This is a genomic window from Stenotrophomonas sp. Steno-Z2, from assembly GCF_056393235.1.
In genome coordinates this window covers 1-53,445 of sequence record NZ_JBWJOY010000008.1, presented here as the reverse complement: position 1 = coordinate 53,445, position 53,445 = coordinate 1, and the positions used below count along the sequence as shown (strand labels likewise).

The following is a 53,445-nucleotide window of genomic DNA, read 5'->3' as shown; positions in this document are numbered from 1 at the left end:
TGTCGCGTCGGCGCAGGGGCCGCCCGTCGTTCCTTCTCCGGCAGGGGAAAGAAATACCGTTCTACAAAGCTACAGCCGCCCGGCAACGTGCAGCGCGTAGAGGATGCAGAAGCCGCCGATCAGCGTGCTGAGAACCACCGCGGGCCTGCCCAGCAACCACTCGTACTCGCGACGCCGGTGGGCGTTGCCCGGACGCGCGAGGATGGGCTGCATGATGCGCTTCAGGGTGACCAGATACTGGTAATTGATGGCGGTCACGCCGAGGGCGAATACCGCCAGCACCGCACCCACGCCGGCCTCGAACACCGCGGCGAGCATCAGCCCGAACATCCATGCCGCGCCGGTGGCCATGTTGAGCAGCATGAAGCGCTGTATCTGCAGGCGTTCGCGGTCGTCGGCGCAGAAGCGCTTCAGATACCACCAGGTCAGCGCATAGGCGAACGCGCCGATGATCGTGCCGGAGATGATGCCGCTCAGCATCGCCGGGTGATCGGTGAAATGCTGGATGACCGCACCCACCGACCCACCGGCAATGCCGCCGGTGATGCCGCTGCCGCCGAGTTTGCCCAGACCGCCGCCGAGCACGCCCGACCCGATCACCGTGGCGGCGCTGGCCACGGGGGTCGCGCCGACCAGCCCGCCGACCACCACCAGGGCGAAGGCGGCCGATGGCGCGCTGCCGCGCGCGAACTCGCCGAAGCGGCGCAGCATTTCCTCGCGCACGGTGGCGCGGGCGCGCGACAGGCGCTTGCGCACCGCCGCGTCGCTCAGCCCCAGCAGCGCGGCGACCTGCTGCGAGCTCTGTCCCTCGCGGTAGAACAACAGCAGCGCCTCGCGGCTGTCCTCGGGCAGGGCGGAGATGATTTCCTCGGCGGCCAGCTCTTCCTCCACGCGCGCCATCGCCTCGGCGGCGCCGGGCGCGGGGTCGGCCGCCATGCCGATGGCGATCTCGGCCGCTTCGCCGCTGAGCGGACGGTTGCGGTTGGCGCGCAGCCAGTCGCGGGCCAGGTTGCGGGTGATCTGCCGCAGCCAGGGCAGGAAGCTGGCCGCGTTGTTGAGCTGGTTGAGCTGCTGCCAGGCCTTGAAGAAGGCTTCCTGGGCGATGTCCTCGCTGGCCTGCACGTCGCGGGTGATGGCCAGCGCGATGGCGGTCACCGTGTTCTGGCAGGCCAGCACGATGCGCCCATAGGACTGCGTGCAGCCGCGGCGGGCGGCGGGCAGTTCGTGGTGCAGCAGGGTTTCGAGCGTGGCGGCGGTCATGGGCGGCTCCCGGTGGTCTGCAGGACAGGACGCAAGCCGCCGGCCGATGTGACCGCCACGCCGCCGCTCAGGGCTTCGGCGCCGGGGGCGGCGTGGGCGTGGCCGGCGCCGGAGCGCTGGGCTGGATGCGCACGCGGAAGCCGTCCTCGCCGTCCTGGCCCGGTGCCGGCTGCACCTGCGGCGCCGGCGCGGGCGGCGGCGCCTGGGTGCCGCGATGGCGCAGCATGACCACCAGCGCCACGCCGGCGATCACCATCAGCAGGGCGATGCGGATGCGCCAGGCCCAGCCGCGGCCGGCGGACGGCGCCGGCGCATCGCGGAAGGCGTATTCGGCCACCGGGTGGTCGCGGCGGGTGGTGTCGAGCAGGCGCGCATCGCGCAGGATCTCGCGCGCCCGCGGCTGGTCGTCGGCGCGTACCACCCACACCGTGGGCAGTTCCGCGTCGCTCTTCCTGTCCAGGTAACTGAACTGGCCGCGGCGCTTGCTGTGGTACGAGCGGCCGTTGGTGATGCGCACCTCGATGCCGGCCTCGCGCAGCATGTTGGCCACGCCTTCGGCGTTTTCCACGCGCTGGCTGGTGAAGATCCTGCGCATGGCTATTCCTTGTTGCCTTCGCCGGCGGCCGGCGGCGCGACGCGGATCAGCCCTTCCTGCGCGGTGCTGGCCACCAGCACGCCGTCGCGGGTGAAGAACTGGCCGCGCGCCAGGCCGCGCGAGTCCTGCGCGCTGGGGCTGTCGAGCGAGTACAGCAGCCAGTCGTCCACGCGGAACGGCCGGTGGAACCAGATGGCGTGGTCCAGCGAGGCCATCTGCACGTGCGGCTGGTAGTAGCTGATGCCGTGCGGGAAGGTCGCCGTGCCCAGCAGGTGGAAATCCGAGGCGTAGGCCAGCAGCGCCTGGTGCAGCTCCGGCGCGTCGCCGACGCGCTCGTTCAGGCGCATCCACACCTGGTGGTAGGGCGGGCGCTTGGGCGGGTTGAGTTCGTCGCGCGGGTAGACGTGGCGGAATTCGAACGGACCGCCGCGCGAGAGCCAGCGCTGCACCTTCACCGGCAGGCGCTCGAGCACGTCCGGCGGCAGCGGGCGGTTGGGCTCGATGTCTTCCGGCTGCGGCACCTCGGGCATCTTGTGCTGGTGCTCGGCGCCGTGCTCGGCCTGCTGGAACGAGGCCGCGCAGAAGAAGATCACCTTGCCGTGCTGGATCGCGGTGACCCGGCGCACCGAGAAACTGCCGCCGTCGCGGGTGCGGTCCACGTCGTAGATGATCGGGTGGTCGATGTTGCCGGCGCGCAGGAAATAGGCGTGCAGCGAATGCACGTGGCGGCCGTTGTCGAGGGTGGCCTGGGCGGCGGCCAGCGCCTGGCCCAGCACCTGCCCGCCGAACACGTACTTGGTGCCGATGTCGCGGCTCTGGCCCCGGAACAGGTTGTCCTCCAGCCGCTCCAGCGACAGCAGGTCGATCAGTTCGGGTACCACGGGGTCGTTGGAGGACAAGACGGCGGGCCTGGGTTTCGACAGGCCGCGATTATAGCGGGCGGGGCCGGGTGGCCAGGGTGCGATCAGGCCTTGCCCAGCTTCGCCGCCAATGCCTGCAGCGCGGCCTGCGCGTCGGCCGAATACCAGGCCTCGACGAAGCGCTCGAGCTGGATGTGCTGCGGCTGCATGGCTTCGTGCAGGTCGGCGCGGGCGATGGCGCGGGTCTGCAGCATCGGCTGGCGCGGCAGCCTGAGCTGCGCCTGCAGCCAGGCGATGGCCTGCGCGGTCACGCCGGCGGCGCCGTCGGCCAGTTCGTCCACCAGGCCGATCTCCAATGCGCGCTCGGCGCTGACCAGCTGGCCGCCGGCCAGCAGCACGCCGGCGCGGTGCGTGCCGACCACGCGCCGCATCAACCGCTGGATGCCTTCCGGCGCGACCAGGCCCACCTGCACTTCGTTCAGACCGATCACGAAGGGCCTGGCCGGATCGATGCTGCGCGCCATCACCCGGTAGTCGCAGCACAGCGCCAGCACGCAGCCGCCGGCAGGGGAATGCCCGGTCAGCGCGGCCACGACGGGAATGCGGCTTTCGGCCAGGGTGCGCGCCGCGCCGAAGAAGGCCTGCCAGCTGTCCAGCAGCCGTTGCCGGTCTTCGCCATGGCGCAGCAGGTAGGGCACGTCCATGCCGCCGGTGAACACGCGCTCGCTGCCGGACAGCACCACGCCCTGCACGTCTTCGGCCATGGCCTGGTTCATCGCGGCGATCAGCGCGCGGCACAGTTCGGTGTCCAGCGCATTGACCGGCGGACGCGCCAGCCGCAGTTCGCGGACGGGGCCGTGGTTGATCGTGTCGATGAGCGTTGTCATGCTGCGGCCTCGAATACGGCAGGGAGTCGGTGGTCCGATGATAACCAAACCATTCGCGTGCGTACTGTTGGCCATGGCGAGCTTCGCCGCGGGTACCTCCGCGCAGGCCGCGGAGTCCACCTGCGTGCACCTGGGCGAGGGCTGGATCCGTTTTCCGGCGATGGCGCACATGGCCGGCGGTTTCGGCCGCATCGACAACGCGTGCAAGGCGGACGTGGCGGTGACCTCGGTGCGCAGCGCGGCGTTCAAGGACGTGTCCCTGCACGAGACCACCCTGGTCGATGGCGTCAGCCGCATGCGCGAGGTCGAGCGCATGCCGGTGGCGGCCGGGAAGAGCGTCGAACTCAAGCCCGGCGGCCTGCACCTGATGCTGATGGACGGCACCGGCCCGCTGCAGGAAGGCCAGCGCGTGCCGCTGCTGCTGGGCCTGTCCGATGGCACCGAGGTGCGCGGCGAACTGGTGGTGCGCAGGCCCTGAGCGGGAGCCGGGGTGTGCCGCGAAGGCCGCGCCCGCCGGCGCGGCGCTCAGCTTCCAGCCTGCGCCTGCGGGCGCCCGGAGATTACCTCCTCGATCCAGCCGGCGTAGTGGCTCGCGCGCACGTTGCAGGCGGTCTGGCCGTAGCGCCCCGGCCGCCCGGTGCGGACGTCGCCCGCCATTACCTTCCATGATCCGAGGCCGGCCAGGCGCCATTGGCCGCCGTCCTCGATGAGCAGCGGGCCGCCGCTGTCCCCGTTTCCCAGCATGCCCTCGAGCGGCAGCGCCGCCGGCGGTTCGTCGAACACGTAGCAGAGCCAGCGGTCGTAGGCGCTGGTGACGGTATTGAACGCGCGGCGGAGCTCGGTGCGGTTGGGGCCGGCGGGATCGTGCCCGCTGGCGCCGGTGCCGGTGGCGCCCTTGCCCACGATCGCGATGGTCCGGCCCGGCTCGTCGCCGCGCGGGTAGAGCGCGACGGGCGCCACGCCCGCCACCGGTTGCCTGAGTTCGATCAGCGCGATGTCGTCGGAGGCGGCGAGGAACACCACGATCAGCATCGCCTCGCCGCTGGCCATGGCCTGGTCGACCAGCGCCTGCGGCAGCGTCCGGTAGCCGGGGTGGACGACGACACGCGCGACCTCGCGCGGCAGGCCGTCGATCACGACCTGGCCGAGCGTGGAATGGGCAGGGAGGGTGTGCGCCGCGGTCACTACCCAGCGCGGGGCGATCAGCACGCCATGGCCCTCGCCGGGCATGTCGACCAGCGCCGGGAAGCTGGAGGCGGGCACGCGGTATTTCGCATCCTCGACGTCGTGCCGGATCACGATGGCGCCGGCGGCCACGGGAACGGCGAGAAGGAGCAGGAGCCAGGCGAATCGGAGCATGGGCAGTTCCGGGGAGGAGGCGGTGGAATGTCCAGGGAGGCGCCGTTCCGTTCTGCGGATGAGGCTGGCCATGTCCCCGGCATGCATCGCCGTCATCGTAGTTGCCCGGGCGCTCCTGCGCACACGCCGCGGGCCGGGGCGCGGTTCCGCCCGGGGGCAGGGGAGGCTTGTTGCAGCCATCACGCGGTAAAATGCGCCGATTCCCACTTACATGCCCGTCATGACCGTCCGCACCCGCTTCGCCCCCAGTCCCACCGGTTACCTGCACATCGGTGGCGCCCGCACCGCGCTGTACTGCTGGCTGGAGGCCCGCCACCGCGGCGGCGAATTCGTGCTGCGCATCGAAGACACCGACCGCGAGCGCAGCACCCAGGCGGCCATCGACGCCATCCTGGAGGCGATGGACTGGCTGGGCCTGGACTACGACGAAGGCCCGGTCTACCAGACCCACCGCGTCGCCCGCTACAAGGAAGTGGCCGAGCAGCTGATCGCCGAGGGCAAGGCCTACTACGCCTACGAGACCCGCGAGGAGCTGGACGCCATGCGCGAGGCGGCGATGGCCAGGCAGGAAAAGCCGCGCTACAACGGCGCCGCGCGCGACCTGGGCCTGCCGTTCAAGGACGACCCGAACCGCGTCATCCGCTTCCGGAATCCGCTCGACGGCGTGGTCGCCTTCGACGACCTGATCAAGGGCCGCATCGAGATCGCCAACAGCGAGCTGGACGACATGGTGATCTTCCGTCCGGACGGCTACCCCACCTACAACTTCGCGGTGGTGGTGGACGACTGGGACATGGGCATCACCGAGGTCATCCGCGGCGACGACCACATCAACAACACCCCGCGCCAGATCAACCTGTACGAAGCCATCGGCGCGCCGGTGCCGAAGTTCGGCCACATGCCGATGATCCTGGACGAGCAGGGCGCCAAGCTGTCCAAGCGCACCGGCGCGGCCGACGTGATGCAGTACCGGGACGCCGGCTACCTGCCCGACGCGCTGCTGAGCTATCTGGCCCGCCTGGGCTGGTCGCACGGCGACCAGGAGCTGTTCAGCCGCCAGGAACTGATCGACCTGTTCGACGTAAAGAACTGCAACTCCAAGGCCTCGCGCCTGGACATGGCCAAGCTGGGCTGGGTCAACCAGCACTTCCTGAAGACCGAGGCGCCGGCCAGCATCGCGCCGCACCTGGTCTATCAGCTGGAAAAGCTGGGCCTGGACCTGGCTGCCGGCCCGGCGCCGGAGGACGTGGTCATCGCCCTGCGCGAGCGCGTGCAGACGCTGAAGGAAATGGCCGAAAAGGCGGTGGTCTGGTACCAGCCGCTGACCGTGTACGACGAAGCGGCGGTGGCCAAGCACTTCAAGGCCGGCGCCGAACTGGCGCTGGGCAAGGCGCGCGAACTGCTGGCGGCGCTGCCGCAGTGGACCGCCGAGAGCGTCGGCGCCGCCCTGCACGACACCGCCGCCGCGCTGGAGATCGGCATGGGCAAGGTCGCCCAGCCGCTGCGCGTGGCCATCACCGGCACCCAGGTCAGCCCGGACATCTCGCATACGGTGTACCTGGCCGGCCGCGACGAAGCCTTGAAACGCATCGACGCCGCACTCATCAAGGTACCGAAGGACTGATCCCGCGAGGCAGGCATGAGCGCACACGAGCACAGCTGTACCGCCCCCCACCACCACGTCGACGACGCGGCGGGCTTCATCGCGGTGGTCGAACGGGTGTGCCGCGAGCGCGGGCTGCGGCTCACGCCGATCCGCGCCAACGTGCTGCGGCTGATCGCCGAGGCCGGCAAGCCGGTCAAGGCCTACGAACTGCTGGACTGGGTGCGCGAGGGCAAGGGCGTGGGCGCCGACGCCCCGCCCACGGTGTACCGCGCGCTGGATTTCCTGATGGCCAACGGCTTCGTGCACAAGCTGTCCTCGGTCAATTCCTTCGTCGCCTGCCACCACCCCAGCAGCAACCAGCATTCGGTGCCGTTCCTGATCTGCGACCGCTGCCACAGCGCGGTCGAACTGGAAGACCGCGACATCGTGCGCCAGCTCGAAACGCGCGCCCGCGAACTGGGCTTCAAGCCGCAGGCGCAGACGCTGGAAGTGCATGGCCTGTGCGCGGACTGCGCCGGCTGAGCCTGCCGGCGGGGCGCCCGCCACGTCGCGCCTACCCGGTGGCGCGGTGAGGATTTCGCCGCGCGGCCGGCGCGTGCTGTGGGGCTCGACCGCCGCCGCCGTGGTGCTGTGGGTTGCCTGCTTCGTCGTGTTTTCCGATTCCTGCCTCAGCCTGGGCGGTGCCGGCGCCAGCTGCCGCAGCATGGTCGACTATCCGGAATTCCTGCTGATCGCGGCGGTCTTCGGCGTGGTGCTGCTGATCCCGGTGATCGCCGTGCTGGCGCTGGCGGCGCTGGTGGCGACCCTGATGGCAAAGCGCAGGCCGCCGGACTGACGGTTCCGCAGGCGCTGAAGCGCGGGCCATCGGCCTGCCGGCTTACTTCGCCAGCTCCTCCGCGCTGTAGACGACCTCGCCGTCCTTGAGGGTCTGCAGCACCTGGATCGTGTGCAGCGCGGCCGGCGCGATGGTCAGCGGATTGTCCGAGAGCACCACCAGGTCGGCGCGCTTGCCGGTTTCGATCGAGCCCTTGCGCGCCTCTTCCGAATACTGCCGCGCGGCCCACAGGGTGATGGATTTGAGCGCCTGTTCCGGCGTCACCCGCTGCGCGGGGCCAAGCACGCGGCCGCTGCGCGTGGTGCGGTTGACGGTGGCGTCGAGCACGCGCATCGCATCGGGAAACACCACCGGCGCATCGTGATGCGAGGTGAACACCATGCCCGCGTCCAGCACCCAGCGCGTGGGCGAGATGTTCTCCGCGCGCTCCGGGCCGAGCACCGAATCGCGGTGCCAGTCGCCCCAGTAGTAGGTATGCATCGGGAACAGCGAGGGGAAGATGCCGAGCCGGCGCAGTTCGCCCACCTGGTCGCGGCGCAGGGTCTGGCCGTGGATCAGCACCGGCATCAGCCGTTTGTCCGGATGCGCGGCCTCGGCGACGGCCACGGCGTGGATGAACTGATCGATGGCGGCATCGCCATTGGCATGCGCCAGCACCTGCCAGCCGTTGTCCCACGCCTTGCCGATCAGCGCGTCGGCCTGCGCGTCGCTATAGGCGGGATAGCCGGCGTAGTCCGCCTTTTCGCCTGCAGGCACCCGGTAGTAGGGCCGGCTCAGCCAGGCGGTCTTGCCCTGCGGCGAACCGTCCAGGCTGATCTTCACCCCGCCGATGCGGAAGTGGTCGATGTAGTCCGGGCCGTAGTAGGGGCCGCGCATCGCCGGGCTGTCCAGCGCCACCTGGATATCGGGGTAGGCGACGACGTCGATCTTCAGCCTGCCCGCCTTGCCGGCCATCGGCAGCATCGCCAGCGTGCCGGCGTCGGTCTTGCCGTCCTGCGCGGTGGTGTAGCCATGTTTCATGTACAGCGCCTGGCCGGCCTCGAGCATGGCCATGGCCTGCTCCAGGCTCAGTGCCGGCATCAACCGCGCAAGCGCGAGGGTGTGTGCGCTTTCCTCCAGCACGCCGTCGGGAACGCGGCTGCCGGGCTCGCGGCGGATCACCCCGCCTTCAGGGTCGGGCGTGCCGGCGTTGATGCCGGCCTGTTCCAGCGCCTTGCTGTTGTACGCGCCCAGGTGCCCGGACTGGTGCATCAGGATCACGGGGATGTCGGTGGCGATGGCGTCCAGCTCGGTGCGCGTGGGGTGGCGTTTTTCCGCCAGCTGCGAATCGTCGTAGCCGAAGCCGATCAGCACTTTGTAGCCACCGGGCACCGTGGCCGCGGCACGGAACCGGCGCATGATGTCCTGCAGCGCGGGAATGGAATTGCCTTCGCCATCGGGCGCGGGCAGCAGGTTGGCCGACAGCGCCTGCAGGCCGACACCGGACACATGCCCATGGCTGTCGATGAAGCCGGGCACCAGGGTGCGGCCCTGCAGGTCCACCTGCCGCGCCTGCGGGCTGAAGGCCAGTGCGGCGCTGCGCGTGCCGACGAAGGCGATGTCGCCCCCACGCACGACCACCGCTTCGGCCTGCGGTTGCCGGTCGTCCATGGTGACGATCGGTCCGCCGGAGTACAGCGTATCCGCCGCGCCGGCGGTGCCATGCAGCGCCGCCAGCAGCGGCAGGGCCAACAGGGGTTTCATGCGCGGGCTCCGTGGCGGACCAGACGGCAGCCTAGCGCGCCGCCGGCATGCGCGCGGTGATCGCGGCGTCGCTCAGCGCACCGGGCTGGCGGCCGTGTCCACTTCCACCACCACCGACATGCCCGGGCGCAGGCGCGCGGCCAGCGGCTGGTCGGGGTCGATGGCGATGCGGATCGGCAGGCGCTGCACGACCTTGGTGAAGTTGCCGCTGGCGTTGTCCGGCTTGAGCACGGCGAACTCCGAGCCGGTGGCCGGCGCGATCTGCTCGACATGGCCGCGCAGGCGCTGGCCCTGGAAGGCGTCGACGCTGAAGGTGGCCGGCTGGCCGATGGCCATCTTCCAGGTCTGGCCTTCCTTGAAGTTGGCCACGATCCACAGGGTGTCCGGCACCAGGAACAGCAGCTGGGTGCCGGCGGTGACGTACTGGCCCAGCCGCACCGAGGCCTCGGACAGCTGGCCGTCGCGCGGGGCGCGGATGACGGTGTTGTCCAGGTCGATGCGCGCCAGTTCCAGAGCCGCCTCGGCGCTGGCGACCTTGGCCTCCAGCCCTTGGCGCGCGACGCGGGTGGCGGTGAGGTTCTCCTCGGCGATGCGGATGGCCGCCTGCGACTGCGCCACGCCGGCGCTTGCCGCCTGCGCGCCGGCGCGCAGCTTGTCGCGGTCGCTGCTGGACACCAGTTGCTGCGCGGCCAGGGTTTCATAACGCCGCAGTTCGGTGCGGGCACGCTGCTGCTCGGCCTGGCCGGCCGACAGGTTGGCGCGGGCGGAGGCGATCTGCGCGCGGTTCTGCGCCTGGCTCTGGTCGGAATTGGCCAGCTGCGCGCGCGCATCGGCCAGCGCCGCTTCGGCCTGGTCGACCTTCTGCCGGTAGGTGCGGTCGTCGATGCGCAGCAGCGGCTGGCCCTGCTTCACATGGTCGAAGTCCTTCACCAGCACCTCGGTGACGTAGCCGCTGACCTGCGGCGCCAGTACCGTCACCTGCCCGCGCACATAGGCGTCGTCGGTATGCACGTGGCTGCTGTTGAACGGCCACAGCTGCCAGGCGCGCAGGATCAGGGTCAGCCCGACCACGGCGATGACCACCATCACCGCCACGCTGGCGCGGCTGGGCGTGTTGTATTTGGAGACCGGCGCCGGAGTCGCGGTCGCCTGGCCGTCGCTGGCGTCGGTGATCGGCTCGTTGGCGCCGCCGGGGTTCTGCTGCCTGTCGCTCATGTCGGTTGCTTCATCTGGAGGGCGTGGCGGCTGCGGCCGGCCGGATCGCCTTTTTCACGGTGGGATTGCGGAACAGCACTTCCAGCAGCAGCCAGCTGAGGAAGCCGATCGCCAGCCAGCCGCTCAGCGCGAACACATCGTTGAACGCGCGCACGTTGGCCTCGCGCCTGGCGGCCTGCGCCAGCGACGCGGCGGCCTGCGCCTGGCGTTGTACCGGGTCGGTGATCAAGCGGGCGTAGCCCTGCTGCTGCGCGCGCAGGCGCTGGGCGACGAGTGGGTCGGCCGGGTCCAGCTGGCTGACCAGCTGGCTGGAATACACATGCTCGCGGTGCAGCTGGTAGCTGCCCAGCAGGGCCGAGCCGGCCAGGCCGCCGAAGGTCTGGGTCAGCGACAGCACCACGATGAAGGACACGATGTGGTCCAGCCCGCGCGCCATGGCCTGGCGCATGCCCATCAGCATCAGCGGGCCCATGAACATGCCGCTGCCCACCGCGGCCAGGAACTGGCTCAGCGCGAAATCCATCGGCCGGTCCAGGCTGGTGCGGTGCTGGTCGAGGAAGGCGGCGCTGCCGAGCAGGAGGATGGAGGCCAGCAGCTGCGGGATCAGCGCCTTCGGCCCGAAGGTCAGCGCGCCGGCGGCGATGCCGGCCAGCACGCCGAGCAGGATCACCGCGAACAGCGGCGCCATCTGGTCCGGCCCCATGCCCAGCGTGCGCATCATCGTGACCATGCCGTAGGACTGCTCGTTGGTCAGGAAGCGGATCAGGAACGCGCCGGCGATGAAGCGCAGCATGGTCGGCCCCATCAGCCAGCGGATCTGCAGCAGCGGGTTGCGGCGATGGTGCTCGACCAGGAACGCCGCCAGCGCCAGCACCGTCGCCGCGGCCAGCAGCCCGCCCAGCCAGGGCGTGTCGAACCACCAGCGCAGGTAGCCCTGGCTGAGCACGATGACCAGCATCGCCAGCGCCGGCGCGAGCAGGGCGAAGGTGACGAAGTCCAGCGGCTCGAACACCTTGATCTGGATGCCCGGCGGCAGCTTGAGGATCACCACCGCGGCGAACGCGCACAGCGCCAGCCCGGCCTCGAACAGGTACAGGTTGTGCCACTCGCCATGGTCGAGCAGGCCGGGCGAGACCAGCCACGCCAGCGGCACCGCCAGCTGCGACAGGCCCATGCCCACCACCAGCAGGTTGCCCACGTATTTCCTCGGCAGCGCCTGCAGCATGTACAGCGTGCCCAGAGTGGTGCAGGCCGCGCCGGCGAAACCGCTGGCCGCGCGCACCAGCACGGTCGTCGCCAGCCCGCCCACCGCCAGGTGCAGCACCGCCAGCACGGCGTAGACGCCCAGCCCCAGCTCGGCGAACAGGCGGATGCCGTATTCCTGGCGGAACTTGAACACCAGCAGGTTGGCGGTGACGTTGACCATCATGTAGGCGGCCACCAGCCAGTTGGCTTCGGTCGGCTGCAGGCCCATCTGCCCCTGGATCCACGGCAGGTTGGCGCTGAGCAGCGCGTTGCCGAGGCCGCCGGTGATCGCCACCAGCACCGCCACCGCCGCGTAGGCCGCGCGCCGGTGCGGCGGATGCCAGGGCATCGAGGCCGAACCGGGCAGGGTGGGCTTTTCGTGTTCTTCCCAGTCGGGAATGGGCCTGAGCGGTTTCATGCGTCGGCTCCGCTGGAAGCGGCCAAGCCGGGGCGCAGCAACTGCAGCGCACGCGTGGCCAGGCGCGCGCGGTCGGCGCGGGTGCGCCCGCGCAGCGCGGCGCCGAGCATGCTCGAGATCAGCGACAGGTCGGCCAGTTCCAGGTCGGCCCGGCACAGGCCGGCGGCGCGCGCGCGCCGCAGCGCCGGCTCCATCAGCTTCAGCACGCGCTGGCGGGCGGCGCGGATCGGCGGGTCGTTCGGGTCCACCGCGCGCCAGTAATCGGCCAGCGCCGGCGAGTGCACGATGCGCCGGGCCATGCCGCCGATCAGCTCGAACAGGGCGTCGTCGCGTTCGCCCAGTTCGGCCACGTGCGCCTGGATCTTCTCGACCGTGCGCTGCAGCATCGCCTCGATCAGCGCGGCGCGGTCGGGGAAGTTGCGGTACAGCGTGGCGCGGCCGACGCCGGCACGTTCCACCACCAGGTCCAGCGGCGCGGTGATGCCGTGCTCGCCGAACACGGCATCGGCCGCGTCCAGCAACTGGGCGCGACGCGCGGCGGCATCGGAGCGGATCGAGGTCATGCGTCCATGATCCGGACAAAAATGTCCGGTTACAATGAGCGCGGTGTGAAACGCCGCGTCCGCCAAAGCCGCCATTCAGGCTGGCGGCAGGCGCCAGGCGGCGGAAAGGCGGAAGGGGCCTTGCGGCCCCTTCCACTGCGCCTGCAACGCGCCGGTCAGAACCAGGCGCGGATGCCGAAGGCGACGCCGCGACCAGGCAGCGGCGAGTAGTCGCGCAGCAGCGAGGTGTGCGGCCGCGCCTCGCGGTTGGTCAGGTTGCTGCCGTCCAGGAACAGCTCGTAGCTGTTGCTGCCGCTGCGGTCCCAGCGGTAGGCCAGGTGCGCGTCGACCAGGGTGTAGCCGGCGCTGGGCGCCTCGTTCAGCGCCACGTCCTTCTGGCTGCCGTAGCGGATCGCGCCCACCGAGGCGCGCCAGCCATCGCGCGACCAGCGCAGGTCGGCGCCGACGCGCGCCGGCGAGATCCGCGGCAGGTAACCGCCATTGGCCAGGTCCACGCTGTAATTGTGGCTGTGGTCGCCATGCGGCACGGCGATGTCCGCACGGCGGCTGCCGCTGCCGTCCAGTTCGGCCTTGACGTAGTCGCCGAACACCCGCAGGTCCCAGTCGCCGCTGTCGCCCTCGGCCAGGTGGAACATGGCCTCGGCCTCGGCACCCTTGAAGGTGGCGTCGTGCTGGGTCCAGACCCGGACCGGCAGCCCCTGTTCGACCACGCCGGTGTCGGCCAGGTAGATGAAGTCCTTGAATTTCGTCTGGTAGACCGAGGCCGAGACATCGATGCGGTCGCCGTGCGCGTGCAGGCCCAGTTCCATGCGCTGGCCGCGCTCGGTGTCCAGGTTGGCGTCGCCGATCTCCAGCGAGCGCGTGGCGATGTGGGCGCCGGCCGCGTACAGCTCCTCATTGGTCGGCGCGCGCTCGGAGCGGTCCACGCCGAAGCGCAGGTCGAAATGGTCGTTGACCGTCCAGATGCCGGCCGCCGACAGGTTGGTGGCACCGAAGTCGCGGTTGCGCAGCGCGTCGTCCGGGCTCAGCTTGACCCGGTCGTGGCGGCCGCCCAGTTCCAGCTTGAGCGGGCCGAACTGCTTTTCCTGCAGCACGAACAGGCCCAGCGTGCGCGTGCGCGTATCCGGAACGAAGGCCTCTTCGCCCTGCGCGCCGAAGTCGCTGTTGCCGAACTGCAGGCCGAACGCGCCGTTCCAGCCGGCCAGCGGCTTCTGTACCGCTTCCACGCGGCCTTCCACGCCCTTGTTGGTGAAGCGCGTGGACGGCGTGCCGGCTTCCAGCTCGGTGTGCTCGTAATCGGTCCAGGCCGCGCGCGCGGTCACGCTCTGCAGGAACGGCAGCGGATCGTAGAGGCCGCCCTTCACGTCGAAGCGGTTCTGCACCATGTCGATGCGCACGTCGTGCTCGCCTTCGCCTTCCTCGTCGCCATGGTCGTGGTCGTGGTCGTGGTCGTGGTCGTGATCGTCGCCGGCATGGACGTGGGCGCCGTTGGGGATGCCGTAATTGCTGCGGTAGGTGCCCAGCGACGCGCCGAGGAAACCCGCCTCGCCCAGCCAGGTGGCACCGACGCCGCCGGCGCGGGTGCGCATGGCGCTGTTCTCCAGGCGCCCGCGCGGGCCGAGTTCGTCGCCGTGGTCGTCGTGCGCGGCGTGGTCGTGGTCCTCGTCCAGCGCCGCCGGATTGATCGCGTAGCCGGGGATGCGGAAGTCGTCGCCGTTGCGCACCAGGCCATCGACGTGCAGCACCAGGTTGTCGCCGCTGACGCCGTCGAGCCGGAACATGCCGCTGCGCTCGCTGTTGACGCTGTTGCCGCGCAGTTCGGCGCGGCCGCTCAGCGGGCGCTCGGGCAGGTCGCGGGCGATGCGTCCGTCGACCACGTTGACCGCGCCGCCGATGGCGCCGCTGCCGAACAACAGGGTCGCCGGGCCCTTCAGCACCTCGATCTGGTCGGCCAGGAACGGCTCGATGCTGATGGCGTGGTCGGCGCTGACGGTGGAGGCGTCCATGTTGCCGACGCCGTTGGCGACCACCGCCACGCGCGGGCCTTCCTGCCCGCGGATGATCGGCCGGCCGACGCCGGGGCCGAAGGAGGTGGTCTGCACGCCGGGCATGCGCGAGATGGTGTCGCCGAGCGTGGCGCCCTTGCGCGCGTCCAGTTCCTCGCCGGTCAGCACCGCGACCGGGCGGGCCAGCGATTCGGCGTCGCTCTGCAGCGGGGAGGCGGTGACCTTGACCGCCGACAGCTCGGTCAGGTGATGGCTCTGCCCGTCGTTGTCGTCGGCGGCCTGGGCGGCCACGGGAAGGGCGGCGACGAGCGCCACCGACAGGGCGTGGCGGGCAAGGCGCGGGAAGGTACGGGAGGAGATCGGTCGGGTCATGGTGTTGTTACTTTGTATCAATGAAGGGGTGTGGAGCGGTGTGGGAGGAGGGCGATCAGGAAGGGGGAGCCAGCGGGTCGGGCGATAATGTTATATTATTCCATAACGCGCCGCCGCCCCTGCTGGAAGTCATGCCGCCGAAATCGTCCCGCCAGTTCCTCGACCGCTTCGGCGCCGCCGGCTCGCTGCTGTGCGCGGTGCACTGCGCCGCGCTGCCCGCCTTGCTGGCGCTGGCCCCGTCGCTGGGGTTGTCGTTCTGGTTGAGCGATGGCGTCGAGCAGGCGGTGGTGGTCTTCGTGACCTTCCTGGGCCTGTTCAGCCTGCTCTGGGGCTACCGCCGCCACCGCGCGCTGCGCGCGCTGGCGCTGCTCGTGCCCGGGCTGGCGCTGCTGTGGGCCGGGCTGCTGCATGCCGAACTGCACCATTCGCGGGTGCCGCACGCGGTGGTGATGACCATCGGCGGCGTGCTGGTGGGGTTGGCGCATCTGATGAACCTGAGGCTCAACCACCGCCACGTGCATGACGCCAGCTGCGCGCATTGAGGGGCGCATGGTAGGCTTTCACTTCACGCGCGGGGGCGCTGTTACAGCGGCCTCGTCGAACCCGTGTCAGTACGGGGCAATCTGATTTCAAACCTAAGGAGTTGACGACATGGGTAAGGGTGACCGCAAGACCGCCAAGGGCAAGCGCTACAACGCCAGCTACGGCAATGCGCGTTCGCATTCGGTGAGCAAGGTGGCCGTGGGCGCAGCTGCGCCGGTCGCCAAGAAGACTGTCGCCAAGGCACCGGCCAAGAAGGCCGTCGCCAAGAAGACGGTGGCCAAGGCCGGCTGATCCCCGGGCTGGCAACAGCAAAAAAGCGGCGCTTGCGCCGCTTTTTTTTTGTGTCCGCTCCGTGCCCGCGTCGATCGCCGGGGGCGAAGGTCCGCCGCCACCCGGCGCGGGCAACGGCCGCTCAATCCGGCTGGCGCAATGCCTGCAGCAGGGTCTGCGGGTCGCCGTCGTTGGGGGCGGCGGTGATGCCGGTCAGCCGCGCCAGCAGCGGGTAGACGTCGACGTTGTCGAAGCGCGGCAGCACCGCGCCCTGCCGGAACGCGGGGCCGCGGGCGACGAACACCGCCTGCATCGACGGCAGCGCCGGGTCGTAGCCGTGCGAGCCGCGGTTGCCGGGCGAGCGCCTGGCGATGCCCTTGCGGGTCAGCGCGTCCCAGCCTTCGTGCATCTGGCAGACGATGGGCGGTACGCGCGGATGGGTGCCGTAGTGCCAGCGCGCCGGGAGCTGTTCCTTCTTCCAGCAGTCGTAGTGCGCATGCGCGCCCAGCAGCGCCTTCTCCGCCTCCCGTTCGCGGCCCGGCTGTGGGGCGAAGCCGACCGACTGGCCGACCGATACCTCGCGCGCGATCTCCGGCGCGACCATGTCCTCGGTGGCGATCACCTGCCCGGCCGGGACGCTGGCCATGCCGTGGTCGGACACGACGATCACGTTGGTCCTGTCGAGCAGGCCTTGGCGGCGCATGCCGTCCAGCAGCTGGCCGATGGCCGCGTCCACTTCCTGTAGCGCGGCGGCGTACTCGGGCGAATCCGGGCCATGGTCGTGCCCGGCCTGGTCCACCTGTTCCATGTAGGCGGCGACCAGGCGCGGCGTACGGCCATCGGGCGCGCCTTCCAGCCACGACAGCACCAGCTTCATGCGTTCGGGCAGCGGCACGCTTTCGTCGTAGGCATGCCACTGGTTGGCGTGCACGCCCTGGATGGCGGCCTCGCTGCCCGGCCACGACCAGGTCGCGCTCTTGTAGCCGGCCTTCTCCACGCCGACCCAGATCGGCTCGCCGCCCCACCAGGCGGGGTTGGTCACCGCGGCGCGGTCCTGGAGGCTGAAACGCCCCAGATCCTCGGCGCTCATGCTGTTGTGGATGATGCCGTGGTGGTCCGGGCGCAGGCCGGTGACCAGGGTGTAGTGGTTGGGGAAAGTGAGCGAGGGGTAGGACGGCGACATGCCGACCGAGCGCACGCCTTCGCGCGCGAGGCGGGCCAGATTGGGGCTGTGGCCGCGTTCGACCATGTCCGCGCGCAGGCCGTCGATGGACAGCAGCAGGACGGTGGGCGGCGCCGTTGCGGCGGCTGAAGGGGTGGAGGATGGGGCGGGACCGGTGGAGGCGCAGGCGGCGAGCAGGCTGGCGCCGAGCAGCGCGAGGCAGGTGCGGAACGGGATCATGCGCCCATGATAGTCCCGGCCTGATGACAGCTGGCATACATCGGTTGGCGGAAACGGCGGGCCGGTAGGAGTCTGCGCATGGCTGCAGCGCGATACGTGACGGGAGTGGCGAAACGCACGCGGGAGCAGCGTGGCGACGGTGCAGATGTGGCCGCTGCGTCAGCGGCAAACCGCGCCGCCGCGCTCAGCCGAACAGCGAAGGCACCGCTGCTTCTTCGTGCAGGGCGCCTTCCAGCCGCAGCAGCGCGGCCTTGGTCGGCAGGCCGCCGCCGAAACCGGTCAGCGCGCCGTCGTTGCCGATCACCCGGTGGCAGGGCAGTACGATGGGCAGCGGGTTGCGGCCGTTGGCTGCGCCCACGGCGCGGGTCGCGGTGGGGCGGCCGATGCGCTGCGCCAGCTGGCGGTAGCTCCAGGTGGCGCCGAACGGAATCTCGGCCAGCGTGTGCCAGACCTGCAGCTGGAATTCGGTGCCCACCGGCGCCAGCACCAGGTCGAAGCCACGGCGCCGGCCGTGCAGGTAATCCAGCAGTTGCCGGCGCGGTTCGGCCACGGCGTCCGGCTCGTGCTGCCACCCTTCGCGGCCCTTGGCGTCGTGGCGATTCTGCGCGAACAGGATATGGCGCAGGCCGGTGGCATCGGCGGCGACGGTGAGCGGGCCGATGGGGGTGTCGAAACGGTCGTAGTAGAGGGTCATTGTTCGGGTTCCTTGTTCGGTTCCGCAGCCAGGTGCCAGAGGTGGAGTACCGCGTAGGCGCGCCAGGGCCGCCATGCCTGCGAACGGGCTTCGGTGGCGCGCTCGCCCAGGCGCTGGCCTTCGCCCAGCACCTGCTGCAGCACCAGGTCGCCGGCGGGGAAGGCGTCGGGCATGCCCAGCGCGCGCAGGGCCATGTAGTGCGCGGTCCAGGGGCCGATGCCGGGCAGGGCGGTGGCCTGTTGGACGAACTGCTCCAGCGTCTGCGCGCGGCTGAATTCCAGCCGGCCCTCGGCGCAGGCCAGCGCCACCGCGCGCAGGGTGGCCGCGCGGGTGCGCGGCAGGCCGATGCTTTCCAGCGGCGCTTCGGCCAGCACCCCGGGCGTGGGGAACTGCCGGTCCAGGCCTTCGGGCATGTCCGCCAGGACCTGTCCGAAGCGGTCCACCAGCCGCCGCGCCAGCGTGGTCGCCGCGGCCACGCTGACCTGCTGGCCCAGCACCGCGCGCGCGGCGACTTCGAAGCCGTCCCAGCCGCCGGGGATGCGCAGGCCCGGACGCTGGGCGATGCCGCGCGCCAGCAGCGGCTCGTGCCGCAGGCAGGCATGCACGGTGGCCAGGTCGGCGTCGAGGTCGAACACGCGCCGCACCTTGGCCACGATCGAGGGGATGGTGCGCGCATCGGTGGTGCCCAGCTGCAGGCGCAGCTCCGGGCGCTTCGGGTCGGCGCTGACCCGGATCAGGCTGGCGCGGCCGCCGGCGACGATCACGCGCTGGTAGCTGTCGGCGTCGATGCGTTCGATGCCGGGAATCGCGCGCCGGCGCAGGAAGCCGAGCATCGCCGGGAAATCCAGCGGCGGCCGGTAGGCCAGGCGCAGCACCGGCTCGCCGCCGGGCACCGCGCCGTGGCGCTTGCGCAGCGCGCTGGGCGGCATGCCGCAGCCGGCCAGGAAGGCGTCGTTGAAGCGGCGCAGGCTGTTGAAGCCGGCCGCCAGCGCCACCTCGGTCACCGGCAGGTGGGTTTCGGTCAGCAGCTGCTTGGCCAGCAGCAGGCGGCGGGTGGCGTGCAGCTGCGCCGGCGTGGCGCCGAGCCGCGCCACGAACAGGCGCTGCAGCTGGCGCGCGCTCAGTTGCATCGCGTCGGCCAGCGCGGCGGCCGGCTGGTCCTGCAGGAGGCCCTCGTCCAGCAGCGCCAGGGCGCGGTGCAGGGTGTGGTCCTGCATGAAACGGGCGTCGTCCGGCGACAGTTCCGGCCGGCAGCGCAGGCAGGGGCGGTAGCCGGCCGCGGCCGCGGCGGCGGCGGTGGGGTAGTAGCTGACATTGTCGCGGCGTGGTGGCGGCGCCGGGCATACCGGCCGGCAATAGATGCCGGTGCTGCGCACGGCGGTGAAGAACAGCCCGTCGAAGCGCGCGTCGCGGGCCAGGCGGGCCTGTTCGCATTGGTCGTGGCTGGGCAGGGCGGGACGGTTCATGGCGCCCAGTCTAGGCCCGGCGGCGGGCGCGTACTGGCCATTTCCGGACATCAATGCCCATCACCGATAGATCAGTTCAGGAGGCATTGCGGCGCGGGCGGCAATGCGCACTAGACTGTCCGTTCCCCGGCGCATGGCGCCGCCCCACGGATCCGATCGTTGTCCATGCTGCCCAGATTCTGGTGGTCGCCGTTGCTGTGTATCGGGCTGCTGGCCTGCAACCCCGGCGACAAGGACAAGCCGCTTGCGGCCGCCGACCCGGCCGCGGCGCTGGCCGCCGATGGCGACCACATGGTGTCGATCAACGCCGCCGACGCGCCGCCGCCGCCGGCGCCGGTGAAGCCGGCCCGCGACAAGGCCTGGCCGGACGTGGCGCTGGAGAACGGCAGGGCCTGGGTCAGCTGCGACACCGACTACACCGGCGAGGCCGGCGACGGCGCCGAACTGGAAGCGCTGGACCGCAAAACGCTCGACGCCGCGCTGGAGCCCTGCCGCGAGCGCGGCCTGGTGCGGGTGCGCTACGCCGGCAAGATCAACCCGTCCTTCGCCGCGATGGTCTCGCGCCTGGCGGTGGTGGCCGATGCGATGAAGATCGGCAAGCGCGTGCTCGACCTGGATTCCAGCGGCGGCCAGGTGGAAGCGGCGATCGTCGCCGGCGACAGCATCGGCGAGGCCGGCTGGACCATCTGGGTGCGCGAGGGCTCCATTTGCCACAGCGCCTGCGTGTTCGTGCTGGCTGCAGGCGACAACCGGCTGATCTCGGGCAAGGTCGGCATCCACCGCATGATGCGCATCAGTTCCACCGCCACCTCGCGCGCGGAGCTGAACAAGGAACTGCACGAGGTCTACGACAACGTGAAGGACTACCTGCAGCGCAACGGCGTGGCGGTGGGCGTGGCCGACCTGATGATGACCGTGCCCAACCGCAGCCTGCGCCTGCTCACCCGCGAAGAGCTCCAGCAGTACGGGCTGGACGGCACCAACGCGGTGCAGGACGACCTGGAGCGGATCAAGCAGATGCGCAAGTGCGGCGACGATTTCGTGCGCCGCAAGGACGCGTTCCTGATCGCCTTCGACCGCCAGTGCAAGGTCGAGGGTGCCGATCTGGAAACGGTGACCACCTGCGGCCAGGCGCTGAAGGAACATTTCGGTTTCCCCGACGAGACCTGCCCGGACGAGAGCCCGCTGTCGGAGATCGACACGGCGCTGCTGGAGATGCCGGCCGACACCGCGCCGCTGCCGGTGGTGGCGCCGACGGCGGTGGGCGTGGAGCCGCGCCGCGGCGGTCTGTGACCCTCGGCCCCGCGTCCGGGGCCGGCGCAACGGAGGCCGTCGATCGCCGCCGGGCATGATCCGGATCAAGGTCGGCGCGGGCCGCCGGCCCCAGGCTATGGCGGACACGGATTGCGGAGGTGGAGGATGCGGGCTGTCGATGTGCTGGTCGTGGGCGCGGGCCCGGTGGGGCTGTGCCTGGCGCGCGCGCTGGCCGATACCGGGCTGTCGGTGACCCTGGTGGAACTGCAGCCGGCCGCGGTGCTGGCCGAGCCGGCCTTCGATGGCCGCGAGATCGCGTTGACCCATGCGTCGCGGCAGATCCTGCGCGCGCTGGGGGTGTGGGAGCGCATCGATGCCGCGCAGGTTTCGCCGCTGCGCAGCGCCAGGGTGATGGACGGCGCCTCCCCGTTCGCGCTCGGCTTCGCCGCCGGTACGGAGAACGTGGACGAGCTGGGCTGGCTGGTGCCCAACCACCTGATCCGCCGCGCCGCCTGGGAGGCGGTGCAGGGGCAGGCGGGGCTGGAGCTGGTCGACGGCGCGAAGGTGACGGCGATCGAGCCTGGCGACGCGGCCAACACGGTGGTGCTGGACGATGGCCGTCGCCTGCGCGCGCGGCTGGTGGTGGCCGCCGACAGCCGTTTCTCGGCGACGCGGCGCATGATGGGCATCGGCGCGCGGATGCGCGACTTCGGCAAGTCGATGCTGGTGTGCCGGTTCGGCCACGAGCGGCCGCACCAGCACGCCGCCTGGGAGTGGTTTGGTTACGGCCGCACGCTGGCCATGCTGCCCCTGCCGGGCGGGCAGTGCTCGGCGGTGATCACCCTGCCGCCGCAGGGCATCCAGGACCTGATGGCGATGGACGATGCGGCGTTAGGGCAGGCCGTCACCGGCTTTTTCGAACGGCGCCTGGGGCGGATGTGGCCGACAGGCACGCGCCATGTCTATCCGCTGGTCGGCGTGTACGCGCAGCGTTTCGCCGCGCACCGCTACGTGCTGGCCGGCGATGCCGCCGTGGGCATGCATCCGGTGACCGCGCATGGCTTCAACTTCGGCCTGCAGAGCCAGCAGCGGCTGGCGGGGGAGATCGCCACCGCGGCCGCGCGCGGCCGCGACATCGGCGCGCCGGCGGTGCTGGCCCGCTACGAACGCGGCCACCGGCTGGCGACGCGGCCGCTGTACGAGGCCACCAATGCCATCGCCGCGCTGTACAACGACAGCCGCCTGCCCGCGCGCCTGCTGCGCGGCGCCGCGCTGCGTGCGGCGCATGGCGTGGCGCCCTTCAGGAAGATGATCGCGGCGCACCTGACCCAGGCCAGGGAATAGGGCGCGGGGAACCGGGAATGGCGCATGCCGCGATGCCCGGCGATTCCCTGTTTCCCGTTCCCCGTTCCCGGCTTCACCGCACGCGGATGCGCACACCGCCCAGTTCCACCTGCTGGCCCGCGCGGATCTTGCAGGCCTTGCGCAGCTCGACGTCGCCGTCGACGCGCACCTGGCCTTCGCCGATGATCATCTTGGCCTCGCCGCCGCTGGACACCAGGTCGGTCAGCTTGAGCAGCTGCTTCAGTTCCACGTACTCGCGGTCCAGTTCGAAATCGATGGTCTGCATGGGGAGGCCGGCAGGGAAAGAGCGCGATTATCGCCTGCGGCGGCTCCGTCCCGCGCGTCAGGGCCGTTCGAAGCGGCGCAGCTCCTCGATCACCGCCTGCGCCTGGCGCAGGCTGTAGCCGCGGACCGCATCCCCGGCGCGCCGCGCCAGCCCCGGCCGCGGCGAGCTCCGCGCCCGGCGGTACAGCGCCGCCGTGCCCAGCCAGCCGAGCAGGCCGGTGCCGACGCAGGCGCAGAACCATGGCGCCATGTCGGCAGAGGCGGGCACGCCGGCGATGCCGGCCAGCGCGGCCAGCACCACGGCCCACATCACCCACCACGGCCAGCCGGCGAGCATGGCGTTGAGCGCCTGCAGGCGGCGCAGCCGGCCCAGGTCGTGTTCCAGTTCCAGTACCGGGGCGGTGGGGTCCAGGCGCCGCAGCCGGTCCAGCACCACGGCGGCCATGGCCGCGGTCAGCACGCCGAAGGCGTGCACGGCCAGGCCGGCGGCCAGATAGGCGGGCGTGTCGAGGTTGCGTCGCCAGCAGGCGATGCCGAGCAGGACCAGGCCAATGCCCAGCGCCAGCTGCAGCCACTGGCCGCGCCGCAGCGGCGCGAGGCGGTCGTGCAGGCGCTGGCCGGCCTGCACGCGCAGCAGTTGCAGGTCCAGCGCCTGCTGCCGTTCCAGCTGGTGGGCCAGGGCCTGCCAGGCGGTCTTCAGTTCATCCGGTTCCATGACGGTTTCCTCGGGTGGTCACAGTTCGTTGCGCAGGCGCGCCTTCAGGCGGCCGATCTTGGTGGCGACATTGGTGGCGCTCAGGCCCAGGACCTCGGCGATCTCGCGCTGCGGGCATTCGTCCAGGTGCAGCAGCATCAGCGCGCGGTCCAGCGGCGGCAGGGCGTGGATGAACCGGTACAGGCGCTCCACCTGCTGCGCCCGGTCGGGGTCGTGCGGCGCCGGGTCGGCCAGGGTGTCGGGCAGGCCGTCGGCGGCGCCGTGCAGCGGCGCTGTCCGGGTCCGGCCGCGCAGCTGCGAGATCGCCACGTTCAGCGCGATCCGGTACATCCAGGTCGAGAACGGCCGCGCCGGGTCGTAGCCCGGCCAGGCCCGCCACAGCTGGGTGGCGATCTCCTGGGCCAGGTCCTCGCGGTCCTCGCGCTGGCGCGCATAGCTGCCGGCCACCTTGACCAGGATGCCGCGGTGGCGCTGCAGCAGTTCGGTGAAGCGGGCCGGCGGCCCGGGAGGCGGCTGGGAAGGTGCCATGGACGGTCGCAGGAGGGACGATGCCGGGTGATTCGCCGGCCGCCGCGGAATATCACAGCTGAACGGACGCCATCGGGGATTTCGACAGGGGCCAGCGCAAGGCGCACAATACGCCCCATTTTCCTGCCCGCTGCGTTCGCCGCGGTGCCCCCGGAGTTCCCCATGTCCCAAGAATCCCCCGCGCCGCTGCTGTTCGCAGACCTCGGCCTGTCCGAGGCTGTGATGAAGGCAGTGGCCGCCGTCGGCTACGAAACGCCGTCGCCCATCCAGGCCGCCACCATCCCGGCGATGCTGGAAGGCCGCGACGTGCTCGGCCAGGCGCAGACCGGTACCGGCAAGACCGGCGCCTTCGCGTTGCCGGTGCTGTCCAACATCGACCTTTCCGCCACCCGGCCGCAGGTGCTGGTGCTGGCGCCGACCCGCGAACTGGCCATCCAGGTCGCCGAGGCCTTCCAGACCTACTCGGCCTCGATGCCCGGCTTCCGCGTGCTGCCGGTGTACGGCGGCCAGCCTTACGGCCAGCAGCTGTCGGCGCTGCGCCGCGGCGTGCATGTCGTGGTCGGCACCCCCGGCCGCGTCATCGACCACCTGGACCGCGGCACGCTGGACCTGTCCGAGCTGAAGACGCTGGTGCTGGACGAAGCCGACGAAATGCTGCGCATGGGCTTCATCGACGACGTCGAGGCCGTGCTCAGGAAGCTGCCGGAAACCCGCCAGGTGGCGCTGTTCTCGGCGACCATGCCGCCGCAGATCCGCCGCATCGCGCAGACCTACCTGCGCGAGCCGGTGGAAGTGACCATCGCCTCCCGGACCACCACCTCGGCCAACATCCGCCAGCGCTACTGGTGGGTGAGCGGCATGCACAAGCTCGATGCGCTGACCCGCATCCTGGAAGTGGAGCCGTTCGACGCGATGATCATCTTCGCGCGCACCAAGGCCGGCACCGAGGAACTGGCCGAGAAGCTGCAGGCGCGCGGCCTGGCCGCCGCCGCCATCAACGGCGACATGCAGCAGGCCCAGCGCGAGCGCACCATCGGCCAGCTCAAGGACGGCAAGCTCGACATCCTCGTCGCCACCGACGTGGCCGCGCGCGGCCTGGACGTGGAGCGCATCAGCCACGTGCTGAACTACGACATCCCGTACGACACCGAAAGCTACGTGCACCGCATCGGCCGTACCGGCCGCGCCGGCCGCAGCGGCGAGGCGATCCTGTTCGTCACCCCGCGCGAGAAGGGCATGCTGCGCCAGATCGAGCGCGCCACCCGCCAGCCGATCGAGGAAATGCAGCTGCCGACGGTGGACGCGGTCAACGACCACCGCGTGAGCAAGTTCATGGACCGCATCAGCCAGGCCCTGGCCGGCGGCGACATGGATTTCTACCGCGACCTGCTGCAGCGCTACGAAGCCGAGCACAACGTGCCGGCCATCGAGATCGCCGCCGCGCTGGCCAGGCTGCTGCAGGGCGATACCCCGTTCCTGCTGACTCCGCCGGTGCGCGAGCGCCGCGAGCCGCAGGCCGGCCGCGCCGAGCGTCCGGCGCGCGACGGCGGCTTCCCGCGCCAGCGCGAGGAGCGCGGCGAGCGCCCGGCGCGCTTCGAGCCGCGCTTCGAGCGTGGCCCGCGCCATGACGAGGGCGAGCGCGCGCCGCGTGCGCCGCGCGGCGAAGGCGAGGCCGGCGAGCGTCCGCGCCGCGAGTTGCCGCCGCGCGGCGCGCCGGAGTTCGGCATGGAGACCTACCGCATCGAGGTGGGCCACATGCATGGCGTGAAGCCGGCCAACATCGTCGGCGCCATCGCCAACGAGGCCGGGCTGGAAAGCCGCTACATCGGCCGCATCGACATCCACGACGACCACTCCGTGCTCGACCTGCCGGCGGAAATGCCCGCCGACACGCTGCAGCACCTGCAGAAGGTGTGGGTGTCCGGCCAGCAGCTGCGCATGCGCCGGGTCGAGCCGGGCGAGGCGCAGGGTGCCGCGCCCTCGTTCAAGCCGCGCTTCGGCAAGGGCCCCAGGCCCGCCGGCCGTCCCGGCGGACCGCGCTCCGGTCCGGGCGGGCGCCCGGGCGGTTTCAAGCCGCGCGGTCCGCGCGGCGCCTGAGTCACCGCGGACGATGAGGCCCGACGCCATGGCGCCGGGCCTCGTGCCATCCGGGCCGCGGTGACGATGCTGGTATCGGGTTTCCCGGCAGGGGTGGAAAACCCGCATGCGATAATCGCCAACGCATCGGGACGTGCGCAGGGGAAGGGATGTTGATCGGGGGCAGCGGGGTCAAGGCGCGGGTGGTTGCGGGATGGATGTTCCTGTCCGTGCTGCTGGTGTTCCTGTCGTTCCCGGCGGCCGCCGCCGCGCATGCCCCGCGGCTGGACCGCGATTACCTGCTGATCGGCGCGCCGACCGACGAACAGACGCCGGTCCGCGCCTGCCCGCCCGAGGCCGCCGCACGGCTGGGCGAGGGCATCCTGATCGCCGCGCCCGCCGGCGGCTGGTCCGGCGCGCCGCAGGCCGTGGACGTGTTCAACGTGTTCGCCGGCGAAGTGATGATCTCCCACGGCGACCGCCGGATCTGCGGCAACATGCAGGACGCGCGCACCCGCGATTCGCGCTTCCGCGCCGGCATCGGCATGGTGCTGGTGCCGAAGCCGGGCGATCTGGAACCGATCCGCGTGGCCTGGGAAAAGCCGCTCAAGGCGCGCTGGATTCCCACCCTGCGGCTGGGCGCGCCCAGCCCGGTGCAGCAGATGGACACGATGCGGCTGCTGGTGCGCACCGCCTGCATCGCCATTGCCATTGCCCTGGCGCTGTCGGCGCTGATGGGCTTCCTGACCACGCGCGACCGCGAATTCCTGCTGTACACGCTGGCCACCGCGCTGCTGGTGGTCTGGCAGTCGGTGCTCAGCGGCCTGAGCGGCTATCCCGAACCCTGGCTGCCGGTGGGCGGCCTGGCCGCGTGGTGGATGGTGTCGGCCTCGGCGCTGAGCATCGCGGTGATGGGCTGGGTGCTGTGGCGCCTGTGCGGCGGCCTGCAGGCGTGGCCGCGTTCGCGGCCGTGGGTGCGCCGTTTCGCGCAGCTGCTGCTGGCGCTGGCGTTGTTCACGCCGCTGCTGCCATGGGCCGGGCTGGCCTGGGTGGCCGCCGCGCTCGACCACGCCTTCACCCTGGTCTGCGTGCTGGCGCTGGCCGCGGGCCTGGTGTCGCTGCGTCGCGGCGACTACCAGGCGGTGGACGGCATCGCCGCGGTGGCGCCGCTGCTGCTGATGGCGCTGGCGGACATCGCCGGCAGCCGCGAGCTGGTGCGCTTCCGGGTCGAGGCCGTGCAGCTGTCGGTGACCTGGTTCCTGATGATGTACGCCTATGGCCTCAACCGCCGGCTCGGCCACCTGCGCCGGCAGCGCGACGAGATGCGCCAGCTGGCCGACACCGACGCGCTCACCGGGCTGCCCAACCGCCGCGCCGGCCTGCGCCAGCTCGAACGCCACGTGCTGCGCGCGCGCAAGGAAGGGCTGCCGTTGTCGATCGGCTTCCTCGACATCGACCTGTTCAAGCAGATCAACGACCGCTTCGGCCACGAGGTGGGCGATGCGGTGCTGGTGTCGGTGGCCAACACGCTGCTCGCCGCGGTGCGCGACCGCGACGACGTGATCCGCATGGGCGGCGAGGAATTCCTGGTGCTGCTGCCGGGCACCCGCGCCGAGGCGGCGCTGCCGCGGCTGCAGCAGTTGCGGCAGAAGATCGCGCGGCAGGCGGCGGAACTGCGCCACGACGGGCTGGCGGTCACCGTCAGCATCGGCCTGGCGGAAATGCGGGCGCAGGGCGACGACCTGACCGCGCTGCTGCGCCGTGCCGACAACGCCATGTACCAGGCCAAGCGCGGCGGCCGCGACCGCGTGGTGGCCGCCGGCGACGACGCGCCCGCGCTGTCCGGCGCCCCGGGTGATGGCGGATAATCCGCCGATGACGACCCGACTCAACAAGCACATCGCCGAAACCGGCTTCTGTTCCCGCCGCGAGGCCGACCGCCTGATCGGCGCCCGCCGCGTGACCGTCAACGGCATCGTCGCCGGCACCGGCGCGGTGGTCGGCGAGGGCGACGAGGTCCGCGTGGACGGCCAGCCGCTGCGCGCCCGTGCCGTGCACAAGAGCACCGGCCGCAAACACGTCTACATCGCGCTGAACAAGCCGGTGGGCATCACCTGCACCACCGAAAGCGCGGTGAAGGGCAACATCGTCGACTTCGTCGGCCACGAGCAGCGCATCTTCCCGATCGGCCGCCTGGACAAGGATTCGGAAGGCCTGATCCTGATGACCAGCAATGGCGACATCGTCAACCAGATCCTGCGCGCCGAGAACGGCCACCAGAAGGAATACCTGGTGGCGGTGAACAAGCCGGTCACCGACGAGTTCCTGCGCGGCATGGCGCGCGGCGTGCGCATCCACGACCAGACGACGCTGCCGTGCCGCGCCACGCGCATCGCCAAGTTCGGCTTCCGCATCGTGCTGGAGCAGGGCCTGAACCGGCAGATCCGCCTGATGGCGGCCGCCTTCGGCTACCGCGTCACCCAGCTGCGCCGGGTGCGCATCGACAACATCCGGCTGGGCGCGCTCAAGCCCGGCCAGTGGCGCAACCTCACCGAGCAGGAACTGCGCGGGCTGCTGCCGCAGCAGCGCGAGTGGTGAAGTGTGACCGGTTCGCCGCGCCGGCTGCCGCGCGGCGAGGCTAGACTCGGCCTGTTTCCACTGCCCCCAGGGACACAGGCCCGGACTGGATGATCAAGCCCGACCGCCCCGCCAACGAGGCCGAACGCCTGGCCGCGCTGCAGCGCCACCGCATCCTCGATACCCCGCGCGAACAGGAGTTCGAGGACCTTGTGGCCATCGCCCGCGCCATCTGCGGTACGTCGATGGGCGCGGTGACCCTGATCGACAGCGAACGGCAGTGGTTCAAGTCGCTGCAGGGGCTGGACGGCGACCAGACCCCGCGCGACGAGGCGTTCTGCGCCCATGCCATCCTGCAGCCGGGACATCTGACCGTGGTCGAGGACGCCCGCCAGGACGCGCGCTTCCGCGGCAATCCCTCGGTCACCGCCGATCCCTTCATCCGCTTCTACGCCGGCGCGCCACTGCTGAGCAGCGATGGCTACGCACTGGGCACGCTGTGCGTGTTCGACTCGCGCCCCGGCCAGCTCGGCGCCACCCAGGCCGAGGCGCTGCGGGCGCTGTCGCGGCAGGTGGGGCGGATGCTGGAGATGCGCCAGCTGCGCCGCCGCATCGACCACCACCAGGGCGAGCACGACTGGTACGAGGCGCGCCTGGCCGAGTATTACGTGCAGCTGGAGCAGCAGAACCTGGCGCTGTCAGAACAGACCCGCACCGATCCGCTGACCGGTCTGCCGAACCGCCGCGCGCTGTCCGCGGCGCTGGCCGAGGCGATCGAGCGCGGCACCGGCGCGCCGCCGGCGGTGGCCCTCGTCGATATCGACCATTTCAAGCAGGTCAACGACCTCCATGGCCACACCGAGGGCGACCGGGTGCTGGTCGAACTGGCCGGCGTGCTGCGTGCGCAGTTCGCCGGGCGCGGCATGGCCGCGCGCTACGGTGGCGAAGAGTTCGTGATCCTGCTGCCGGACACGCCGCTGGCGCAGGCCGAGCTGCAATGCCAGTACCTGCGCGAAGCGGTGGCGCACCTGCCGATGGGGCTGCCGGTCACGGTCAGCGTCGGGCTGGCGGCGCAGCACCCGGGCGAGTCGGCGCAGGAAACCCTGCGCCGCGCCGATGCCGCGCTCTACCAGGCCAAGGCGCAGGGCCGCGACCGGGTGGTGGTCGCCGGCTGAGCGCTATTCCAGCCCCGCGCCCGCGGCGGGCAGCGGTCGCGCGCGGTTGAGCAGCGGATGCAGGAACACCGCGCCGATGATGATCGCCACGCCCAGGTAGAACAGCGGCGTCAGCTCGCGCTGTTCGCCCAGGAACAGCATCGCCAGCACGATGGCGTAGACCGGTTCCAGGTTGGTCACCAGCTGCATGGTGTAGGCGCTGAGGTGGCGCAGCGCCACCAGCGCCAGCGCGAACGGCAGCAGGGTGCACAGGCCCGACAGCGCCAGCAGCAGGAGGCCGTCGTGCAGGCCGGGGATCACCCACAGGTCGCTGGCCAGGGCCGGCAGCAGCAGCGGCAGGGCCGGTGCCAGCAGGGTCAGGGTGAGGGTGCCGGCGCCCAGTTCCAGCGCGGTGACGGTGAGCGGGTCGGCGTGGCTGACCAGGCGCTTGTTGAACGAGCCGAACAGGGCCACCAGCAGCGCCGACAGCGCGCCCACCGCCACGCCCAGGCGCATGCCACCGGGCACGCCGCCGACCACCAGCGCCACGCCCGGCAGCACCGCCAGGCCGAAGGCCAGTTCGCGCGGCTGGAACGGCCGCCGGGCGATCCACGGCTCGACGATGGCGGTGAACACCGGCGCCAGCGCGATGCAGGTGGCCGCCACCGAGGCGTTGGCCAGTTTCACCGCGCCGTAGAACGTGAGCCAGTGCAGCGCCACCAGCGCGCCGATGCCGCAGTAGCCCAGCGCCAGCCGCGGGGTGAGCGCCGACAGCCCGCGCCAGACCCGCGGCAGCAGCGCCAGCATCGCCACCACCAGCAGCATGCGCCACCACACCAGCGGCAGCGCGGGCAGGGTGATGAGCTTGCCGAGGATGGCGGTCACGCCCCATAGCAGAACGCAGAAATGGATCTGCAGCAGGGCCTTGCGGGTATCGGGACTGGACATCGGCGAATTGTCGCCGATGTGCGCGGCACGCGCCGCACCGCGCGCTTCAGTTTTTGCCGAGCAGGCGCAGCAGTTCGCGCGCCGCCGCCGGGTTGCGGTGCTTGGCCGCGCTGATGAAGAAGACGAACACTTCGCGCGGCGCCGGCGTGGCCGCCACCGTGCTGGCGTGCGGCAGTTCGGGCGGGTCGCCGCCCTGCCGCCAGTCGCCGATGCGTCCGGCCCAGCGCGCCAGTTCCCGCGGCGGATAGCCGGTCGCGCATTCGTCGCGGCTGCGCATCAGCCGCGCGTAGACGAAATCGGCGCACAGGTCGGCGGCGTTGGGGTGGTCCGGCGAATCGGTGAAGACCAGCGCCATCCCGCGCTGCCGCGCCAGCGCCACCAGCCCGGCGTCGAGGAAGGCCGGATCGCGGATTTCCAGCGCATGCCGCTGCGCGCGGCCGTCCACCATGGCCGGCAGCAGGTCGAGGAAGGCGGCGACGTCGTCGCGATCCAGCGTGCGCCCGGCCTCGAACTGCCAGACCAGCGGCCCCAGCCGGTCGCCCAGCGCGGCGATGCCGGCGATGAAATCCTGCACCTGCGCGCCGGTGCCGGCCAGCCGCCGCGCGCCGGTGATGCGCTTGGGCGCCTTGGCCGAAAATACGAAACCTTCCGGCGTGGCGTCGCGCCAGCCGGCGTAGATGGCCGGTTTCTGCGTGCCGTAGTAGGTGCTGTTGATCTCGATGGCGGTCAGCTGGCGGCTGGCGTATTCCAGCTCGCGCCGCTGCACCAGCCCCGGCGGGTAGAACATGCCGCCGCGCCACGGCGCGTAGGTCCAGCCACCGATGCCCACGTGCACGCCGTCGGTGGCGGTGGCAGTGGCGGGGGCGGAAGCGAACAGGTCGTCCATGGGCGTGCGGGTCCGGGTCGGCGTCATCGCAGCGATTCTATCGATCGTTCCGCGGACGCATCGAAGACGCGCGTCCTGCGCCGCCGTCGGCCTAGGCTTCCGCGGCCCACGGATCGTAGCTGCCGAACCACCACAGGTGGCCTTCCGGATCGCGGCAGGCATAGCCACGGCCGCCGTAGTCCTGGTCGGCGATGTCGATGACGATCTCCGCGCCCGCCGCCGTGGCGCGCGCGTAATGGGCGTCGACATCGCTCACGACCACGCAGGCGCTCTGCGTCTCCATGCCACCGACCTCGTCGGGCTGGATGATGTTGCTGCCCCAGGCGCCGGGCTGCACCGAGCCCAGCATCACCATGCCGTTGCCGAACACCAGCTGCGCGTGGTGCACGGTGTCGCCGTCCTGGTAGACGGCATGGCGCCGGAAGCCGAAGGCGCGGCACAGCCAGTCGATGGCCGCCGGCGCATCGCGGTAGCGCAGGCAGGGAATGATGGTGGCGGTGGTGCGGGCGGCGAGGTCCATGGCGGCGTTCCGATGGCGTGGAAGGCGAGGGTGGCCGCGGCCGCGTTACCATCGCGAGAAGGCCGGCGTGCCGGCATCGATCCCGAGGGAGAACGCATTGAACAAGTGGCTGGGGGGCGGACTGGTGCTCGCGATGGGCGTGGCGGCGCAGGTGGCGGACGCACAGGAGGCGGCAATGCCGGTGGAACTGCAGCAACTCGATGCCACGGTGGAGCGGGTGCGGCAGCAGTTCGACGTGCCGGGCGTGGCGGTGGCGGTGGTCAAGGACGGCAAGGTGGTGCTGGAGCGCGGCTGGGGCGTGCGCGAGATCGGCAAGCCCGAGCCGGTGCAGGCCGATACGCTGTTCGCCATCGCCTCCAACACCAAGGCCTTCACCGCCACCTCGCTGAACCTGCTGGCCGAGGAAGGCAAGCTGAAGATGAGCGACCGGGTGGTCGACCACCTGCCCGGTTTCCGCATGTCCGACCCCTACGTCACCGGCGAGATGCGCATCCGCGACCTGCTCTCGCACCGCAGCGGCCTGAGCCTGGGCGCCGGCGACCTGCTGTTCTGGCCGACCACCACCTACAGCAACGCCGAGGTGGTGGCGCGGCTGGCGCACGTGCCGCTGAAGAATGGCTTCCGCGACCGCTACGCCTACGACAACATCCTCTACGCGGTGGCGCAGCAGGTGATCGAGAAGGTGTCCGGCCTGTCCTATGCCGATTTCCTGCAGCAGCGCATCTTCGACAAGGTCGGCATGGCCGGCACCCGCTACAACGCCGACCATCTCCGGCCCGGCGACAAGCCGGCCATCGGCCACGCCAAGTTCGATTTCAAGGACCTGCGCCCGGTGGCGCCGCTGACCTGGTCCAACAATGCCGGTGCCGGCGGCATCTATTCCAGCGTGCACGACCTGGCCAGGTGGATGAACGTGCAGCTGGCCGGTGGCCGGCTGGCCGATGGCACGCCGCTGTTCTCGGAAAAGACCCAGCAGCAGATGTGGCAGATGCAGATCCCGCAGGTGGTGGCCACGCCGTCGGTGCCGGAGCTGGCGCCGGCCAGGCCCAATTTCGCCGGCTACGGCGAGGGCTGGAGCCTGAGCGATTACCGCGGGCAGAAGCTGGTGTGGCACACCGGCGGCTGGCCGGGGCAGGTGTCGCGGCTGACCCTGGTGCCCGACCAGAAACTGGGCGTGGTGGTGCTGACCAACCAGGAATCGGGCGCGGCGTTCAACGCCATCACCCTGAGCGTACTCGACGCGATGCTGGGCGCGCCGGCGCACGACTGGGTGGCCGCCTACGCCGCCAGTGTCGCCAAGGCGCAGGACAATGCCGACGAGGACTGGCAGAAGCACGTGGCCGCGCGCGACGCGAAGAGCCGGCCGTCGCTGCCGCTGTCCGGCTATGCCGGCACCTACCGTGATGCGTGGTATGGCGACGTGCACGTGGAGCAGCAGGGCGGCCGGCTGCGCCTGCGCTTCGGCGCCACCGCCGACCTGGTCGGCACGATGGAGCACTGGCAGCACGACACCTTCATCGTGCGCTGGGACAACCGCTCGCTCAACGCCGACGCCTTCGTCAATTTCAGCCTCGACCCCGATGGCAGGGTGCGCGAGGCGCGCATGCAGGCGGTCTCGTCGCTGACCGATTTCAGCTTCGACTTCCAGGACCTGCTGCTGGTGCCGACGGCCCAGTAAGGGTCCGTGGCGGAGACGGGGCAGGCGTCATGGCGGCGTGCCGTTGCGGGGCAGGAGGTGCAGGCCTGCCCCTTCGCGCTCCGCCATGCCTGCCCACGCCGGCGCCGCGCCGCTGTGGACCGGCGCAGCGTCATCGCGATGACCGGCCGCGTTGGCCGGCTTCTGCCGGCGGCCGCCTTCTTCCTGCGGGCATCTAACCGCGGCGGGTGCTTCGATAGACCGCCACGATCTGCGACGTCGTGGGATTGGACATACCCATGCCATTGACGAAAACCGCGGGCGCGCCCTGCCTGAACACCTCGACGGTACGGTCCACGGCAGCGCGCTGTTCCTGGCTGGGGTTTTCGAGATCGAAGGAGAATGAGCTGCCGCGCTTCACCGGGATGCCGATGTCGGTCAGGTCGCGGATGAGGGCTTCGGCCCGCTGCGCCTGCTCGGAAGGACAGTTGGGGGGCGCCAGCACCAGCACCGTGTTGCGTGGTGTGCCTGCCGGCATTTCCACCGCGACGAAGCCATCGACGCCTGCCGTTGGCGGCTGGGCGCCGCCAGGCGCGCGATGGCTCCACCAGTTGTAGCCGCCTGCCAGCCCCGCCGCGATGAGAAGCAGTGTCCACCAACGCATTGCCGTCCCCTTTCCGTGAGTGTCGATTCAACTGCCGCGTCCGCGGGCGCCGGTGCGGCTTCGCGCGTCCGCGCCGATTATCGATTCATTCCCGTCCCGGCTTCCACCCGGCACGGTGGGAAGGGGCCATGCCATCGCCATCCGGATGCGAAGGCGCCGTCCAGCAGCCGTGCCTTGCCGCATGGCAGTGGTTCCCCGCGGCGCTCCATGCAGAACAGGTGAACGGACTGGTTACCCCGGCGTCCGGGCCATGCCGCCTGGTTCCAGCCCGCGCGGAGCAGGCATCCCAAGGCCTGGCCGGATGCCGGCGTGCGGCCAGCCCCCTGCGCCGCGGGGATACGCGACAATGACGGGCCCTGTCCGTCCATTGGCCCGTCTCCATGTTCCGTTGGTTCGAATCCCGCCTCGACCCGTTCCCGTCCGATCCGCCCACGCAGCCGCCGCGCGGGCTGTACGCGTTCTGCCGGCACTACACGCGTGGCGCGGAGAAGTGGCTGGTGCTGATGGCGCTGACCACCGCCGGCATCGCCGTGGCCGAGCTGGCGCTGTATGCCTATGTCGGCTCGCTGGTGGACCGGCTCGGCGCCAGCACGCCGGCCACCTTCCTCGACGCCGAAGGCCCGCGCCTGCTGTGGATGGGGCTGCTGGTGCTGGTGGCGCTGCCGCTGCTGGTGCTGGCCAATTCGCTGGTGCAGCACCAGACCCTGCTCGGCAATTTCCCGATGCGGATCCGCTGGAGCGTGCACCGCTACCTGCTGCGGCAGTCGATGGGCTACTTCCAGGACGAATTCGCCGGGCGCATCGCCACCAAGCTGATGCAGACCTCGCTGGCGGTGCGCGAGACGGTGGTCAAGCTGTTCGACATCGGCAACTACGTGCTGGTGTTCTTCGTCGGCACGCTGGCGGTGGCCGGCGCCGCGGACTGGCGGATGATGCTGCCGTTCGTGGCCTGGCTGGTCGGCTACGCGCTGCTGATGTGGCATTTCGTGCCGCGCATGGAGCGCATTTCGCGCGAGCAGGCCGACGCGCGCTCGGAGATGACCGGGCGCATCGTGGACAGCTACACCAACATCGCCACGGTCAAGCTGTTCTCGCATTCGCGGCGCGAGCAGGCCTACGCGCGCGAGGCCATGGCCGGCTTCCTGGACAAGGTGCACCCGCAGATGCGGCTGGCCACGCGCGTCTACTCGCTGCTGTACGCGCTGAACATGCTGCTGCTGTTCTCCGCGGTGGCGCTGGGCCTTTGGCTGTGGCATGGCGGCGCGGTGAGCGCCGGTTCGGTGGCGGTGGCCGTGGCGCTGGTGCTGCGCATGCTGGGCATGTCGCAGTGGATCATGTGGGAACTGTCGGCGCTGTTCGAGAACATCGGCACCGTGCACGACGGCATTAATTCGATCTCGCTGCCGCCCACGGTGGACGACGCGCCCGGCGCCCCGGCGCTGCCGCGCCCGGCAGGCGACATCCGCTTCGAGGGCGTGTCCTTCCACTACGGCAAGAACCACGGGGTGATCGAAGGGCTGGACCTGCACGTGCGCGCCGGCGAGAAGATCGGCCTGGTCGGGCGCTCCGGCGCGGGCAAGTCCACGCTGGTCAACCTGCTGCTGCGTTTCCACGACGTGGAGCGCGGCCGCATCCTCGTCGACGGCGTCGACATCGCCACCGTGCAGCAGGATTCGCTGCGCGCGCAGGTGGGCGTGGTCACCCAGGACACCTCGCTGCTGCACCGCTCGATCCGCGACAACCTGCTCTACGGCCGCCCCGACGCCAGCGAGGAACAGCTGCGCGCGGCCGTGGCCAAGGCGCGCGCCGACGACTTCATCGCCGAGCTGCGCGACAGCGCCGGCCGCCGCGGCTACGACGCGCACGTCGGCGAGCGCGGCGTGAAGCTCTCCGGCGGCCAGCGCCAGCGCATCGCCATCGCCCGCGTGCTGCTCAAGGACGCGCCCATCCTGGTGCTGGACGAGGCGACCTCGGCGCTGGATTCGGAAGTGGAGGCGGTGATCCAGGACAGCCTGGACGGGCTGATGGGCGGCAAGACGGTGATCGCCATCGCCCACCGCCTGTCCACCATCGCGCGCATGGACCGGCTGGTGGTGATGGACCGCGGCCGCATCGTCGAGACCGGCACCCATGCCGAGCTGATCGCCGCCGATGGCCTGTACGCGCGCCTGTGGGCGCGCCAGACCGGCGGCTTCGTCGCGGCCGGGGATTGAGCATGCGCCGCCACCGGCCCGTGCACGCCACCGCCGGATGAAGGCCTCCGCCAGCAGCGCCGGCGGAGGCCCTCAGGCAGCGGCCGACCCGCGCGGTGGACTCAGGGGTTGCCCATGTAGTCGCGCTTGCCGATCTCCACGCCGTTGTGGCGCAGGATCGCGTAGCTGGTGGTCACGTGGAAGAAGAACTGCGGCAGGCCGTAGTGCAGAAGGTACACGTCGCCCTGCAGCTTCTTCTCCTTCGGCGTGCCGGCGCGCAGCACGATCTCGCGCGACTCGCTGCCTTCGAACTGCCCGGCGCTGAAGCTGTCCACGTGTGCCAGCGTCCTGGCGATCAGTTCCTGCAGCTCGGCGAAGCCGGCCTCGGGGTTGTCCGGCCACGACGGCACCTCGGTATTGGCAAGACGCGAGCTGATGCCCTTGGCGAAATCGGCCGCGATCTGCACCTGGCGCACCAGCGGGAACATGTCAGGGAACAGGCGCGCACCCAGCAGCGCGGCCGGATCGATCTTCTTCTCGGTGGCGTGGGCCTCGGCCTTGGCCAGCACATCGGACAGGGCGCCGAGCATCTGCTTGAGGACGGGAACCGAAGCGCTGTACATCGAAAGGGACATGGTGGAACTCCGTGGAAGGGGAAACCGGCGTGGCGGGGCCACGCGCGTACTGAAACCCCGACAGCATAGGCCTTGCGTGCCCGGGATGCGCCCCAGGGTGACAGTATGTTCAGCGATACGGCATCGCCGCGGCGCGGATGGCCACGCCGGCAGGTTGATCCGCGCCGGCACCAGCGCCGGCGCACGCCGGCCGATGCGGCCACCACCCGCAAGGCCAGTCGTGGGGCGATGGATTGCTGCTCGATGGCGGTGCTGAACGCCCGAGCCGGGTCCGCGTCCAGCCCTCTGCCTTGATCGTGTCGGTGGTGGCTTGCCGTTGCCGCGTCGTCTGCCACGGTTCCTGTGGGTGTCAGGGGCGCAGGGCGAAGTTGGGCTTCGCAGGTGGGGTCAGTGGGTTGGAGACTGCAGCGCCTGCCGGATCACCCGTGACAGTTCGGCAGGATCGTCGCGGGCCAGATGCTGGCCCAGGCGCACCAGGCCGATGCCGATGGCGGCCATCAGCACGCCGGGCAGGGCGGCGGGCAGCCGCATCGGTTCCAGCGAGCCAAGCGGCATCGCCGTCACTACCGTCCACAGCACGCAGAAACCCAGCCAGAACACCATGAAGGCGACTACCAGCCCAGGCAGCGCAAACCGGCCACGCAGTTCGCAGCCCCGGGGCGTGTCGATCAGCTGGCCACGGAAATGGGGTTTGAACGAATTGCGCTGCGGGGTGCGGTGATACAGATGGACCCGGGTGGCGTCCACGGTCCCGGCGACGCTGCCGGTGGCGGTGATGTTGCCGCGTGCCGTGGCCGCCTGCAGGCTTGCGACCGCTTCGCGTCGTGACAGACGGGTTTCAAAAACGGCGGGGGTGCGTGGAAACAGGGGAGACCAGAGCGGCATGTACGGAAGTGGCTGCAGACGGGTCATTACGATACGGGGCCAGTGCGGCGATGGGTACCGTTGCGCGGGCCATCACCGCCTCAGTGCATACGTTGCAGCCCGTTGCCGCGCTGGGGAAGTCAGCCCATGCGACGTTCGATGCGTCTGTCCGGGATCAGCCAGATCAACGCCACCAGCGCATAGGTTGCCTGCGCCAGATGCACCTGCACGAAGCTCAGGCCGATGCCCGCCAGGTACAGGACCGGCGACAGCCGGCCTTTCCAGTCGTGCGCCAGCATCTGCTTCAGCGCCGATTGCTCACCTTCGGCGGCGATGATGCGCTGCTGCAGCAACCAGTACGCCAGTGCGGCGGCCAGCAACACGAGGCCATAGGCCGCGTTCGGCAGTGCCTGGCTGTGGTAATCGTCCATCCAGCGGGTGCTGAACGGCAGCAGCGACAGCCAGAACAGCAGGTGCAGGTTGGCCCACAGCACGCTGCCGGAAACGCGGGTGGAGGCCTGCAGCAGGTGGTGGTGATTGTTCCAGTAGATGCCCACATAGACGAAGCTGAGCACATAGGCCAACAACGTGGGGACCAGTGGTTTCAGCGCGACCAGCGTGGCGCCCTCCGGGGCTTTGATCTCCAGCACCATGATGGTGATGATGATCGCCAGTACGCCGTCGCTGAATGCTTCCAGACGCCCCTTGCCCATGTGATGTCCCCTTCGGTGGCTGTGTTCGTGGTGCTCTCCCGCGGTGGGAGAGAAAAAAGAGTCGATCAGGGCTCAGCCGGCCGCCCTGCGCACCAGCGCCGCCAGCGTCGCGGCCTCGGCGTCGCCGAAGCGGTGGATGGCGAACGAAGTGGGCCACAGGCCGCCGTCGTCCAGTCGCGCCTGGTCGCTGAAACCGAAGGTGGCGTAGCGCGTCTTGAACTTGCCCGCGCTCTGGAAGAAGCACAGCACCTTGCCGTCCTTCGCCCAGGCCGGCATGCCGTACCAGGTGCGCGGCTGCAGGCCGGGCGCGGTGGCCATCACCAGCGCGTGGATGCGGCGCGCCACGTCGCGCTCGGCCGCGGCCATTTCATCGACGCGGGCCAGCAGGTCGGCCTCGCCCTCGGCGCTGCTGCGGTTGGCGCGGGCTTCGGCCTTCAGCTCGCGCGCCCGCGCCTTCATCGCGGCCTGTTCTTCCGCGGTGAAGGTGGCGGCGCTCTTTTTGGCGGCAGTCTTCTTTGCCGCGCTCTTGCGCGGGCTGGTCTTGGTGGCGGTGGTGCGGGTCATGGGAGTCCTCGTCGGGTGGCACAGTGCCGGTGAAGGGCGTCAACCGCCGTTGCGCGCCAGGCAGAGCGCGACCAGCGGGGCGAGATTGAACAGCAGGATGCCGATCTTGTAGGCGGCCATGCCGGCGTAGTGGATCGCATCGAAGGTGGCGTCGGGCAGGGCGAACCAGCGGCCGTGCAGCCGCCGCAGCGCGCCGCGCGCGGCCACGAAGGCAAGGAACCAGGCCAGCAGCACGGCGTAGTTGAAGGCCAGCGACCACAGCAGGAAGCGGCAGAGGAAATCGCTGTCCATGGGGCTCCGCGGAAAGGAGGGAGGCCGGTTACAACAGCCGGGTGCCGAGCGGAACCTCATGCTCGGGGATGCACAGCGACACCTGCCCGTCGGCGTTGTGGAAGCCGGTGACCAGGCACCCGGACATGATCGGCCCGATCTGCTTGGGCGGGAAATTCACCACGGCCACCACCAGCTTGCCGACCAGCGTTTCCGGCGAATACAGGTCGGTGATCTGCGCGCTGGACTTGCGCATGCCGATCTCCGGGCCGAAATCCACCTGCAGGATGTAGGCCGGCCGGCGCGCCCTGGCGAACGGCTCGGCGGCCACCACGCGGCCCACGCGCAGTTCAACCTTGGTGAAATCGTTCCAGTCGATCGTTTCCACGCGCGGGCCTCGGCAGTTGGGTGGATCAATAGCGCCGGCGGCGGGCGCCGTCAATACGCGCTGAGCATGACGTAATAGCCGTCCGGGTCGCGAAGGGCGAACTCCCGGGTTCCGGTGGAGGGATTCAGGCTGGGCGTCAGCGCCGGGAGCTGTTGCCGGGCGCGCTGCAGGGCCTGGTCGAAGTCGTCCACGCGGAAGAACAGCAGCAGGCCGTTGCCGGGTTCGGCCCGCGCCGGGCTGGCGAGGGTGGGGTGGTCGTGCGCCTGCCACTGGTGCAGGCACAGCAGCACCGTGCCGTCGGCGTCGAGCAACTGGCCGAAATGATCGTGCGCGGGCGCTGACGGCGGCAGCCCGAGCAGCGACTGGTACCAAGCGAAGCTCCGCGCCACGTCGGCGACGGCGATGATCGTCCACAGGCGTTTCATTGCGGTTTCCCCGGTTGAATGTCAGCGTCGCAGGGTCATGAGTACTTCCCCCCAGAGGCCGAGCACGGCCAGGAAATTGAGGGTGAAGACGGCGCCGCGCAGGCGGACGTTGCCGGTCAGGATCTGCACGGCGCTGTGCAGGACGCGGCCGGCGACGAACGTCCAGGCAAGCGCGACGGCCATGGGCCCGGCCTGCGCCTGCAGCAGAAGCAGGCAGGCGACGTGGAAGAACAGCGGCCACTCGAACTGGTTGGAAAGATTGGCGCCGATGCGCGGTTCGACGCCGGCCCAGGGATTGCCGCCGTTGGCGCGGCGGCCGATTCCCCAGACCGCCGGCGCCCGGGCGACGGTGAGCAGGACGTACAGGAATGCGGCCAGGACGACGTGCGCCGCCATCGGGGCGATCAGCGGGTTGTGCATCGGCGCTCCTGTTTCACGGTGGCGTGCTGCGGCGGGTGGAGCGCGACGCGCGGGCGTCGCGCGAACGCGGCGCCCGCTTTACGACCCTTTTTCCCTGGACGGAGCTGCCTGCGATCCGTTCGGTGCGCGCCTGAAATGGGCGGTGCGCATCATCGGCGTTCCGTCCTTGAAGTAGGCCTCGGTCTCGGTCATGACCTTGCCGTCCCCGCTCACGGAATAAACGCGCGTGGAGCGCGGGATGCCTTCGTAGACGAACTGCATGACCAGCACGCCGGGGGCCGGCATCTTCGCCGCCAGGACATCGACCCAGTAGGTGCCGGATGCGCGGCCGGGCGTGCCGTCCAGGGACAGCGTGGACTCCGAATGCAGGGTCTTGTCGGCCTGGTCGACGATCTCCACGCGCTCGTTCCACCTGCCATCGGGCGTGGCGGCGAAGACGATGCTGACGCTTTTCGGGCGCGCTTCCGGCGGCATCGGCAGGCTGTCCACGTCCAGCAGCCAGTGGCCCACCAGCGGCGAGTCGGCCGGCGAGGCGGCATGCGCGGGCGCGCCGGCGAGGGCGGCGGCGGACAGCAGTGCGGCGAGCATCACTTTCATGCGACCTCCAGAATGGCGGGGTGGAACACGGGAGCGTGGGGCCGATCATGCCCTTGGGCGGTGTCGGCGTGGTGAAGACCGTGCCGCGCGTCGGGGCCAGCGCAGCGCGCGCGGCGGCGCACGGCTAGAGGTCCTGGAGCACGGCGGCGCGCCTGCGCTCGTATTCCGCCTCGCTGATCAGTTCCTGCGACTTCAGCGCGGCCAGTTCCTGCAGCCGCGCGGCGGCCGACGGAGCGGCGGCGGGCGGTTGCGTGGCGGCGCGGGCCGACCTGCCCGAGGCGCGGACCGCCAGCCAGATGACCAGGCCGACGAGCGTGGCGGGGATGGCCAATGCCAGGAGCAGGATGATCCCGTGCCAGATGCTGAAGCCGCCCATTCTCTTCTCCTTGAGTGTCGCGCCCGAGTATCGGTCGTCCGCCACGGGATGGGAAGGCAGTGGCGCCAGCAGGTTTCACTGCTCCCCGCGGCACAACGGCAAAGGCCCGGGAATCCCGGGCCTTTGCGCGTCGCATCGAGCGTGCGTTACTCGATGGGCTGGTCCAGCATCAGCTGGCGGGCGAAGCGCACCGGCGGCGCGCCGTAGGACAGGATCTGGTCGTGGTAGGCCTTGAGGTTGAAGTTGGCGCCCTGCTTTTCCTGCACCGCCTTGCGGGTATCGAAATGCTCCTGCGCGCCGACGAAGTAGGTCGGCAGCTGCGCCGAGGTGAGCTGCGCGCGCACCCACTTGCCGGCGGCCTCGCTCTCCTGCTGGAAGGCATCGTGGGTCATCAGCTGCATGGCCTGTTCGCGGCTCCAGTTGTCCACGTGCACGCCCTGGTCGAGGATGGCGTTGGCGATGGTGCGCAGGTAGAACTTCAGCTGCACCAGGTGGAACAGCGGGTCGTTATCCAGGTAGCCCTGTTCCTGCATCATGCGCTCGGTATAGACCGCCCAGCCTTCGGCGAACAGGCCCGAGCGCAGCACCGCGCGCAGGGTGGAGGGGAACTTGCCCGAGTGCCAGCCTTCCAGGTAGTGGCCCGGGGTGCCCTCGTGGATCGACAGCAGGTGGATCATGCGGCTGTTGTATTCGCGCAGGAACGAATCGACCTGCTTGTCGTTCCAGTCGTCGGGGATCGGCGAGACCGCGTAGAAGGTCTTCAGGTTCTTGTCCAGCGGGCCCGGCGAGTCGCAGTAGGCCACGGCCACGCCGCGCTGGAATTCCGGCATCAGGATGATGTCCACCGGCGCGTCGGGCAGGGTCATCAGGTCGTGCGTGCGCACGAATTCGGTGGACTGCGCCAGCGAGGCCTTGGCGTCCTCCACCACCTTGTCGCGCGCCGGCTTGTCGGCATAGGCCAGTTCCAGCGCGGCCTCGATGGCCTTCTGCTGCTGGTCGTCGCTCGGCTCGGCCGGCATCTCCGGCGCGCCCGGCTTGTCCTTCAGCACCACCTGGGCGATGCCGTACATGTCCTTGCGCACGCGCGCCAGTTCGGCGCGGGCGCGTTCGCCGATCTCCGCGCGCGACAGCGAGGAGTTGAGCGAGAACTTCAGCTTCTGGTCGTACTTCTCCGCGCCGATGCGGAAATCGCCCTTGGCGTTCGGCACCAGGGTCTTGTCCAGCCATTCCTGCTGCTCGGCGACGGCCTTGCCGAGGTTGTCGATGGCGGTCTTCAGGCGCTGCTGGTCGGCGGCCTCGAGCTGGCCGATGTTGGGCGTGATGAAGGTTTCGACCAGGCTGAGGATGCCCTTGTTCTGCTTGGCCACGGTCTCGGCGTGGATCTTCGGCACGCGCGCCGGGTCCAGGTTGGCGCGGGCGGCGGCGAAGATCTGCGGGATCTTCTCGATGCGCGCGGTGGCCGACTTCAGGCGTTCGGGCAGCGGCGCGAATTCGCGCGCCATCAGGCCGTAGATGGCGCTGCCGGCCAGGCCGTTGTAGACCTGCGGGTCCCACTGCCAGGACTGCAGGGTTTCGTTGTTCCAGATGTCGGACTGCAGCTGGTTGCGCAGGATCGCCGCGTCCACCTGGTTCTCGCGGCCGAGCTTGCTGACATCGATCCTGTCCAGCTCGGCGAGCAGCGCCTTGCTGGCCTCCAGGCTCTTCTGCTGGCCGGCGGCGCTGAGGTCGTCCAGCTCGCCGTCGTAGCGGTGCTCGCCGATCTGGGTGGCGCTGACCGGGGACAGCTGCATCCAGGTATCCAGCGCCTTCTTCGACAGCTCGGCGAACTGCACGTCGGCCTGGCTCTGGCCGGCCTGTTCGGTGGCGGTGGACGGGGCGGTCGGGGCGTCGCTGTTCTGGCAGCCGGCCAGGCTGGCCAGCAGGGCGGCGGCGAGCAGGTGCTTGCGCATCGGGATACCTGTTGCGGAGGGGAAAACCGGAGCATAGGCCAGCGGCCGGGTCGACGCCCCTGCCATTGGCTTACCATGGCCGCCGGTGTCCCCTGGAGGTTGTGCCATGCATTACGAAGGCAGCTGTCACTGCGGGCGCATCGCGTTCGCGTTCGAATCGGCCGAGCCGGTCGCCAGCGCATTGTCCTGCAACTGCTCGATCTGCCGGCGGCGCGGTTCGCTGCTGTGGTTCGGCCCGCGCAGCGGGTTCGAGCTGAAGAGCGACCCGGCGGACCTGGAAAGCTACCGCTTCAATTCCGGCCACATCGACCACCACCATTGCCGCGTCTGCGGCGTGGCGCCGTTCAGCGAGGCGATGGACCCGCGCAGCGGCGAGCCGACCGTGGCGGTCAACCTGCGCTGCGTGCCGGCCATCGACCTGGAGGCGCTGGAAATCCAGCGCTACGACGGGGCCAGCCGGTGACGGTGCTGCACCGGTCATGCGCCATGGCGGGCACGCTGCTGGCGCTGCTGCTGGCGGCCGGCTGCAGCAAGCACGATGCGCGCACCGCCGGCGCCGCCGCCGAGGTGGCGATGGCCTCGCCTGAAGGCGCCTTCCTGGCCTATGAGCACACGTTGCAGCTGCGCCTGCCCGGCGAGCAGATCGCGCCGCGGCTGAAGGCGGTGGCGCAGGCCTGCCAGGGCGGCAAATTCGGCGACTGCGCGGTGCTGCAGCTGTCGCAGAGCGGCGGCGACACCGCCTCCGGCGCGATCGAGGTGCGCATCGCCCCGCAGGGCGTGGAGCCGATCATCGCCCTGGCCAGCGAGCAGGGCGAGGTGACCCGGCGCGACACCCGCGCCGAGGACCTGGCGCAGCAGGTGGCCGACACGCGCCTGACCCAGGCGCGGCTGAAGAACGAACACGCGCGGCTGGGCGAGTACCAGCAGCGCAGGGACCTGGCGGTGGCCGACCTGCTGACCATTTCCCAGCGCCTGGCGGAGATCGAGGCGGGGCTGCAGCAGGCCGACCGCGATGCCGCCCAGCAGCACCGGCGCATCGATACGCAGAAGGTGACGATCCAGCTGGAGTCGACCAGCAGCCAGCGCAACCGCAGCGAGATCGGCCGCGCGCTGGGCGAGTTCGGCGATATTTTCACCACCAGCCTGGCCTACCTGATCCGCATCTTCGCCGGCCTGCTGCCGCTGCTGCTGGTCGGTGGCGCGCTGCTGTGGGGCGGGCTGAAACTGTGGCGCCGGCGGCGCCGGCGCGGCTGACCACCGTCGTGCGGGAGCGCACCAGGGTGCGCTCCCGCGTTTTTCGTGGCCGCCAGGGGCGATGACGCGGCGGCTCAGCCCTCGTCGTGTTCGTACTCGATGACCAGCCCGCGTTCGCGCGCCAGCAGCTCCACCGCCTGCCGCGCCTTCTGCGCGGTGGCATCGTTGCCGACCTCGACTTCCAGTTCGTGGATGCCGGGGCCGATGTCGTCGGACAGGCCGGCCGAGCTGGAATCCTCGTCGTCCATGTGCGGCATGAGGTCGTCGGTGTCCTCGACGTGCTCGATGCCTTCCAGACCGTGCAGCAGGTCGCTTACGGCCAGGGCGTCGTCGGCGCTGCCGGTGATGCGGATGCGCAGCAGGGGCATGGCGATCTCCATGGGAAGGGGCGTCCAGCTTGTTCAGCGGCCGGGCAAGGAGGCGTGAAGCGCGATGACGCGGGCGCGAGCATCGCCGGCGTTTGTCAGCGGGCCGCGTTGGGCGGATGCTTGCGGTCCAGCAACGGAGGGATGTCCATGGCGTGTGCGGCAAGGGTGGCAAAGAGCGTGGTAGCCGCGGGAGCGGGGCGATGAACGGAACGGTGCCGGCGCGGGCCACGCGCGACTGGGTCACGCCGGTGGAACTGCTGGGCCTGGGCATGGTGTGGGGCGCGTCGTTCCTGTTCATGCGCATCGCGGTGCCGCACTTCGGCCCGTACGCGCTGGTGGAAATGCGCCTGCTGCTCGGCGCGCTGGTGCTGATGCCGTTCCTGTGGCGCGCGCGGGCGCAGTTCCCGGCGCGGCGCTGGCTGTGGCTGGCACCCATCGGCCTGGTCAATTCGGCGCTGCCGTTCGTACTGTTCGCCTGGGCCGCCGAACGCGCGCCGGCGGCGATCGGCGCGATCTGCAACGCGATGACGGTGCTGTTCGCCGCGCTGATCGGCTTCCTGTTCTTCGGCGAGAAGATCGGCCCGCGCCGCGCGTTCGCCCTGCTGGTCGGTTTTTCCGGCGTGGTGGTGCTGGCCACGGCGAAGGTCTCGGGCCTGGCGATCGGCGCGGCGGTGGTGGCCGGCACGGTGGCGGCGCTGCTCTACGGGCTGGGCGCCAATCTCGTCCGCCGCCACATGGCCGGACTGCCGCCGGCGGCATCGGCGGCGGCCACGCTGGGCTGCGCCTCGCTGTGGATGCTGCCGATGGCGCTGAGCCACTGGCCGCGGCAGCCGGTGCCAGCGGCCTCGTGGGCCAGCGCCATCGCCCTGGGCATCCTCTGCACCGGCCTGGCGTTCCTGGTGTTCTACCGGCTGATCGGCCGGGTCGGGCCGTCGCGCGCGGCCACCGTCACCTACCTGATCCCGCTGTTCGGCGCGCTGTTCGCCTGGTTGTTCCTCGGCGAGCCGGTGACCGTGCAGATGCTGGTCGCCGGCGGCCTGATCCTGGGCAGCGTGGCGGTAAGCCAGCGCTAGGCCGCGGTTGACCACGGCATGCGGCGACGGCCGCTGCCGTCATCCGCATGCGCCTGCGCTCAGCGCACCGGCAGCGGGATGTTGCACAGGTCGATGTGGCCGGCCGGGCGCTTGTAGAAGTCGTCGCGGCGGTTGCGGCGCGCTTCCACCGCGTCGGCGAACGTCCTGGAGTCGGTGCGCAGCACCCGCAGCGGCGTGCGCTCGCCGGCGGGCACGTCGCTGGCCAGGCGGATGGAGCGGATCGGCGTGCGCTGCGCGGCGTCCTCGTAGAAGCCCATCGGCTCGGGCCCGCGTTTGATCGCGCTGAGCAGTTCCATGCCCTTGAGCACGCGCCCGACCAGGGTGATGTTGCGGTCGAGCTGGCGCGGCGACTGGCCGGTGACCACGTACAGCTCGGCGCCGATGCTGCTGTCCTCGTCGTTGTTGCGGCCGGCGCCGACCGCGCCATAGCAGTGCGCCAGCCAGGTGTGTTCGCCGTCGCTGGCTACGGCGAAATCGCCGACGAAGCCGGTCTGCGCGGCCCAGCCGTCGCGGTCGGGCAGGGCGGTGAAGGCCAGCCCGCGCGACGGGCGCTGGAACTCGGCCGGCAGGTGGGTCCTGGCGCTGCCCAGCGGCCGCGCCCTGGCCGGGTCCTCGCCGTCGGCGTCGCCGAACTGGACCACGAAGTTGTCCTGCGAACGGTAGATGCTGGTGCCGTTCCAGAAGCCTTCGCGCGCCAGTGTGCGGATGTTGCCGGCATGCTCGGGCGCGAATTCAGGCGCCAGCTCGATGATCACGCGGCCCGCGTCCAGGTCCATGTACAGCAGGTTGTCGGCGGCCGGTACGTGCCAGTCGCTGTCCGGCGAGGCGGCGAGGATGTCCTGCACGCTGCGGTATTTGGCTGGCGCGTCGGCCGCCAGCGCCGGCAGCGGGGACAGCAGCAGGGCCAGGGCCAGCAGGGTCGGGCGTAGCGTCATCGGGCGCATTCCGTGGTCGGGTGTGGGCCGATTCTGCGTGATCGCCGGGTACCGCCGCCAGACCGTGACGGGAGTGGGGTGACTACCGGCACATCCGCTATAGCGAAGTGAGTAATAGTGTTGGCTTCAGGCTAGTCGGCAGGAGCAAGGGCCATGGGTGACGTCGAAGCCCAGCTGCGCAAATTCCAGAAGGAGCTCAGCGCCGGCACGGTCTCGCTGGCGCTGCTGGCGGTGCTGGCCAGGGCGGGGGAGCCGCTGTACGGCTACCTGATCGCCAAGGAGCTGGAACGCACCGGCGACGGCGTGCTCAGCGGCAAGCAGAGCGCCCTGTACCCGGTGCTGCGCAACCTGGAAGGCGCCGGCCTGCTGGAAAGCCATGTCGAGCCGTCGGTGGCCGGGCCACCGCGGCGCTACTACCGCATCAATGACGAGGGCCGCACCGTGCTGAAGCAGTGGATCGCCGCCTGGAATGCCACCCGGGACTCGCTGGAGTCCGTACTGGAGGGAGTCGAACGATGAACAACGAGCACAACGCGCGGCCGCTGCCGACTACGATTCCCGAGTACCTGGAGCAGCTGCGCGCCGCGCTGGCCGGCGCGGACCCGGCGATGATCCAGGACGCGCTGTACGACGCCGAGGAATACCTGCGCTCGGAGCTGGCCGAACAGGCCGGCAAGAGCGAGGCCGAGGTGATCGCCGGCGTCGCCGGCAGCTACGGCGCGCCGGAGGAGGTGGCCGAGATCTACCGCGAGACCGAGGTGACGGTGAACCGCGCGCTGCGCACGCCGCTGCCCGGGCGCCGGCCGGCGCCGCCGCCGCCGGCGGCAGGCGTCGCTGCCGCTGCCGCGACCGCCCCGGCGGTGCCGAAGCCGCGCTCGGCGGCGGCGCGCTTCTTCGGCGTGGTGCTGGACCCGCATACCTACGGCGCGCTGTTCTACATGCTGCTGTCGCTGGTCACCGGCATCTTCTTCTTCACCTGGGTGGTCACCGGGCTGTCGCTGTCGGTATCGCTGCTGATCCTGATCGTCGGCATCCCCGTGCTGCTGCTGTTCCTGGGCTCGGTGCGGGTGCTGTCGCTGGTGGAAGGCCGCATCATCGAGGCGCTGCTGGGCGTGCGCATGCCGCGCCGGCCGGCGTATACCGACAGGAGCCAGGGCTGGCTGGCGCGGATCGGCGCGATGTTCAGCGACGGCCGCACCTGGCTGACGATGCTGTACTTCGTGCTCATGCTGCCGCTGGGCGTGGCTTACTTCAGCATCGCCACGACCCTGCTCTCGACGTCGCTGGCGCTGGTGTTCGGGCCCTTGGCCGACGTGCTGTTCGACCAGCCGGTCGGCATCTGGATCGATGGCGTCAACGTGGCCGGCAGCGTCTGGCTGTGGCCGCTGTCGATGGCGGCGGGCCTGGCGCTGCTGTTCGCCACCCTGCACCTGGCGCGCGCCATCGGCAGGCTGCATGGCGCGGTCGCCAAGCACCTGCTGGTGCGCCTGTAAGCCACATGGCAACAGGCCTGACGAACGGGGCGCCTTGGGCGCCTCGTTCGTTTCGGGGGCTACCCCGGCGCTGGCAAGCGGTCCGGGCGGGGGTGGGGCCGGGCGTTTCCCCGGAACGCGGAGCGGGCCTTTCTGAATCATGGTTCAGCCCCGGCGCGGGGCCGGGTTGACCTCGCGGAGCGGATTCCTAAAATGACTGACAGTCAGTCAGTTGGATTCGCCATGGACAAGCGCGCCGCCATCATCGATGCCGCCATCGCCGTGTTCGCCGAAAAGGGCGTGGAAAAGGCAACGGTATCGGACATCGTCAAGCGCGCCGGCATCGCCCAGGGAACGTACTACCTGTACTTCCCGTCGCGGCTGGCGGTGATGGGCGGCATCGCCGAGCGCGTGCTGACCCGGTTGCTGGCGCGCCTGCATGCGCAGCTCGATGGCCTGCCGGCCGGCGAGCAGCTGGACCGGTTGGCCGCGGCGATCTTCACCGAGGTCGGCGCGCAGCACCAAGAAGTGGCCTTGCTGTACAGCGGCATGACCCAGACCAGCGAGATGCGCCGTTGGGAGCAGATCTACGCGCCGCTGTACGACTGGCTGCAGCGGCTGCTGGAGCAGGCGCGCGCGGACGGCGCGATCGCCGGCGGCGTGCAGCCGCGGCATGCCGCGCGGGTGCTGGTCGGTGCCATCGAGGCCGCCGCCGAGCAGGTGCACCTGTATGCCGATACGTCGGCCGAGGAGGCGCGTGCGCATCTGGCCGAACTGGAGCGTTTCATCGGCGCCGGACTGGGTCGCACGCCGGCGTTCTGATCACGGCGGGCCCATGCGCGCCGCACACGACGACGAGAAGCAAGGAGAACGACATGGCCGGGAAAGGCTGGCTGTTTGTTGCCCTGACCTGCGCATTCGAGCTGGTCTGGGTGTATGGGTTCAACGTGGCCTCGGCCTGGTGGCACTGGATACCGATCATCGCGGTCATCCTGGTGGACTTCCAGTGGCTGGCCCGCGCCTGCGAAACCCTGCCGACCGGCACCGTGTACGCGGTGTTCGCGGCGGTGGGCACGGTGGGCGCGGCATTGATGGACATCTTCCTGTTCGGTGGCAGCTTCAGCGTCGCCAAGGGCGCCTTCATGGCGCTGCTGGTGGCGGGCGTGATCGCGCTGAAGCTGGCCGATGGCAGGGAAGCGGAAACCGCCGGCGCGGCCGGCAAGGAAGGTTGAGATGGGTTGGTTCCTGGTGGTGATCGCCGCGCTGATGGAAACGCTGGGCGTGGTTGGCCTGAAGCGCTACAGCCGGCGCAGGAATGCGCTCAATGCGCTGCTGTTCTTTGGCGGCTTCGGCGCCTCGTTCGTGCTGCTGTACCAGTCGTTCCGCTACCTGCAGCTGAGCGTGGCCTATGCGGTATGGATCGGGCTGGGCACCGCGGCGGCGGTGCTGGTGAACATGCTGTTCTTCGGTGAGTCGCGCAGTACCGCGCGCCTGCTCAGCCTGGGCGTGATCGTGGTCGGTGTGGCTGGCCTGAAGGCCATGGCCTGAAGCCCGGCCGGCCTTTCCCGTGCCCAGGGGAAGGATGGCTCGACGCTGCGCGCGGTGGTTCCGCGTGGCACGCGAGTGGCGTGCCACGCGGACTTCCGGCTAGCGGTCCAGCATCAGGCGGTCGATCAGGAAGGCCATGCGCATCGCCATGAGGTCGGGGTTGCGCAGGGCGTCGCTCACGCCATGGCCGCCTTCCTCATCTTCCAGGAAATAGGCCTTCGCGCCGACCGACTGCAGCTTTGCGGCCAGTTTGCGCGCGTGCCCCGGGCCCACCCGGTTGTCCTCGGTGGAGATGGTCACCAGGAACGGCGGATAGGACACCCCGCCGCGCACGTTCTGGTAGGGGGAATAGGCCAGCATGGCCTTCGCTTCGGCGGGATCGTCCGGGTTCCCGTACTCGTTCATCCACGCCGCGCCCATGCCCATGTAACGCATGCGGATCAGGTCGGTCAGCGGCACGTCGCTGATCACCGCGTTGAACAGGTCCGGGCGCTGGATGCCGAGGGTGGCGGCGAGCAGGCCGCCATTGGACGAGCCGAAGACGCCGGTATGCCCGGGCGAGGTGTAACCGCTGCGCTGCAGCTTCTCGATCACCGCGATGAAGTCGTCGTAGGAGTTCTGCCGCCGTTCGCGCATGGCCGCGCGGTGCCAGGCCTCGCCGCGTTCGTTGCCGCCGCGCGCGGCGGGGATGACCAGCGAACCGCCGCGGTCCAGCCACAGCTTGAACGCCGGGCCGCCGACGATGTAGCCGAAGTAGCCCGGTCGGAAGGACGTGGCGAAGGCCGCGTAGCCGGTGACCAGCAGCGGCTGCGGCGCGTCGGCCAGGTGCCGGGGGCGCAGCAGGAAATAGTCCACCGGCGTGCCGTCTTTCGAAACGGCGCTGCCGATCTCGGTGACGTAGTCGCCGCCGTCGTACATCACCGGGTCGCGGGCCAGCAGGAGCGGGGCGCGGCCATCGCGGTACAGCTCCTGGCGGCGTGGCGTGGTGAAGCCGTCGGTGATGACCACGAGCTCGTCGCCGCCACGGATGCCGATGGTGTCGCCGGGTTCGGCCTGGAAAACCTCGCGGCTGTTCCAGCCCTCGCCGTCTGGCGTCGCCAGCAGCAGGCGCTGGCGCAGGTTGCGGTTGCTGACCAGGGCCACCTGGCCGCCAACCGACGCCACGTCCGCCTTGCCGTTGACGAACTCGCCGGCGCCGGGGGCGAAGATCACGCTGGCGCGGTTGCGCGCGCGGTCGTCTAGGCGATAGGCCAGCACGGTTTCCGCCTCGTAGCGCCTGCCGTCGATATCCGCGGCGCTGCCCAGCTGCACGATGACATGGGTGTCGGTGACGTCGATGGCGCCCATCGGCGCCAGGTCGCGCGGCAGCGGCAGCTGGTGATGGCGGCCGTCGGCTTCGACGACGTGGATCTCGAACGTGGAGTAGTCCAGGGCGCGGGTGATGACGCCGCGCGGCGCGGCCGGGTCATGGCTGGCCGACAACTGCAGGATGGCGTCGCCGGCAGCGCCTTCGTAGACGGTACGGGCCTGCGCCAGCGCCTGTCCCCGCTGCCACAGCGCGACCTGCGCCGGCCAGCCGGCGGCGGTGCGCGGGCGCCCGTCGGCGGTGGTTTCCACCAGCAGCGTGTCGCGCCCCATCCAGTGCGCGAAGGCGCGCGAACGCGGGACGCGGAAGCCGTCGGCGACGAAGCGCCGCTGCGCCAGGTCGAACTCGCGGATCTCGACTTCGTCGCCACCGCCCGGCGACAGGCGCAGCAGGCAACGCGCGGTCTCCGCCAGGCAGCTGTTGCCCAGGTCGTAGGCCTGCAGCTCGAAGGCGATGCCTTCTTCGTCGCGCAGGCGCGCCACGTCCAGCACGGTCGTCCAGTCCGGCAGCGGCGCGCCCTGCGCATCGCGGCCGGTGGTCTGCAGCAGGCCGTGGGGATGGGCCGCGTCCTTGAGGAAGCGCAGGGCGCGCGCGCCCAGCAGCACCACGTCCGGCTCGGCCGGCCGCGCCTTCAGCAGCGCATCGAGTTCCCTGCGGACGCCGGCATAGGCCGGCAGGGCGCGCAGCGCGGTGGTGGACGACTGCGTCGCCTGGCGTGCCCAGGCCAGGGCCTGTTCGCCATGCGGTTGTTCCAGCCACTGGTCGTCGCTTCCGGCGGCGGTGGCCGCGGCCGCGATGGACGCGGTGGCGAGCAGGGCCCGTTTCAGCATGTTCCTGATCATTGGTGTCTCTCCCGGAATGGCCGGGCAGCGGTGACGCATGCCCGGCCGATGTGGGTCAGTAGTCGTAGCGCAGCACGATGCCGAAGGTGCGCGGGCGCAGGCGGTTGGCGATGCCGGCCGCGGTGCGGGCGTTGAGCGCGCCGTTGTCGTCGGTCAGGTTCTCGCCGTACAGGTAGCCGGACCAGCCGCTGGGCGATTCCAGGCCGATGCGGGCGTTGGCCGAGGTGACCGCGTCGCCCGGTGTGCCCGAGGTCAACGCCGTCTCACGCCGCGCGTCGTGCACCACCCCGGCGCGGGCGATGCCCTTGAGCGTGTCGCCCACCGGCCAGTTGTAGGCCGCCGAGGCGCTGAAGCTGGTCTTGGGCACGTTGTAGACCGGCGTGCCCTTGTGCAGCGGCGTGCCCGGCACGTCCTCGGCATAGGTGGCGTCGATCCAGCTGCCGCCCACCTGCAGCATCCACGAGGCATTGGGCGTGTAGATCAGGTTCGCCTCCACGCCCTTGTTCTCGGTGCCCCTGGAGTTGGTCAGGCCGTTGATGCTGGCCGTGATCGGCACGCGTACCGCCACGTCCTTCCAGTCGCTGTAGAACAGCGCGCCTTCCAGCATCAGCTTGCCGCCGGCCAGCAGCGACTTTGCGCCCAGCTCGTAGGTCAGGATGCTGTCCGGGGCGATGGTCGCCGGCAGTTCGATGCCGTTGGCTTCGGCCAGCAGGATGGAGGTGATCGGCTGCAGCTGGCCGGAGCGGAAGCCGCGGGCGACGCTGGCATAGAGGGTGGTGTCCTCGACGGGCTTGAACGACAGCGCCAGGCGCGGGTTCCAGCTGTCGAACTTCGCATCCAGGGTCGAGGTCCGGTCGGTGGACACCGATTCGGCATCCACGTCGTCCTTGAAATAGCGCAGGCCCGCGGTCAGCGACCACGCCGGGTTGGGCAGCTTCAGGGTCGCTTCGCCGAACAGGGCGTAGGCGTCGTTGAACTGCACCGAGCGGCTGGGCGGCACGCCGCCGACGCTGGAGCGGTCATGGCGGTCGGCCTTGCGCAGGTAATAGCCCACGGTCCAGTCCAGGGTGCGCTCGCCGGTGGAGGACCAGCGCAGCTCGTGGGTGCGCACGCCAATCTGGATGTTGCTCACGTAGGTCGTCGTCGGATTGAGCATGCCGTCGTTGGCATAGGTCAGGTCCGCGTCGGCATAGGAGTAGAACAGCTGCGAGCCGTCGAAGGCGTAGCTGGTGGCGAAGCTGGCCACG

The 53,445-nt window shown here is 70.6% G+C and carries 57 protein-coding genes; 22 read left to right on the top strand and 35 right to left on the bottom strand.

Annotated features, from left to right (window positions below):
• Positions 1–69 precede the first annotated feature (69 nt).
• The 4 genes from AC06FP_RS14415 to AC06FP_RS14400 form a co-directional block, all read right to left on the bottom strand.
• Positions 70–1,260 (bottom strand): RNA polymerase sigma factor, encoded by a 1,191-nt coding sequence (locus AC06FP_RS14415; RefSeq protein ID WP_478075980.1) that lies wholly within the window; start codon positions 1,258–1,260, stop codon positions 70–72.
• A gap of 67 nt (positions 1,261–1,327) precedes the next feature.
• Positions 1,328–1,855: a putative signal transducing protein gene (locus AC06FP_RS14410; RefSeq protein WP_478075979.1), complete on the bottom strand. Its 528-nt coding sequence runs from the start codon at positions 1,853–1,855 to the stop codon at positions 1,328–1,330.
• 2 nt (positions 1,856–1,857) lie between these two features.
• Positions 1,858–2,754 carry an acyl-CoA thioesterase II gene (tesB, locus tag AC06FP_RS14405; protein WP_456116672.1) on the bottom strand — a complete coding sequence of 299 codons (897 nt, stop codon included), beginning with the start codon at positions 2,752–2,754 and terminating at the stop codon, positions 1,858–1,860.
• A gap of 65 nt (positions 2,755–2,819) precedes the next feature.
• A complete protein-coding gene (locus AC06FP_RS14400) occupies positions 2,820–3,602 on the bottom strand; it encodes an enoyl-CoA hydratase/isomerase family protein (RefSeq protein WP_478075978.1) in 783 nt (260 codons plus the stop codon).
• Between the two features lie 37 nt (positions 3,603–3,639).
• Here AC06FP_RS14400 and AC06FP_RS14395 point away from each other — a divergent pair, with 37 nt between their 5' ends.
• On the top strand, positions 3,640–4,080 hold the full coding sequence (locus AC06FP_RS14395; protein ID WP_478075977.1) for a copper chaperone PCu(A)C: 441 nt from the start codon (positions 3,640–3,642) through the stop codon (positions 4,078–4,080).
• Positions 4,081–4,127: 47 nt separating this feature from the next.
• Here AC06FP_RS14395 and AC06FP_RS14390 read toward each other — a convergent pair whose 3' ends face one another.
• On the bottom strand, positions 4,128–4,961 hold the full coding sequence (locus tag AC06FP_RS14390) for a S1 family peptidase (RefSeq protein ID WP_478075976.1): 834 nt from the start codon (positions 4,959–4,961) through the stop codon (positions 4,128–4,130).
• Positions 4,962–5,181: 220 nt separating this feature from the next.
• On the opposite strand from AC06FP_RS14390, the gene gltX reads away from it, so the two are divergent.
• The 3 genes from gltX to AC06FP_RS14375 are packed head-to-tail and all read left to right on the top strand — an operon-like array spanning position 5,182 to position 7,402.
• Positions 5,182–6,585: a glutamate--tRNA ligase gene (gltX, locus tag AC06FP_RS14385; protein WP_456116668.1), complete on the top strand. Its 1,404-nt coding sequence runs from the start codon at positions 5,182–5,184 to the stop codon at positions 6,583–6,585.
• A gap of 15 nt (positions 6,586–6,600) precedes the next feature.
• Positions 6,601–7,089, top strand: coding sequence for a transcriptional repressor (locus tag AC06FP_RS14380; RefSeq protein WP_456116667.1), 489 nt, complete (start codon positions 6,601–6,603; stop codon positions 7,087–7,089).
• Positions 7,090–7,135: 46 nt separating this feature from the next.
• Positions 7,136–7,402: a hypothetical protein gene (locus AC06FP_RS14375; protein ID WP_456116666.1), complete on the top strand. Its 267-nt coding sequence runs from the start codon at positions 7,136–7,138 to the stop codon at positions 7,400–7,402.
• 42 nt (positions 7,403–7,444) lie between these two features.
• On the opposite strand, the gene AC06FP_RS14370 is transcribed toward AC06FP_RS14375, so the two are convergent.
• The 5 genes from AC06FP_RS14370 to AC06FP_RS14350 all read right to left on the bottom strand — a co-directional run bounded on the left by AC06FP_RS14370 (position 7,445) and on the right by AC06FP_RS14350 (position 14,964).
• Entirely contained in the window at positions 7,445–9,145 is a 1,701-nt protein-coding gene (locus AC06FP_RS14370) for an amidohydrolase (protein ID WP_478075975.1), read from the bottom strand.
• Between the two features lie 72 nt (positions 9,146–9,217).
• Complete coding sequence (locus tag AC06FP_RS14365) at positions 9,218–10,360, bottom strand: HlyD family secretion protein (RefSeq protein WP_478075974.1); 1,143 nt, start codon at positions 10,358–10,360, stop codon at positions 9,218–9,220.
• A 10-nt stretch (positions 10,361–10,370) separates the two neighbouring features.
• On the bottom strand, positions 10,371–12,023 hold the full coding sequence (locus AC06FP_RS14360) for an MFS transporter (RefSeq protein ID WP_456116663.1): 1,653 nt from the start codon (positions 12,021–12,023) through the stop codon (positions 10,371–10,373).
• Positions 12,020–12,586: a TetR/AcrR family transcriptional regulator gene (locus AC06FP_RS14355; protein WP_456116662.1), complete on the bottom strand. Its 567-nt coding sequence runs from the start codon at positions 12,584–12,586 to the stop codon at positions 12,020–12,022. The genes AC06FP_RS14360 and AC06FP_RS14355 overlap by 4 nt, the downstream gene beginning before the upstream one ends.
• Before the next feature lie 155 nt (positions 12,587–12,741).
• On the bottom strand, positions 12,742–14,964 hold the full coding sequence (locus AC06FP_RS14350) for a TonB-dependent receptor (protein WP_478075973.1): 2,223 nt from the start codon (positions 14,962–14,964) through the stop codon (positions 12,742–12,744).
• Positions 14,965–15,095: 131 nt separating this feature from the next.
• Here AC06FP_RS14350 and AC06FP_RS14345 point away from each other — a divergent pair, with 131 nt between their 5' ends.
• Positions 15,096–15,506: a MerC domain-containing protein gene (locus AC06FP_RS14345; RefSeq protein WP_478075972.1), complete on the top strand. Its 411-nt coding sequence runs from the start codon at positions 15,096–15,098 to the stop codon at positions 15,504–15,506.
• 109 nt (positions 15,507–15,615) lie between these two features.
• Positions 15,616–15,798: a 30S ribosomal protein THX gene (locus AC06FP_RS14340; RefSeq protein ID WP_054666917.1), complete on the top strand. Its 183-nt coding sequence runs from the start codon at positions 15,616–15,618 to the stop codon at positions 15,796–15,798.
• Between the two features lie 121 nt (positions 15,799–15,919).
• On the opposite strand, the gene AC06FP_RS14335 is transcribed toward AC06FP_RS14340, so the two are convergent.
• The 3 genes from AC06FP_RS14335 to AC06FP_RS14325 all read right to left on the bottom strand — a co-directional run bounded on the left by AC06FP_RS14335 (position 15,920) and on the right by AC06FP_RS14325 (position 19,339).
• Positions 15,920–17,179 (bottom strand): alkaline phosphatase family protein, encoded by a 1,260-nt coding sequence (locus tag AC06FP_RS14335; RefSeq protein ID WP_478075971.1) that lies wholly within the window; start codon positions 17,177–17,179, stop codon positions 15,920–15,922.
• A gap of 184 nt (positions 17,180–17,363) precedes the next feature.
• Positions 17,364–17,873: a methylated-DNA--[protein]-cysteine S-methyltransferase gene (locus AC06FP_RS14330; RefSeq protein ID WP_478075970.1), complete on the bottom strand. Its 510-nt coding sequence runs from the start codon at positions 17,871–17,873 to the stop codon at positions 17,364–17,366.
• The gene (locus tag AC06FP_RS14325) at positions 17,870–19,339 is read right to left on the bottom strand and encodes an AlkA N-terminal domain-containing protein (protein WP_478075969.1); all 1,470 of its coding nucleotides are present in this window, start codon (positions 19,337–19,339) and stop codon (positions 17,870–17,872) included. The genes AC06FP_RS14330 and AC06FP_RS14325 overlap by 4 nt, the downstream gene beginning before the upstream one ends.
• A gap of 165 nt (positions 19,340–19,504) precedes the next feature.
• Here AC06FP_RS14325 and AC06FP_RS14320 point away from each other — a divergent pair, with 165 nt between their 5' ends.
• Positions 19,505–20,632: a COG3904 family protein gene (locus AC06FP_RS14320; protein WP_478075968.1), complete on the top strand. Its 1,128-nt coding sequence runs from the start codon at positions 19,505–19,507 to the stop codon at positions 20,630–20,632.
• Positions 20,633–20,758: 126 nt separating this feature from the next.
• Complete coding sequence (gene ubiM / locus AC06FP_RS14315) at positions 20,759–21,937, top strand: 5-demethoxyubiquinol-8 5-hydroxylase UbiM (RefSeq protein ID WP_478075967.1); 1,179 nt, start codon at positions 20,759–20,761, stop codon at positions 21,935–21,937.
• Between the two features lie 73 nt (positions 21,938–22,010).
• On the opposite strand, the gene AC06FP_RS14310 is transcribed toward ubiM, so the two are convergent.
• The 3 genes from AC06FP_RS14310 to AC06FP_RS14300 are packed head-to-tail and all read right to left on the bottom strand — an operon-like array spanning position 22,011 to position 23,465.
• The gene (locus tag AC06FP_RS14310; RefSeq protein WP_456116654.1) at positions 22,011–22,223 is read right to left on the bottom strand and encodes an RNA-binding S4 domain-containing protein; all 213 of its coding nucleotides are present in this window, start codon (positions 22,221–22,223) and stop codon (positions 22,011–22,013) included.
• 57 nt (positions 22,224–22,280) lie between these two features.
• Positions 22,281–22,937 carry a serine/threonine protein kinase gene (locus AC06FP_RS14305; RefSeq protein ID WP_478075966.1) on the bottom strand — a complete coding sequence of 219 codons (657 nt, stop codon included), beginning with the start codon at positions 22,935–22,937 and terminating at the stop codon, positions 22,281–22,283.
• Positions 22,938–22,955: 18 nt separating this feature from the next.
• Complete coding sequence (locus tag AC06FP_RS14300; RefSeq protein WP_456116652.1) at positions 22,956–23,465, bottom strand: RNA polymerase sigma factor; 510 nt, start codon at positions 23,463–23,465, stop codon at positions 22,956–22,958.
• A 162-nt stretch (positions 23,466–23,627) separates the two neighbouring features.
• Here AC06FP_RS14300 and AC06FP_RS14295 point away from each other — a divergent pair, with 162 nt between their 5' ends.
• The 4 genes from AC06FP_RS14295 (at position 23,628) to AC06FP_RS14280 (ending at position 29,293) form a co-directional block, all read left to right on the top strand.
• A complete protein-coding gene (locus AC06FP_RS14295) occupies positions 23,628–25,562 on the top strand; it encodes a DEAD/DEAH box helicase (RefSeq protein ID WP_478075965.1) in 1,935 nt (644 codons plus the stop codon).
• A gap of 197 nt (positions 25,563–25,759) precedes the next feature.
• Positions 25,760–27,409: a GGDEF domain-containing protein gene (locus tag AC06FP_RS14290; protein WP_478075964.1), complete on the top strand. Its 1,650-nt coding sequence runs from the start codon at positions 25,760–25,762 to the stop codon at positions 27,407–27,409.
• Between the two features lie 7 nt (positions 27,410–27,416).
• Positions 27,417–28,139, top strand: a complete 723-nt coding sequence (locus AC06FP_RS14285; protein WP_478075963.1) for a pseudouridine synthase — start codon at positions 27,417–27,419, stop codon at positions 28,137–28,139.
• 89 nt (positions 28,140–28,228) lie between these two features.
• Positions 28,229–29,293 (top strand): GGDEF domain-containing protein, encoded by a 1,065-nt coding sequence (locus AC06FP_RS14280; protein WP_478075962.1) that lies wholly within the window; start codon positions 28,229–28,231, stop codon positions 29,291–29,293.
• A 3-nt stretch (positions 29,294–29,296) separates the two neighbouring features.
• On the opposite strand, the gene AC06FP_RS14275 is transcribed toward AC06FP_RS14280, so the two are convergent.
• The 3 genes from AC06FP_RS14275 to AC06FP_RS14265 form a co-directional block, all read right to left on the bottom strand.
• A complete protein-coding gene (locus tag AC06FP_RS14275; RefSeq protein ID WP_478075961.1) occupies positions 29,297–30,220 on the bottom strand; it encodes a DMT family transporter in 924 nt (307 codons plus the stop codon).
• Between the two features lie 46 nt (positions 30,221–30,266).
• On the bottom strand, positions 30,267–31,106 hold the full coding sequence (locus AC06FP_RS14270) for a DUF72 domain-containing protein (protein WP_478076037.1): 840 nt from the start codon (positions 31,104–31,106) through the stop codon (positions 30,267–30,269).
• Positions 31,107–31,197: 91 nt separating this feature from the next.
• Complete coding sequence (locus AC06FP_RS14265) at positions 31,198–31,626, bottom strand: VOC family protein (RefSeq protein ID WP_478075960.1); 429 nt, start codon at positions 31,624–31,626, stop codon at positions 31,198–31,200.
• 97 nt (positions 31,627–31,723) lie between these two features.
• Here AC06FP_RS14265 and AC06FP_RS14260 point away from each other — a divergent pair, with 97 nt between their 5' ends.
• Positions 31,724–33,304: a serine hydrolase gene (locus AC06FP_RS14260; protein ID WP_478075959.1), complete on the top strand. Its 1,581-nt coding sequence runs from the start codon at positions 31,724–31,726 to the stop codon at positions 33,302–33,304.
• 193 nt (positions 33,305–33,497) lie between these two features.
• Here AC06FP_RS14260 and AC06FP_RS14255 read toward each other — a convergent pair whose 3' ends face one another.
• Positions 33,498–33,926: a hypothetical protein gene (locus AC06FP_RS14255; protein ID WP_478075958.1), complete on the bottom strand. Its 429-nt coding sequence runs from the start codon at positions 33,924–33,926 to the stop codon at positions 33,498–33,500.
• 380 nt (positions 33,927–34,306) lie between these two features.
• Between AC06FP_RS14255 and AC06FP_RS14250 the strand changes: the two genes are divergently transcribed.
• Entirely contained in the window at positions 34,307–36,139 is a 1,833-nt protein-coding gene (locus tag AC06FP_RS14250; RefSeq protein ID WP_456116643.1) for an ABC transporter ATP-binding protein, read from the top strand.
• 101 nt (positions 36,140–36,240) lie between these two features.
• Here AC06FP_RS14250 and AC06FP_RS14245 read toward each other — a convergent pair whose 3' ends face one another.
• The 11 genes from AC06FP_RS14245 to AC06FP_RS14195 form a co-directional block, all read right to left on the bottom strand.
• On the bottom strand, positions 36,241–36,753 hold the full coding sequence (locus AC06FP_RS14245; protein ID WP_478075957.1) for a DUF1993 domain-containing protein: 513 nt from the start codon (positions 36,751–36,753) through the stop codon (positions 36,241–36,243).
• A 387-nt stretch (positions 36,754–37,140) separates the two neighbouring features.
• Positions 37,141–37,665 carry a hypothetical protein gene (locus AC06FP_RS14240; RefSeq protein WP_478075956.1) on the bottom strand — a complete coding sequence of 175 codons (525 nt, stop codon included), beginning with the start codon at positions 37,663–37,665 and terminating at the stop codon, positions 37,141–37,143.
• Positions 37,666–37,757: 92 nt separating this feature from the next.
• A complete protein-coding gene (locus AC06FP_RS14235) occupies positions 37,758–38,330 on the bottom strand; it encodes a TMEM175 family protein (protein ID WP_456116640.1) in 573 nt (190 codons plus the stop codon).
• A gap of 72 nt (positions 38,331–38,402) precedes the next feature.
• Positions 38,403–38,894, bottom strand: coding sequence for an iron chaperone (locus AC06FP_RS14230; protein WP_478075955.1), 492 nt, complete (start codon positions 38,892–38,894; stop codon positions 38,403–38,405).
• A 39-nt stretch (positions 38,895–38,933) separates the two neighbouring features.
• Entirely contained in the window at positions 38,934–39,185 is a 252-nt protein-coding gene (locus AC06FP_RS14225) for a DUF6868 family protein (protein ID WP_478075954.1), read from the bottom strand.
• Between the two features lie 28 nt (positions 39,186–39,213).
• The gene (locus AC06FP_RS14220) at positions 39,214–39,552 is read right to left on the bottom strand and encodes a tRNA-binding protein (protein WP_478075953.1); all 339 of its coding nucleotides are present in this window, start codon (positions 39,550–39,552) and stop codon (positions 39,214–39,216) included.
• Between the two features lie 50 nt (positions 39,553–39,602).
• The gene (locus AC06FP_RS14215; protein WP_478075952.1) at positions 39,603–39,977 is read right to left on the bottom strand and encodes a VOC family protein; all 375 of its coding nucleotides are present in this window, start codon (positions 39,975–39,977) and stop codon (positions 39,603–39,605) included.
• Between the two features lie 21 nt (positions 39,978–39,998).
• Complete coding sequence (locus AC06FP_RS14210; RefSeq protein WP_478075951.1) at positions 39,999–40,397, bottom strand: MAPEG family protein; 399 nt, start codon at positions 40,395–40,397, stop codon at positions 39,999–40,001.
• 78 nt (positions 40,398–40,475) lie between these two features.
• Complete coding sequence (locus tag AC06FP_RS14205; RefSeq protein ID WP_478076036.1) at positions 40,476–40,970, bottom strand: LuxR family transcriptional regulator; 495 nt, start codon at positions 40,968–40,970, stop codon at positions 40,476–40,478.
• Between the two features lie 148 nt (positions 40,971–41,118).
• Positions 41,119–41,370, bottom strand: a complete 252-nt coding sequence (locus tag AC06FP_RS14200; protein ID WP_478075950.1) for an SHOCT domain-containing protein — start codon at positions 41,368–41,370, stop codon at positions 41,119–41,121.
• Between the two features lie 146 nt (positions 41,371–41,516).
• On the bottom strand, positions 41,517–43,319 hold the full coding sequence (locus AC06FP_RS14195; protein WP_478075949.1) for a DUF885 domain-containing protein: 1,803 nt from the start codon (positions 43,317–43,319) through the stop codon (positions 41,517–41,519).
• A 106-nt stretch (positions 43,320–43,425) separates the two neighbouring features.
• Here AC06FP_RS14195 and AC06FP_RS14190 point away from each other — a divergent pair, with 106 nt between their 5' ends.
• Entirely contained in the window at positions 43,426–43,782 is a 357-nt protein-coding gene (locus AC06FP_RS14190; RefSeq protein ID WP_456116632.1) for a GFA family protein, read from the top strand.
• 23 nt (positions 43,783–43,805) lie between these two features.
• Complete coding sequence (locus AC06FP_RS14185; protein ID WP_478075948.1) at positions 43,806–44,573, top strand: DUF4349 domain-containing protein; 768 nt, start codon at positions 43,806–43,808, stop codon at positions 44,571–44,573.
• Positions 44,574–44,647: 74 nt separating this feature from the next.
• Here AC06FP_RS14185 and AC06FP_RS14180 read toward each other — a convergent pair whose 3' ends face one another.
• On the bottom strand, positions 44,648–44,941 hold the full coding sequence (locus AC06FP_RS14180; RefSeq protein ID WP_456116630.1) for a hypothetical protein: 294 nt from the start codon (positions 44,939–44,941) through the stop codon (positions 44,648–44,650).
• 200 nt (positions 44,942–45,141) lie between these two features.
• Between AC06FP_RS14180 and AC06FP_RS14175 the strand changes: the two genes are divergently transcribed.
• Positions 45,142–46,014 (top strand): DMT family transporter, encoded by an 873-nt coding sequence (locus AC06FP_RS14175; protein WP_478075947.1) that lies wholly within the window; start codon positions 45,142–45,144, stop codon positions 46,012–46,014.
• A 59-nt stretch (positions 46,015–46,073) separates the two neighbouring features.
• Here the strand turns inward: AC06FP_RS14175 and AC06FP_RS14170 are convergent, their stop codons facing one another.
• A complete protein-coding gene (locus AC06FP_RS14170) occupies positions 46,074–46,970 on the bottom strand; it encodes a peptidylprolyl isomerase (RefSeq protein ID WP_478075946.1) in 897 nt (298 codons plus the stop codon).
• Positions 46,971–47,123: 153 nt separating this feature from the next.
• Here AC06FP_RS14170 and AC06FP_RS14165 point away from each other — a divergent pair, with 153 nt between their 5' ends.
• From AC06FP_RS14165 to AC06FP_RS14145, 5 genes are all read left to right on the top strand, one after another.
• The gene (locus AC06FP_RS14165) at positions 47,124–47,489 is read left to right on the top strand and encodes a PadR family transcriptional regulator (protein WP_456116627.1); all 366 of its coding nucleotides are present in this window, start codon (positions 47,124–47,126) and stop codon (positions 47,487–47,489) included.
• Positions 47,486–48,463: a sensor domain-containing protein gene (locus AC06FP_RS14160; RefSeq protein WP_478075945.1), complete on the top strand. Its 978-nt coding sequence runs from the start codon at positions 47,486–47,488 to the stop codon at positions 48,461–48,463. Before AC06FP_RS14165 ends, AC06FP_RS14160 begins: the two co-directional genes overlap by 4 nt.
• Before the next feature lie 192 nt (positions 48,464–48,655).
• On the top strand, positions 48,656–49,264 hold the full coding sequence (locus AC06FP_RS14155; RefSeq protein ID WP_478075944.1) for a TetR/AcrR family transcriptional regulator: 609 nt from the start codon (positions 48,656–48,658) through the stop codon (positions 49,262–49,264).
• 53 nt (positions 49,265–49,317) lie between these two features.
• The gene (locus AC06FP_RS14150; RefSeq protein WP_478075943.1) at positions 49,318–49,674 is read left to right on the top strand and encodes a DMT family transporter; all 357 of its coding nucleotides are present in this window, start codon (positions 49,318–49,320) and stop codon (positions 49,672–49,674) included.
• A gap of 1 nt (position 49,675) precedes the next feature.
• Positions 49,676–49,990 (top strand): DMT family transporter, encoded by a 315-nt coding sequence (locus AC06FP_RS14145; protein WP_478075942.1) that lies wholly within the window; start codon positions 49,676–49,678, stop codon positions 49,988–49,990.
• 99 nt (positions 49,991–50,089) lie between these two features.
• Here the strand turns inward: AC06FP_RS14145 and AC06FP_RS14140 are convergent, their stop codons facing one another.
• Positions 50,090–52,186: a prolyl oligopeptidase family serine peptidase gene (locus AC06FP_RS14140; RefSeq protein WP_478075941.1), complete on the bottom strand. Its 2,097-nt coding sequence runs from the start codon at positions 52,184–52,186 to the stop codon at positions 50,090–50,092.
• Positions 52,187–52,253: 67 nt separating this feature from the next.
• Positions 52,254–53,445: TonB-dependent receptor (locus AC06FP_RS14135; protein WP_478075940.1), on the bottom strand; the 1,192-nt coding region annotated here is incomplete at its 5' end.

What these genes read in the sequence shown, in the direction of transcription:
- AC06FP_RS14230 (WP_478075955.1), bottom strand. Translation starts at nt 38,894, where the DNA reads ATGACCCGCACCACCGCCACCAAGACCAGCCCGCGCAAGAGCGCGGCA.
- AC06FP_RS14345 (WP_478075972.1), top strand. Translation starts at nt 15,096, where the DNA reads ATGCCGCCGAAATCGTCCCGCCAGTTCCTCGACCGCTTCGGCGCCGCC.
- AC06FP_RS14325 (WP_478075969.1), bottom strand. Translation starts at nt 19,339, where the DNA reads ATGAACCGTCCCGCCCTGCCCAGCCACGACCAATGCGAACAGGCCCGC.
- AC06FP_RS14235 (WP_456116640.1), bottom strand. Translation starts at nt 38,330, where the DNA reads ATGGGCAAGGGGCGTCTGGAAGCATTCAGCGACGGCGTACTGGCGATC.
- AC06FP_RS14380 (WP_456116667.1), top strand. Translation starts at nt 6,601, where the DNA reads ATGAGCGCACACGAGCACAGCTGTACCGCCCCCCACCACCACGTCGAC.
- AC06FP_RS14170 (WP_478075946.1), bottom strand. Translation starts at nt 46,970, where the DNA reads ATGACGCTACGCCCGACCCTGCTGGCCCTGGCCCTGCTGCTGTCCCCG.
- AC06FP_RS14255 (WP_478075958.1), bottom strand. Translation starts at nt 33,926, where the DNA reads ATGCGTTGGTGGACACTGCTTCTCATCGCGGCGGGGCTGGCAGGCGGC.
- AC06FP_RS14415 (WP_478075980.1), bottom strand. Translation starts at nt 1,260, where the DNA reads ATGACCGCCGCCACGCTCGAAACCCTGCTGCACCACGAACTGCCCGCC.
- AC06FP_RS14410 (WP_478075979.1), bottom strand. Translation starts at nt 1,855, where the DNA reads ATGCGCAGGATCTTCACCAGCCAGCGCGTGGAAAACGCCGAAGGCGTG.
- AC06FP_RS14280 (WP_478075962.1), top strand. Translation starts at nt 28,229, where the DNA reads ATGATCAAGCCCGACCGCCCCGCCAACGAGGCCGAACGCCTGGCCGCG.
- ubiM (WP_478075967.1), top strand. Translation starts at nt 20,759, where the DNA reads ATGCGGGCTGTCGATGTGCTGGTCGTGGGCGCGGGCCCGGTGGGGCTG.
- AC06FP_RS14290 (WP_478075964.1), top strand. Translation starts at nt 25,760, where the DNA reads ATGTTCCTGTCCGTGCTGCTGGTGTTCCTGTCGTTCCCGGCGGCCGCC.
- AC06FP_RS14215 (WP_478075952.1), bottom strand. Translation starts at nt 39,977, where the DNA reads ATGAAACGCCTGTGGACGATCATCGCCGTCGCCGACGTGGCGCGGAGC.
- AC06FP_RS14330 (WP_478075970.1), bottom strand. Translation starts at nt 17,873, where the DNA reads ATGACCCTCTACTACGACCGTTTCGACACCCCCATCGGCCCGCTCACC.
- AC06FP_RS14175 (WP_478075947.1), top strand. Translation starts at nt 45,142, where the DNA reads ATGAACGGAACGGTGCCGGCGCGGGCCACGCGCGACTGGGTCACGCCG.
- AC06FP_RS14300 (WP_456116652.1), bottom strand. Translation starts at nt 23,465, where the DNA reads ATGGCACCTTCCCAGCCGCCTCCCGGGCCGCCGGCCCGCTTCACCGAA.
- AC06FP_RS14150 (WP_478075943.1), top strand. Translation starts at nt 49,318, where the DNA reads ATGGCCGGGAAAGGCTGGCTGTTTGTTGCCCTGACCTGCGCATTCGAG.
- AC06FP_RS14270 (WP_478076037.1), bottom strand. Translation starts at nt 31,106, where the DNA reads ATGGACGACCTGTTCGCTTCCGCCCCCGCCACTGCCACCGCCACCGAC.
- AC06FP_RS14155 (WP_478075944.1), top strand. Translation starts at nt 48,656, where the DNA reads ATGACTGACAGTCAGTCAGTTGGATTCGCCATGGACAAGCGCGCCGCC.
- AC06FP_RS14145 (WP_478075942.1), top strand. Translation starts at nt 49,676, where the DNA reads ATGGGTTGGTTCCTGGTGGTGATCGCCGCGCTGATGGAAACGCTGGGC.
- AC06FP_RS14200 (WP_478075950.1), bottom strand. Translation starts at nt 41,370, where the DNA reads ATGGGCGGCTTCAGCATCTGGCACGGGATCATCCTGCTCCTGGCATTG.
- AC06FP_RS14210 (WP_478075951.1), bottom strand. Translation starts at nt 40,397, where the DNA reads ATGCACAACCCGCTGATCGCCCCGATGGCGGCGCACGTCGTCCTGGCC.
- AC06FP_RS14365 (WP_478075974.1), bottom strand. Translation starts at nt 10,360, where the DNA reads ATGAGCGACAGGCAGCAGAACCCCGGCGGCGCCAACGAGCCGATCACC.
- AC06FP_RS14370 (WP_478075975.1), bottom strand. Translation starts at nt 9,145, where the DNA reads ATGAAACCCCTGTTGGCCCTGCCGCTGCTGGCGGCGCTGCATGGCACC.
- AC06FP_RS14140 (WP_478075941.1), bottom strand. Translation starts at nt 52,186, where the DNA reads ATGCTGAAACGGGCCCTGCTCGCCACCGCGTCCATCGCGGCCGCGGCC.
- AC06FP_RS14160 (WP_478075945.1), top strand. Translation starts at nt 47,486, where the DNA reads ATGAACAACGAGCACAACGCGCGGCCGCTGCCGACTACGATTCCCGAG.
- AC06FP_RS14360 (WP_456116663.1), bottom strand. Translation starts at nt 12,023, where the DNA reads ATGAAACCGCTCAGGCCCATTCCCGACTGGGAAGAACACGAAAAGCCC.
- AC06FP_RS14225 (WP_478075954.1), bottom strand. Translation starts at nt 39,185, where the DNA reads ATGGACAGCGATTTCCTCTGCCGCTTCCTGCTGTGGTCGCTGGCCTTC.
- AC06FP_RS14320 (WP_478075968.1), top strand. Translation starts at nt 19,505, where the DNA reads ATGCTGCCCAGATTCTGGTGGTCGCCGTTGCTGTGTATCGGGCTGCTG.
- AC06FP_RS14185 (WP_478075948.1), top strand. Translation starts at nt 43,806, where the DNA reads ATGGCGGGCACGCTGCTGGCGCTGCTGCTGGCGGCCGGCTGCAGCAAG.
- AC06FP_RS14340 (WP_054666917.1), top strand. Translation starts at nt 15,616, where the DNA reads ATGGGTAAGGGTGACCGCAAGACCGCCAAGGGCAAGCGCTACAACGCC.
- AC06FP_RS14400 (WP_478075978.1), bottom strand. Translation starts at nt 3,602, where the DNA reads ATGACAACGCTCATCGACACGATCAACCACGGCCCCGTCCGCGAACTG.
- AC06FP_RS14335 (WP_478075971.1), bottom strand. Translation starts at nt 17,179, where the DNA reads ATGATCCCGTTCCGCACCTGCCTCGCGCTGCTCGGCGCCAGCCTGCTC.
- AC06FP_RS14295 (WP_478075965.1), top strand. Translation starts at nt 23,628, where the DNA reads ATGTCCCAAGAATCCCCCGCGCCGCTGCTGTTCGCAGACCTCGGCCTG.
- AC06FP_RS14265 (WP_478075960.1), bottom strand. Translation starts at nt 31,626, where the DNA reads ATGGACCTCGCCGCCCGCACCACCGCCACCATCATTCCCTGCCTGCGC.
- AC06FP_RS14305 (WP_478075966.1), bottom strand. Translation starts at nt 22,937, where the DNA reads ATGGAACCGGATGAACTGAAGACCGCCTGGCAGGCCCTGGCCCACCAG.
- AC06FP_RS14390 (WP_478075976.1), bottom strand. Translation starts at nt 4,961, where the DNA reads ATGCTCCGATTCGCCTGGCTCCTGCTCCTTCTCGCCGTTCCCGTGGCC.
- AC06FP_RS14165 (WP_456116627.1), top strand. Translation starts at nt 47,124, where the DNA reads ATGGGTGACGTCGAAGCCCAGCTGCGCAAATTCCAGAAGGAGCTCAGC.
- AC06FP_RS14395 (WP_478075977.1), top strand. Translation starts at nt 3,640, where the DNA reads ATGATAACCAAACCATTCGCGTGCGTACTGTTGGCCATGGCGAGCTTC.
- AC06FP_RS14355 (WP_456116662.1), bottom strand. Translation starts at nt 12,586, where the DNA reads ATGACCTCGATCCGCTCCGATGCCGCCGCGCGTCGCGCCCAGTTGCTG.
- AC06FP_RS14190 (WP_456116632.1), top strand. Translation starts at nt 43,426, where the DNA reads ATGCATTACGAAGGCAGCTGTCACTGCGGGCGCATCGCGTTCGCGTTC.
- AC06FP_RS14180 (WP_456116630.1), bottom strand. Translation starts at nt 44,941, where the DNA reads ATGCCCCTGCTGCGCATCCGCATCACCGGCAGCGCCGACGACGCCCTG.
- AC06FP_RS14250 (WP_456116643.1), top strand. Translation starts at nt 34,307, where the DNA reads ATGTTCCGTTGGTTCGAATCCCGCCTCGACCCGTTCCCGTCCGATCCG.
- AC06FP_RS14240 (WP_478075956.1), bottom strand. Translation starts at nt 37,665, where the DNA reads ATGACCCGTCTGCAGCCACTTCCGTACATGCCGCTCTGGTCTCCCCTG.
- AC06FP_RS14285 (WP_478075963.1), top strand. Translation starts at nt 27,417, where the DNA reads ATGACGACCCGACTCAACAAGCACATCGCCGAAACCGGCTTCTGTTCC.
- gltX (WP_456116668.1), top strand. Translation starts at nt 5,182, where the DNA reads ATGACCGTCCGCACCCGCTTCGCCCCCAGTCCCACCGGTTACCTGCAC.
- AC06FP_RS14245 (WP_478075957.1), bottom strand. Translation starts at nt 36,753, where the DNA reads ATGTCCCTTTCGATGTACAGCGCTTCGGTTCCCGTCCTCAAGCAGATG.
- AC06FP_RS14310 (WP_456116654.1), bottom strand. Translation starts at nt 22,223, where the DNA reads ATGCAGACCATCGATTTCGAACTGGACCGCGAGTACGTGGAACTGAAG.
- AC06FP_RS14195 (WP_478075949.1), bottom strand. Translation starts at nt 43,319, where the DNA reads ATGCGCAAGCACCTGCTCGCCGCCGCCCTGCTGGCCAGCCTGGCCGGC.
- AC06FP_RS14275 (WP_478075961.1), bottom strand. Translation starts at nt 30,220, where the DNA reads ATGTCCAGTCCCGATACCCGCAAGGCCCTGCTGCAGATCCATTTCTGC.
- AC06FP_RS14350 (WP_478075973.1), bottom strand. Translation starts at nt 14,964, where the DNA reads ATGACCCGACCGATCTCCTCCCGTACCTTCCCGCGCCTTGCCCGCCAC.